This is a genomic window from Streptomyces sp. NPDC034049 (genome assembly GCF_055575575.1).
Genome location: NZ_JBVISJ010000002.1, coordinates 397,773 through 454,511, shown reverse-complemented (window position 1 = coordinate 454,511; position 56,739 = coordinate 397,773). Strand labels below are relative to the sequence as shown.

Annotated in this window: 51 protein-coding genes and 1 pseudogene (1 of these 52 cut by a window edge); 28 read left to right on the top strand and 24 right to left on the bottom strand. The window is 71.3% G+C overall.

Translation table 11 applies throughout. The features are described from left to right. Positions 1–101 precede the first annotated feature (101 nt). The 3 genes from ACZ52C_RS06835 to ACZ52C_RS06825 are packed head-to-tail and all read left to right on the top strand — an operon-like array spanning position 102 to position 2,874. Complete coding sequence (locus ACZ52C_RS06835) at positions 102–863, top strand: vWA domain-containing protein (RefSeq protein ID WP_045559265.1); 762 nt, start codon at positions 102–104, stop codon at positions 861–863. Between the two features lies 1 nt (position 864). Next, complete coding sequence (locus tag ACZ52C_RS06830; RefSeq protein ID WP_469073741.1) at positions 865–1,680, top strand: PP2C family serine/threonine-protein phosphatase; 816 nt, start codon at positions 865–867, stop codon at positions 1,678–1,680. A gap of 33 nt (positions 1,681–1,713) precedes the next feature. Next, on the top strand, positions 1,714–2,874 hold the full coding sequence (locus ACZ52C_RS06825; protein WP_469073740.1) for a hypothetical protein: 1,161 nt from the start codon (positions 1,714–1,716) through the stop codon (positions 2,872–2,874). Between the two features lie 230 nt (positions 2,875–3,104). Here the strand turns inward: ACZ52C_RS06825 and ACZ52C_RS06820 are convergent, their stop codons facing one another. The 6 genes from ACZ52C_RS06820 to ACZ52C_RS06795 all read right to left on the bottom strand — a co-directional run bounded on the left by ACZ52C_RS06820 (position 3,105) and on the right by ACZ52C_RS06795 (position 9,563). Beyond that, complete coding sequence (locus tag ACZ52C_RS06820; protein WP_469074160.1) at positions 3,105–3,689, bottom strand: hypothetical protein; 585 nt, start codon at positions 3,687–3,689, stop codon at positions 3,105–3,107. Positions 3,690–3,693: 4 nt separating this feature from the next. After that, entirely contained in the window at positions 3,694–5,253 is a 1,560-nt protein-coding gene (locus ACZ52C_RS06815) for a substrate-binding and vWA domain-containing protein (RefSeq protein ID WP_469073739.1), read from the bottom strand. Further along, a complete protein-coding gene (locus tag ACZ52C_RS06810) occupies positions 5,250–6,443 on the bottom strand; it encodes a toxic anion resistance protein (protein ID WP_469073738.1) in 1,194 nt (397 codons plus the stop codon). Before ACZ52C_RS06810 ends, ACZ52C_RS06815 begins: the two co-directional genes overlap by 4 nt. 21 nt (positions 6,444–6,464) lie before the next feature. Further along, positions 6,465–7,538, bottom strand: a complete 1,074-nt coding sequence (locus tag ACZ52C_RS06805; RefSeq protein WP_469073737.1) for a hypothetical protein — start codon at positions 7,536–7,538, stop codon at positions 6,465–6,467. Between the two features lie 308 nt (positions 7,539–7,846). After that, on the bottom strand, positions 7,847–8,251 hold the full coding sequence (locus ACZ52C_RS06800) for an SCO4983 family protein (RefSeq protein ID WP_469073736.1): 405 nt from the start codon (positions 8,249–8,251) through the stop codon (positions 7,847–7,849). Positions 8,252–8,351: 100 nt separating this feature from the next. Beyond that, positions 8,352–9,563, bottom strand: coding sequence for a pyridoxal phosphate-dependent aminotransferase (locus ACZ52C_RS06795; RefSeq protein ID WP_469073735.1), 1,212 nt, complete (start codon positions 9,561–9,563; stop codon positions 8,352–8,354). A 268-nt stretch (positions 9,564–9,831) separates the two neighbouring features. Here ACZ52C_RS06795 and ACZ52C_RS06790 point away from each other — a divergent pair, with 268 nt between their 5' ends. Further along, positions 9,832–10,734 (top strand): hypothetical protein, encoded by a 903-nt coding sequence (locus tag ACZ52C_RS06790; RefSeq protein ID WP_469073734.1) that lies wholly within the window; start codon positions 9,832–9,834, stop codon positions 10,732–10,734. A gap of 187 nt (positions 10,735–10,921) precedes the next feature. Then, entirely contained in the window at positions 10,922–11,848 is a 927-nt protein-coding gene (locus ACZ52C_RS06785) for a trypsin-like peptidase domain-containing protein (protein WP_469073733.1), read from the top strand. Positions 11,849–11,944: 96 nt separating this feature from the next. Here ACZ52C_RS06785 and ACZ52C_RS06780 read toward each other — a convergent pair whose 3' ends face one another. Next, entirely contained in the window at positions 11,945–13,573 is a 1,629-nt protein-coding gene (locus tag ACZ52C_RS06780; RefSeq protein ID WP_469073732.1) for an N-acyl-D-amino-acid deacylase family protein, read from the bottom strand. Positions 13,574–13,605: 32 nt separating this feature from the next. Further along, positions 13,606–14,895, bottom strand: a complete 1,290-nt coding sequence (locus ACZ52C_RS06775; RefSeq protein WP_469073731.1) for an amino acid deaminase — start codon at positions 14,893–14,895, stop codon at positions 13,606–13,608. A gap of 139 nt (positions 14,896–15,034) precedes the next feature. Here ACZ52C_RS06775 and ACZ52C_RS06770 point away from each other — a divergent pair, with 139 nt between their 5' ends. From ACZ52C_RS06770 to ACZ52C_RS06750, 5 genes and pseudogenes are all read left to right on the top strand, one after another. After that, positions 15,035–16,294 (top strand): sugar kinase, encoded by a 1,260-nt coding sequence (locus tag ACZ52C_RS06770; protein WP_469073730.1) that lies wholly within the window; start codon positions 15,035–15,037, stop codon positions 16,292–16,294. Continuing rightward, complete coding sequence (locus ACZ52C_RS06765; RefSeq protein ID WP_469073729.1) at positions 16,291–17,052, top strand: IclR family transcriptional regulator; 762 nt, start codon at positions 16,291–16,293, stop codon at positions 17,050–17,052. The genes ACZ52C_RS06770 and ACZ52C_RS06765 overlap by 4 nt, the downstream gene beginning before the upstream one ends. Before the next feature lie 16 nt (positions 17,053–17,068). After that, positions 17,069–17,479, top strand: coding sequence for a RidA family protein (locus ACZ52C_RS06760; RefSeq protein ID WP_469073728.1), 411 nt, complete (start codon positions 17,069–17,071; stop codon positions 17,477–17,479). A gap of 114 nt (positions 17,480–17,593) precedes the next feature. Next, a pseudogene (locus ACZ52C_RS06755) lies at positions 17,594–18,228 on the top strand (GntP family permease); the annotation flags it as partial. A gap of 77 nt (positions 18,229–18,305) precedes the next feature. After that, positions 18,306–18,932, top strand: a complete 627-nt coding sequence (locus ACZ52C_RS06750; protein WP_469073727.1) for a hypothetical protein — start codon at positions 18,306–18,308, stop codon at positions 18,930–18,932. Between the two features lie 92 nt (positions 18,933–19,024). On the opposite strand, the gene ACZ52C_RS06745 is transcribed toward ACZ52C_RS06750, so the two are convergent. Then, complete coding sequence (locus tag ACZ52C_RS06745; protein WP_469073726.1) at positions 19,025–20,410, bottom strand: M14 family metallopeptidase; 1,386 nt, start codon at positions 20,408–20,410, stop codon at positions 19,025–19,027. A 455-nt stretch (positions 20,411–20,865) separates the two neighbouring features. On the opposite strand from ACZ52C_RS06745, the gene ACZ52C_RS06740 reads away from it, so the two are divergent. Together ACZ52C_RS06740 and ACZ52C_RS06735 are read left to right on the top strand one after the other, a co-directional pair. After that, positions 20,866–21,273 carry an ATP-binding protein gene (locus ACZ52C_RS06740; RefSeq protein WP_469073725.1) on the top strand — a complete coding sequence of 136 codons (408 nt, stop codon included), beginning with the start codon at positions 20,866–20,868 and terminating at the stop codon, positions 21,271–21,273. Positions 21,274–21,521: 248 nt separating this feature from the next. Beyond that, positions 21,522–22,844 carry an Nramp family divalent metal transporter gene (locus ACZ52C_RS06735; protein WP_469073724.1) on the top strand — a complete coding sequence of 441 codons (1,323 nt, stop codon included), beginning with the start codon at positions 21,522–21,524 and terminating at the stop codon, positions 22,842–22,844. Between the two features lie 10 nt (positions 22,845–22,854). Here ACZ52C_RS06735 and ACZ52C_RS06730 read toward each other — a convergent pair whose 3' ends face one another. Then, on the bottom strand, positions 22,855–24,171 hold the full coding sequence (locus ACZ52C_RS06730) for a hypothetical protein (protein ID WP_469073723.1): 1,317 nt from the start codon (positions 24,169–24,171) through the stop codon (positions 22,855–22,857). Between the two features lie 80 nt (positions 24,172–24,251). Continuing rightward, complete coding sequence (locus ACZ52C_RS06725) at positions 24,252–24,761, bottom strand: SigE family RNA polymerase sigma factor (protein ID WP_469073722.1); 510 nt, start codon at positions 24,759–24,761, stop codon at positions 24,252–24,254. 135 nt (positions 24,762–24,896) lie between these two features. Here ACZ52C_RS06725 and ACZ52C_RS06720 point away from each other — a divergent pair, with 135 nt between their 5' ends. Continuing rightward, positions 24,897–25,433: a hypothetical protein gene (locus tag ACZ52C_RS06720; protein WP_469073721.1), complete on the top strand. Its 537-nt coding sequence runs from the start codon at positions 24,897–24,899 to the stop codon at positions 25,431–25,433. Between the two features lie 427 nt (positions 25,434–25,860). On the opposite strand, the gene ACZ52C_RS06715 is transcribed toward ACZ52C_RS06720, so the two are convergent. The 3 genes from ACZ52C_RS06715 to ACZ52C_RS06705 form a co-directional block, all read right to left on the bottom strand. Then, the gene (locus ACZ52C_RS06715; protein ID WP_469073720.1) at positions 25,861–26,901 is read right to left on the bottom strand and encodes a CU044_5270 family protein; all 1,041 of its coding nucleotides are present in this window, start codon (positions 26,899–26,901) and stop codon (positions 25,861–25,863) included. Continuing rightward, on the bottom strand, positions 26,898–27,644 hold the full coding sequence (locus ACZ52C_RS06710; RefSeq protein WP_469073719.1) for an RNA polymerase sigma factor: 747 nt from the start codon (positions 27,642–27,644) through the stop codon (positions 26,898–26,900). Before ACZ52C_RS06710 ends, ACZ52C_RS06715 begins: the two co-directional genes overlap by 4 nt. A gap of 95 nt (positions 27,645–27,739) precedes the next feature. Further along, the gene (locus tag ACZ52C_RS06705; RefSeq protein ID WP_469073718.1) at positions 27,740–29,461 is read right to left on the bottom strand and encodes a chitinase; all 1,722 of its coding nucleotides are present in this window, start codon (positions 29,459–29,461) and stop codon (positions 27,740–27,742) included. Positions 29,462–29,751: 290 nt separating this feature from the next. Between ACZ52C_RS06705 and ACZ52C_RS06700 the strand changes: the two genes are divergently transcribed. From ACZ52C_RS06700 to ACZ52C_RS06635, 14 genes are all read left to right on the top strand, one after another. After that, positions 29,752–30,654 carry a hypothetical protein gene (locus tag ACZ52C_RS06700; protein ID WP_469074159.1) on the top strand — a complete coding sequence of 301 codons (903 nt, stop codon included), beginning with the start codon at positions 29,752–29,754 and terminating at the stop codon, positions 30,652–30,654. A gap of 43 nt (positions 30,655–30,697) precedes the next feature. Then, complete coding sequence (gene cpaB / locus ACZ52C_RS06695) at positions 30,698–31,414, top strand: Flp pilus assembly protein CpaB (RefSeq protein WP_060883469.1); 717 nt, start codon at positions 30,698–30,700, stop codon at positions 31,412–31,414. Positions 31,415–31,544: 130 nt separating this feature from the next. Beyond that, entirely contained in the window at positions 31,545–33,164 is a 1,620-nt protein-coding gene (locus tag ACZ52C_RS06690) for an AAA family ATPase (RefSeq protein ID WP_469073717.1), read from the top strand. 452 nt (positions 33,165–33,616) lie between these two features. After that, the gene (locus ACZ52C_RS06685) at positions 33,617–33,937 is read left to right on the top strand and encodes a TadE/TadG family type IV pilus assembly protein (RefSeq protein ID WP_469074158.1); all 321 of its coding nucleotides are present in this window, start codon (positions 33,617–33,619) and stop codon (positions 33,935–33,937) included. Between the two features lie 96 nt (positions 33,938–34,033). Beyond that, positions 34,034–35,374, top strand: a complete 1,341-nt coding sequence (locus tag ACZ52C_RS06680; RefSeq protein WP_469073716.1) for a CpaF family protein — start codon at positions 34,034–34,036, stop codon at positions 35,372–35,374. A gap of 29 nt (positions 35,375–35,403) precedes the next feature. After that, a complete protein-coding gene (locus ACZ52C_RS06675) occupies positions 35,404–36,360 on the top strand; it encodes a type II secretion system F family protein (protein WP_469073715.1) in 957 nt (318 codons plus the stop codon). 19 nt (positions 36,361–36,379) lie between these two features. Further along, complete coding sequence (locus tag ACZ52C_RS06670; protein ID WP_469074157.1) at positions 36,380–37,291, top strand: DUF5936 domain-containing protein; 912 nt, start codon at positions 36,380–36,382, stop codon at positions 37,289–37,291. Further along, positions 37,291–38,718, top strand: a complete 1,428-nt coding sequence (locus ACZ52C_RS06665) for a sensor histidine kinase (RefSeq protein ID WP_469073714.1) — start codon at positions 37,291–37,293, stop codon at positions 38,716–38,718. Before ACZ52C_RS06670 ends, ACZ52C_RS06665 begins: the two co-directional genes overlap by 1 nt. Further along, on the top strand, positions 38,711–39,481 hold the full coding sequence (locus ACZ52C_RS06660; protein WP_469073713.1) for a response regulator: 771 nt from the start codon (positions 38,711–38,713) through the stop codon (positions 39,479–39,481). Before ACZ52C_RS06665 ends, ACZ52C_RS06660 begins: the two co-directional genes overlap by 8 nt. A gap of 105 nt (positions 39,482–39,586) precedes the next feature. Beyond that, positions 39,587–39,808: a hypothetical protein gene (locus tag ACZ52C_RS06655; protein WP_469073712.1), complete on the top strand. Its 222-nt coding sequence runs from the start codon at positions 39,587–39,589 to the stop codon at positions 39,806–39,808. Further along, on the top strand, positions 39,805–40,422 hold the full coding sequence (locus ACZ52C_RS06650; protein ID WP_469073711.1) for a pilus assembly protein TadG-related protein: 618 nt from the start codon (positions 39,805–39,807) through the stop codon (positions 40,420–40,422). The genes ACZ52C_RS06655 and ACZ52C_RS06650 overlap by 4 nt, the downstream gene beginning before the upstream one ends. 15 nt (positions 40,423–40,437) lie before the next feature. Further along, positions 40,438–41,031 (top strand): hypothetical protein, encoded by a 594-nt coding sequence (locus ACZ52C_RS06645; RefSeq protein ID WP_469073710.1) that lies wholly within the window; start codon positions 40,438–40,440, stop codon positions 41,029–41,031. Next, positions 41,028–41,726: an OmpA family protein gene (locus tag ACZ52C_RS06640; RefSeq protein ID WP_469073709.1), complete on the top strand. Its 699-nt coding sequence runs from the start codon at positions 41,028–41,030 to the stop codon at positions 41,724–41,726. The genes ACZ52C_RS06645 and ACZ52C_RS06640 overlap by 4 nt, the downstream gene beginning before the upstream one ends. Before the next feature lie 433 nt (positions 41,727–42,159). Continuing rightward, the gene (locus ACZ52C_RS06635) at positions 42,160–42,762 is read left to right on the top strand and encodes a dihydrofolate reductase family protein (RefSeq protein WP_469073708.1); all 603 of its coding nucleotides are present in this window, start codon (positions 42,160–42,162) and stop codon (positions 42,760–42,762) included. A 14-nt stretch (positions 42,763–42,776) separates the two neighbouring features. On the opposite strand, the gene ACZ52C_RS06630 is transcribed toward ACZ52C_RS06635, so the two are convergent. From ACZ52C_RS06630 to ACZ52C_RS06590, 9 genes are all read right to left on the bottom strand, one after another. Continuing rightward, the gene (locus ACZ52C_RS06630) at positions 42,777–44,252 is read right to left on the bottom strand and encodes an AI-2E family transporter (RefSeq protein WP_469073707.1); all 1,476 of its coding nucleotides are present in this window, start codon (positions 44,250–44,252) and stop codon (positions 42,777–42,779) included. A 167-nt stretch (positions 44,253–44,419) separates the two neighbouring features. After that, positions 44,420–45,142, bottom strand: coding sequence for an aggregation-promoting factor C-terminal-like domain-containing protein (locus tag ACZ52C_RS06625; RefSeq protein ID WP_469073706.1), 723 nt, complete (start codon positions 45,140–45,142; stop codon positions 44,420–44,422). 395 nt (positions 45,143–45,537) lie between these two features. Further along, on the bottom strand, positions 45,538–46,863 hold the full coding sequence (locus ACZ52C_RS06620; protein WP_469073705.1) for a PhoH family protein: 1,326 nt from the start codon (positions 46,861–46,863) through the stop codon (positions 45,538–45,540). Between the two features lie 326 nt (positions 46,864–47,189). Further along, positions 47,190–47,963, bottom strand: a complete 774-nt coding sequence (locus tag ACZ52C_RS06615; protein ID WP_319102615.1) for an isoprenyl transferase — start codon at positions 47,961–47,963, stop codon at positions 47,190–47,192. 614 nt (positions 47,964–48,577) lie between these two features. Next, positions 48,578–49,372, bottom strand: a complete 795-nt coding sequence (locus tag ACZ52C_RS06610) for a class I SAM-dependent methyltransferase (RefSeq protein ID WP_469073704.1) — start codon at positions 49,370–49,372, stop codon at positions 48,578–48,580. A 195-nt stretch (positions 49,373–49,567) separates the two neighbouring features. After that, positions 49,568–50,101, bottom strand: a complete 534-nt coding sequence (ahpD, locus tag ACZ52C_RS06605) for an alkylhydroperoxidase, AhpD family (RefSeq protein WP_469073703.1) — start codon at positions 50,099–50,101, stop codon at positions 49,568–49,570. 72 nt (positions 50,102–50,173) lie between these two features. Continuing rightward, positions 50,174–52,537, bottom strand: coding sequence for an ABC transporter permease (locus tag ACZ52C_RS06600; protein ID WP_469073702.1), 2,364 nt, complete (start codon positions 52,535–52,537; stop codon positions 50,174–50,176). After that, positions 52,534–53,238, bottom strand: a complete 705-nt coding sequence (locus tag ACZ52C_RS06595; RefSeq protein ID WP_469073701.1) for an ABC transporter ATP-binding protein — start codon at positions 53,236–53,238, stop codon at positions 52,534–52,536. Before ACZ52C_RS06595 ends, ACZ52C_RS06600 begins: the two co-directional genes overlap by 4 nt. Then, positions 53,235–53,759 (bottom strand): PadR family transcriptional regulator, encoded by a 525-nt coding sequence (locus ACZ52C_RS06590; RefSeq protein WP_045559260.1) that lies wholly within the window; start codon positions 53,757–53,759, stop codon positions 53,235–53,237. The genes ACZ52C_RS06595 and ACZ52C_RS06590 overlap by 4 nt, the downstream gene beginning before the upstream one ends. A gap of 334 nt (positions 53,760–54,093) precedes the next feature. Here ACZ52C_RS06590 and ACZ52C_RS06585 point away from each other — a divergent pair, with 334 nt between their 5' ends. Further along, positions 54,094–56,472, top strand: a complete 2,379-nt coding sequence (locus ACZ52C_RS06585) for a transglycosylase domain-containing protein (RefSeq protein WP_469074156.1) — start codon at positions 54,094–54,096, stop codon at positions 56,470–56,472. Positions 56,473–56,646: 174 nt separating this feature from the next. On the opposite strand, the gene ACZ52C_RS06580 is transcribed toward ACZ52C_RS06585, so the two are convergent. Then, a protein-coding gene (locus ACZ52C_RS06580; protein ID WP_469073700.1) for an ATP-binding SpoIIE family protein phosphatase crosses the window boundary here: on the bottom strand, positions 56,647–56,739 show its 3' portion. It continues 2,019 nt past the right edge of the window; only the last 93 of its 2,112 coding nucleotides appear in the window; the start codon falls outside the window, past its right edge; the stop codon is at positions 56,647–56,649.

Sequence of the window (56,739 nt, the reverse complement as noted above, 5' to 3'; positions counted from 1 at the left end):
CCAGGCACCCGCCACCGTCCGCGGAGCGCCAGGCATCAGCACGGTGGGCGGCACGCCCACCGAGCACAGCACAGCACCATCAGAAACACAGGGGGATGACGATGCACAGCGAATACCCGCCCACGCTGCCGGCCGAGTACGCCGACATCGAGTTCGAGAACAACGCCCAGCGCATGCCGCTCGTGCTCTGTCTCGACACGTCCAGTTCCATGGCCGGCCAGCCCATCCAGACACTCAACAACGCGCTCGCCGAGTGGACCAGGGAACTCCACGACGACGTCAGCCTCAGCTACAGCGTGGAGGTCGCCGTCGTCACCTTCGGCGGACAGGGCGTCGGCGCCTGGCGCGGCCCCCAGCTGCTCGACCCGCGCACCCGGACGAGCCCCTTCATACCCGCGCACGCCTTCCAGGCCCCGCAGCTCACGGCCGCCGGGGTCACCCTGATGACCGAGGCGCTGGAGCTGGCGATGCACATCGTCGCCGCCCGCAAGAGCGAGCTGCGGGCGTCCGGCCTGCAGTACTACCGGCCGCAGATCTGCCTCGTCACCGACGGTCTGCCCACCGACCCGACCGGCCATCTCACCGACTCCTGGCACCGGCTGGTCCCCGTCCTCGCCGAGGAGCAGCGCGCCCGCCGTTTCCGGCTGTACGCGATCGGGGTCGGCGGGATCACCGACATGGGCGAGTCCGTGCTGCGGGCGTTCGCACCCAAGTTCAACGCCCGGTTGCAGGGCTTCCCGTTCCGGGAGCTGCTCCAGATGATGTCCGCCAGCGCCAACGCCGAGCAGAAGGGGGCGGGGGACGAGGTGTTCGAGAAGATCTTCAGCCAGTTCAAGACCCAACGCCCCGCCTGGGAGGCGTGAGGTGAACGCCGCCCCGCCCTGGCGGATCCACGGCCTGAGCGTCGAGGGCTACCGGCACCGGCGCCAGGGCCTGCCCTGCCAGGACGCCTGTGCCGCCGCCGCCACGCCCTCCGTCGCCGTGCTCGCCGTCGCCGACGGGGCCGGCAGCCGGCCCCGCTCGGAGGAGGGCGCCCGGCTCGCGGTCGGGCTCGCCACGGACCACTTCGTACGGCGGGCCGAGGCGGCCGCGGAGATACGGCCGGGGGAGGCCGTGCACGAGCTGCTGCGGGAGGCGCTGCGCGACGTCAGCGAGGACTTCCTCGACCGGACCGGCGCCGACGCGCCCGACTTCGCGACCACCCTCACGGTGGTGGTGCTCGCTCCCGGCTGGCTCGGGCACCTCTCCGTGGGCGACGGGTTCGTCGTCGTCCGGGCCGGGACCGAGGAGGGGGAGCGGCAGTTCCATCTGCTGCCGCAGGCCGCGGCGGCGAGCGAGTACAGCAACGAGACGGTGTTCCTGACCTCGCCGGACGTGACGCGCTGGACCCACACCGAATGCGTCCTGGACGACGGAGTCGACGGGGTGCTCCTCTCCACGGACGGGCTCGCGCAGGCCATGCTCAACCGGTCCGGCGACGGCGCGCAGTCACCGAACACCTCGTTCGCCGACGCCGTCTTCCGCTCCCTCGACTCCGCCGCCGAGGACGACCGCGACCCCAACCTGGCCGCCCTCCTGCGCTCCGACCGCCTCACCGCCCTCAACGCCGACGACAAGACCCTGCTGCGCGCCGTCCGCACCAATCCGGCGATGAGCGCGCCCCCAGCTCATCAGCGGTGACGACCGCCTCGACGAACACGCGGAGGTACGGCCATGAGCGGCCGCACGGTCTTTCTCGACGGTAGGCGGGTCACTCTGGCCGAGTTGCCGTTGAAAGGGGGTGGGCAGGCAGCCGTGTTCCCGGTGGAGGGGGACACGAGCATCGTCGTCAAGATCTACCGGGACACCCCGGGGCCCGACCAGGAACGGCGGCTGGCCCGGATGCTGACCATGTCACCGCTGGCCGCCCGGCCCACGGACGCCAGCCAGCCGCCGGAGCTGGCGTGGCCCACCGCGATCGCCCGGGACGCGAACGGCGCGTTCCTCGGCTACGCCATGCGCCGCTTCGGGGAACCCCGACATGTCCAGCTGGTCGGCCTGTTCACCCGCGTCCAGCGCCTGAAGCTCTTCCCGGACCGGGCCGACTGGCGCTTCCTGCTGGGCGTCGCCTGGAACCTCGCCTTCATGACGGCCCGGATGCACTACGACAACCTCGTCATCGGCGACTTCTCCAGCAGCAATGTCGTCGTCGACGCCAACGGGTTCGTCACCTTCCTCGACTGCGACTCCATCGCCTTCACCGACCCGGTCACCGGGGAACTCTTCCCGTGCCTGATGCACACCACCGACTACTCGTCCCCCGAGCGCCAGACCGGCGGCCCCGCGACACGGCAGAGCGACGACTTCGCCCTGGCCGTCCTCGTCTACCAGCTGCTCACCGCCGGCAACCACCCCTTCGGCGGGGTGCCGCACGAGAGCGCCTCCGAGTCGACCGTCAAGGACAACATCGCCGCGAGCTGCAGCTATGTCGTCCGTCCCGAGCGGGTCACCATCCCGCGCGGCACGATCGACCCGTCCGTCCTGCCGACCGAGCTCCTCGCCCTCGCCCGGGCCGCGTTCGGGCCCGGGGTGCAGGACCCCGACGCGCGGCCGCAGGCCGAGGCGTGGCTCCGGGCCCTCGACAAGGAGCGCGGCCAGGTGCGGGCCTGCACGGTGCGGCCCCTGCACACGTACGGCTCCCACCTGCCGACCTGTCCCTGGTGCACGCGGGCCGCCGTCACCGGGCACGACGTGTTCAACGGGCCGCGGCCGACGTCGGTCCCGGTGCCGGTGGCTCCGCCGGATCAGCCCCCGTCTCCGTACGCGGCGTTGAAGGTGTTGGCCGTGGTGGTGGGGGTGGTGTTGCTGATCGTGATTCTGGCGAGTGCGGGGTGAAGGGGGCCGGGGGGTGCGTTGTCGGGTGCGGGTGCGTGGGGGTTGCTCGCGCAGTTCCCCGTGCCCCTGAAAAGCGGGGCTGCGCCCCGTGCTTTTCATCCCGCAGCCCGTCGCCTTTCAGGCCCGGAGGGCCTGGTCTTTCAGGGGCGCGGGGAACTGCGCGAGAAGCCCCCACGCACCCGCACCCGCACCCGCCAACGCACCCGCGCCCCCGAGCTACTGGGCGCCCCTCACCCCGACCGGTCCTCCAGATAGCGCGTATGGGACTCCTGTCGGCGCGCCTCCGTGTCGCGCAGGGCGGTCGCCAGTCGGGACAACTCCTCCTGCAACAGCCCGAGTTGGCGCTCAAGGTGCCGCTCCGGCGGTTCCGTGCCCGGGGTCAGGCGGGTCCACCAGCGTGTCCGGACGAACGTGTCGACGGCCTCGGGAACGTCCTGACGGACCGCCCGGGAGAGGGCGTGGACACCCTCGGGGTCATGGGCGAGCACCTCCGCGACCCAGCCGGGATCGAGGAGGGCCGCGAGGAGTTCCGTCAGCTCGGTGAGCCGGCCGGCCGCCGCGGGCGGCAGCTCGATGTCGGCGAGATACGCACGCAACGTGCCGAAGTCGGCCCGCACCTCGTCGAGTTGGGCGGACGGATCCGGGAAGTCCGGCGGCGCCACCCGCTCCGGCGGGGCGATCAGCGCGCCCGCGCCGTACAGCCCGACGACCACGACCGGCCAGTACGGTCCCGCCGCCCCCGCGAAGGTCAGCCCGAGCCCGGCGACCCCGAGCGCGCTGCCGGTGAGGTTCTTGCGGGACTCGACGTACGCCATGAACCTACTGGTAGCCACGGATCTCCTCGAAGGCGCCGTCCAGCGACCCCTGCCGGGCGTCGAAGAGACGGCCGCCGGTCAGGTCGGCGATGTGCTCCAGTTCGTCCTGGTCGGAGTCGCCGAAGAGGATCGGGAAGACGGGGATCTGCCGCTCGGCGGCGGGCAGCCGGTCGTAGAAGGCGTCGAAGTCGGCGGGGCTCGCGCCCTCCGTGTTCTCGCCGTCCGTCATCAGCACGATCGAGGTGAAGGTGTCCCGGTCGCCGCTGCCGAGATGTTCGTACGCCTTCCGCAGCGAGGTGTAGATCGCGGTGTCGCCGCCGGCGGACAGGCCCCGGGTGTCGGCGCGGATGCCGTCGAGCCCGGCCCTCGGGTCCTCGGGCCGTACGACATGGGTCCGTACGCTCTTCACGTCCGACCCGAACGGCATGAGGGTGACCTCCTCCCGGTCGTGGAAGTCGCCGGTCAGCTCGGTGAGCGCGGTCTTCAGCCGGTCGAGCCGGTCGCCCTCCATCGAGCCCGAGGTGTCCAGGACGTACACGGTCCGCGACGGACGGCGCAGCTCGTTCTCGTACGCGTCGATCAGGCCGTCGGCGACGGAACGGCTGCCGGGGAAGGGGAGTTCGCGGCGGCGGGTGGTGTCGAGGCCGGCCGCGGGCGGCACGGAGGCGACGACCGGGCGGCGCAGCGTCCGCTCGGTGATCAGCCGCTGGATGTCCGGGGTGCGCAGCGCGTCCGCGAGCCGGCGTACGTCGTCCCGGACCTCCTTGCCGGTGGAGGCGAGGGAGGAGAGCGGGTAGTCGGCGGTGACGACGCCGTCGCGCGGCCGGATCACCGTCAGGTCCTCGCGGGACTCCAGCACGGACTCGTAGTTGAGCAGCGCGTCGACGTCACCGCGCCGGTCGTACGCCGCCGCGAGCCATCCCGACGATCCCGAGGTCAGCTTCTGTCCCGCGAAGAACTCCTTCAGCCGGGGCGTCGCCCGTGCGACGTCCGCGTCCGTCAGCGCCGACTGGGCGTCGGAGAGGCCCGACGCGACCGAGACGAGCGTGGCGAAACCGGAGTGGGAACGGGTCGGGTCGGTCATGCCGTACGTCAGTCTCCCCTCCGCCACGGCCTTCTCGACGTCCGACCAGGTGACGTCCGCCGGCTTCCAGCCCAGCTCCGCCACGGTCTCCTTCCGTACGCCGATCGCGACCGGGCTGGACATCACCGGGGTCTCCGACACGACCTGCTTCGCCGCCTCCGGGCGGAGCCGCAGATAGTCGTTGGAGGACAGCCACACCGCGTCGTACGAGCCCTTCGCGCGCTGCTCGGTGAGCAGTTCGACGGCGTCGAGGGTGCCCATGTAGGTGGGCCGGACCTTGATCCCGGTGTCCTTCTCCACCTGCGCCAACACCGGCTTCATGTCGGCGAGTTCGCTGGAGGCGAGGACACGGAGGGTGCCGGGGACGTACGCGGTCGCCTCGGCGGGGTCGGGCGCGGCCCGGTCGGCGGCGGTGCAGGCGGTGGCCAGGAGGGCCGCCGCGGCTGTCAGGGCGAGCCCCACCGTCGTACGTACTCTCATACGAGCCCACCCCCTTCCAGCGCTCCCTGGTTCCGGCTGCGCTCCAAGTACCGCGTGGCGTGCTGGAGTTCGGAGGTCAGGGACTCGACGGTCGTGGCCATGGTCTCCGTCGCCCGCGCCTTGTAGGTGTCGATCGCGTCGAGGGTGCGGTAGATCTGCTGGAACGCCGAGCGGAGGGTCTCCGCGCCGACGGCCGGGTCGGCGGCGATGCGCTGGATCTCGCCGCTCTGCGTGGCGAGCATCTCCGCGTTGCCCCGGATCAGGTCCTCCGTCGTACCGCGCAACGCGTTGACCTGGTCGACGACCTTCCGCTGGTTGTCGAGCGCGGAGGCGAGCATCACGGAGATGCGCAGCGCCGAGACCGTGGTCGTCGCGGCCCGGTCGACGCCCTTGACCAGCTCCTCGTTGTTGCGCCGTACGACGTCCATGGCCAGGTAGCCCTGGGCGCAGACGGCCAGCTGGGTGAGCAGGTCCTGATGCTTCTGCCGGACCGGGAAGAGCACGTCGGCCCGCAGGGTGTCGCCCTGCTGGGGGTCGGTCGCGTCGACGTGGGAGGCGATGTGCGCCTCGACGGCCGTGTCCAGGGCCTCGGTCAGGACGACGTACTCCTGGAGCTTGCCCATGGTCTCCCAGAGCCGGACCCGCTCGGTCTGCAACGCGGCGTTGTCGCGCCGCAGTTCGTCCTGCCCGCCCCGCAGGGAGCCCACGATCCTGTTCAACGTCCCCTGTGCGGAGGCGTACTTGGCGACGTGGTCGCGCAGCTTGTTGCCGCCCGGTAGTCGGGACAGCAGCTTGCGCCCCTTGCTCGCCGGCAGGTCGCGCGGGTCCAGATCCTCCACGACCCGCCGAAGCTCCACGAGCGAGCCCGCGACCTGCGACTGGGCGTCGCCGCCCTTGCCGGGGAGGCTGCGCACGGTCCGCTCCAGCATCCGGTTGGACTGCGCGGCGGCACTGCGCATCTCGCCCGCGCCGAGCGCGGTGATCTCCCCGACCCGGCCGGCGAACTCCGGCGAGCGGGCGTCGAGGGCGGCGAGCCCCCGTACGTACTCCTCGGCCTTGCGGGCCATGTCCGTCCGTACGGACTCCTCCACCGGCACGAGCCCGCCGGCCTTGTCCCGGGGCACGGCCGCGACCGGCTCGGGAGGGGTGAGGGTGAAGGCGCTGTCGCCGGCGCCGTTGTCGATGTTCATCAGTGCTGTTCCCCCGTCGTCCTACTGGCCCCTGGACCGGCGCGCCATCTCGTGCAGCACCTCGGAGGTGGGCACGGGCGCCTGCCGGACGGTGAGCTTCTGCATCAGGTAGGTGGTGTGGTCGGCGGTCGCCGCCGTGAACTCGGTGGCCGCGCCCTGCGGCCGGAACCCGTGCCGGGCGGCCAGTTCGCGCAACGTCGGGTCGGTGGCGAGGAGTTCGCCGAGTGCCCGGCCCTCGTCCGTGACCGGTACGACGGTGTGGTCGCTGAACACGGTGGTGTCCGGGTAGAGGACGACCAGGTCCTCGACGACCTGGCCCTCCGCCAGCAGGGCGGCGACCTGCGACTCGTAGACCAGGACGAGCGGATTGCCGACCCCGCTGACGAAGTCGCGGAACGCCGCGTCGGTGCTCGGCTGCTGGGCACCCTGCACGCTGATCAGCTCGCGCATGAGGGGCGCGGTCCGGTCGAGGCCGGCCTTGTCCGCGACCACCCGTCCGCCGTTGGCGACCTCGGAGGCGGCGGCGAGGTAGAGCGCGCCCGAGTTGGAGGTGGTCGGGTCGGTGGTGGCGATGTAGAGGAGCCCCCTCAACTCGCCGTACTTCTCCGCCCCCTTGAGGTCCTGCCACGTCCGCCCGTCCTCGGCGGCCTTCAGATACGCGTCCATGTCGAGGACGCCCCGGCCCTGGTCGAGCGTGGCCAGCCGGTTCTGCCGCAGCACTTCGGCGGCGCTCCGGTGGGCCACCACGACGAGGGGCGAGTAGAAGGGACGGGGCAGCGGCTCGCGCACGCCGTACTTCTCGGCCAGCTCGTCGGCGGGCGCCTTGCTGGACGGGAAGGCGAAGTCGTACCCCTTCGGATCGAGGTCCTCCATGGCCCAGGATCCCGACGTCTCCGTCTTCACGGTGTAGCCCTGGGCGGCCAGGGCCTTCACCACCTCCGGGTCGGCGAAGAACTCCGCCTTCTCCGACCCGATCACGCCTCGCACGGTCTTCGTTGCCGTGCTCGTGTCCTCGGTCTGCCGGCCCGCCACGACGGCTGCCACCACGCCGCCGATCAGCAGGACCGCGAGGACGATTCCCGCTATTCGTCTCACACGGGGAGGGTGCTCCGCGGAACCCAACGTTCCTTGTGTGGGCCGGTGAACGGGGGATGAAGCGGTGGTCCCGGTATGCCACGGCCCTCCGGGGAGGGCGGGGTGGGATGCCGGGTGCGGCTCCGGTGGGGGCTTCTCGCGCGGTTCCCCGCGCCCCTGAAAGCTTCAGGCCCCTGCGGGCCTGGAAGACCACTGCCCTGCGGGCCTGAAGAGCACGGGGCGCAGCCCCTGCTTTTCAGGGGCGCGGGGAACCGCGCGAGAAGCCCCACGCACCCGCACCCGCCGGCGAAACAGCTACCCCCGAGCGGCTACGCACTCAGCGGCACAGCCGCATGCGCGTCCATCCGCGAAGCCGCCAGAATCGCCGACGCCGTGTCCGCCCGCGACGCGGCGACGACGAGCGCCCGCCCCGCGAGCGCGTGCGCCCTGCGGTGCAGACCGGCGACGTCACCCTCGCCCCCGCCGGCGGCGGCGACGCGTACGGGAGGCAGACCGCCCCTCAGCCGGGCGACCTGCGCGGCCAGCGCCTCCGCGGCCGCGTCGAGGTCGGCGGAAGGGGTCAGCGTGCGGAGTTCGTCGGTCACTGCCAGCAGCGCCGCCAGATGACCCGCGAGCTGGATGTCCAGCTCTTCCTCACGCGAGCGGTGAGGGAAGTCGCCGGAGGTCGGGCCGGCCATCGTGTGGACCGATTTGGTGCGGATCGGCTCGTACATGGGATGACCTCCAAGCTCTCGGACGACCACTCTACCTTAGATTCGGTCTAAAGTTGAGCGAGGTCCGAAAGCCCTGGTTCGCCGTACTCGCCGCGCGGTGTCAGGCCTGCCCGTACCCGTCCAGGAAGTTCCCGATCCGGGTGATCGCGGACCGCAGGTCCCCCACCGTCGGCAGCGTCACGACCCGGAAGTGGTCGGGTTCGGCCCAGTTGAAGCCGGTGCCCTGCACCACCATGATCTTCTCCTGCCGGAGCAGGTCGAGGACCATCCGCCGGTCGTCCTTGATCTTGAAGACGTTCGGATCGAGGCGCGGGAACAGATACAGCGCCCCCTTCGGCTTCACGCACGAGACACCCGGGATCTGCGTGAGCAGCTCGTACGCGACGTCCCGCTGCTCCTTCAGCCGCCCGCCCGGCAGCACCAGGTCGTTGATGGTCTGCCGTCCGCTGAGCGCGGCGACCACCCCGTGCTGCCCCGGCATGTTCGCGCACAGCCGCATGTTCGCGAGGATCGTCAGACCCTCGATGTAGGAGTCGGCGTGGGCGCGCGGGCCGGAGATCGCCATCCAGCCCACCCGGTAGCCGGCCACCCGGTACGCCTTCGACATGCCGTTGAAGGTGAGGGTCAGCAGGTCGGGGGCGACCGAGGCCGTCGGGGTGTGCGTGGCACCGTCGTAGAGGATCTTGTCGTAGATCTCGTCCGAGCAGACCAGCAGGTTGTGGCGGCGCGCGATGTCCGTCAGCCCGCGCAGGACCGCCTCGTCGTACACCGCGCCCGTCGGGTTGTTCGGGTTGATGATGACGATCGCCTTGGTGCGGTCGGTGACCTTCCGCTCGACGTCCGCGAGGTCCGGCATCCAGTCGGACTGCTCGTCGCAGCGGTAGTGCACGGCCGTACCGCCGGACAGGGAGACCGCCGCCGTCCACAGCGGATAGTCCGGGGACGGCACGAGGACCTCGTCGCCGTCGTCGAGCAGGCCCTGCATGGCCATCACGATCAGCTCGGAGACGCCGTTGCCGATGAAGACGTGCTCGACGTCCGTCTCGATGCCGAGGGTCTGGTTGTGCATCACGACGGCCCGGCGTGCGGCGAGCAGGCCCTTGGCGTCGCCGTATCCATGGGCGCTGGACACGTTCCGGAGGATGTCCTCCAGGATCTCGGGCGGGCACTCGAAGCCGAACGCCGCCGGGTTGCCCGTGTTCAGCTTGAGGATCCGATGCCCCGCCGCCTCAAGCCGCATCGCCTCCTCGAGCACCGGGCCCCGGATCTCGTAACAGACGTTGGCGAGCTTGGTCGACTGGATCACCTGCATGTCCGTGAGCTTACGGCCCGGTAACGCCTTCCGGGCCGTGTTTTCCACCACGTGGGACGGCCGCATTACCCCGAAATGCCCCGCCGCTGTCGCCCCGGCCGCCTCCTCTCTACAATCCGCGAGCAGGTCCGGCCGACCCCCCACCGTACGGCCGCCGACCGCACGGACCTGGCCGTCCGCCGCCGAGACCTGGGCGTTCGGCCCCTGAGACCTGGGCGTACGGCCCACGACACGAAGGCAGTGGAACGCGATGAATGGGGTGGGCGGCGTGGACAGCGCGCACGGGCCGGACCGGAACGAGGCCGACGCCGGGACACCGCCGAACGTGTACCTCCCCGTCGGTGACCCCCACTCCACCCCCGCCTACGAGATCTTCGCGGACCCGGCCGCCGCCCACGGCTGGCAGAACGCCTACGACGACACGGTCCAACTGGACGAGATCGTGCCGCCCGCGCCGGGCCCGGCCGGGAACGGCCCCGCCGCCGGTGCGCCCACGGGCGCGCGCGGCCCGGACGGGCCCGGCCTGCCGTACGGGGAGCAGACGTCCTACGGAGCCGATGCGCTCCACGGAGCCGACGCGGTCTACGGCGGTGGTCCGTCCCACGGCGATGACGCGCCTCACGGAGGCCGCGCCCCGTACGGCGTCGACGCACCGGACCCTGACGCACCCGGTCGGTCCGGTGGTCCGGAGGGTGTGGGGGCCGGGCGGCGGGCGCGGGCCGTCGACGGGCGGCGGGGCAGGCTCGGGCGGCGACGGGCCCGCCGGCGTGGCGCGTTGGTCGCGGGCGGGATCGGCGCCGCGGTGCTGGTCGGCGCCATGACAGCGGTGCTGGCCGGGCTCGGCACCTCGGAGAAGGGGTCGCCCGACACCCCGGGATCCGTCCCGTCCGCCACGTCCGACGGCCGCACCGGGGACGGGGACACCGCCGCCCCGTCGGCCGGCGAGACCTCCGACCCGGGTGCCGTGACGTCGTCCGGCGACTCCTCGCCGGACGCCTCCACGTCCCCGACCTCCTCCGCCACCACCGGCGAGCCGTCGCGCTCCGCGTCGCCCACCGCCACCTCGGCCCCGCCGTCCACCACCGCCTCCGCCACCGAGGCCCCCTCCTCCCGAGGCAACTCCAACGGCAACCAGGGCCGGGGCCAGGGCGCGACCAAGGACCCCAAGTAACCACGGCCCGCCCTCGGTTCACCCGATCTCGCCCCCCGGCCCCCCACCCCTGGCCGAAGATCGCGCGGCCGGAACCAACTCCTTGCTCGTCCTCCACATCGCCCTCACAATGCGCATGACAAACTGCGGTGGCCGGAAGATCTTCTGCCACCACGCAGCCCTATAGCTGTAGTGAGGGGACCCCCACATGAGAAAGCCTCTCGTTGCCTCGCTGGCCGCCCTGGTGATCACCGGGGCCGGCGCGGCACCGGCGGTCGCGGCGCCGGAAGCGGCGGCACCCGGGAAGTCGGCGGACGCGACCGTGCGGAGCGTGGTCGGCGGCGTCGTCGACACCGTCGACAAGACCGTCGCCGACCTCGCGGGCCCGGCCCCGGCGGCGCAGGCCGTCAACTTCGCCGGCACCGTCTCGCTCAGCAACTGTTCCGGCTCGGTCGTCCGGATGCCCGACTCCGAGGACAACGACCCTGCGCTGGTCATGACCAACGGGCACTGTCTGGAGACCGGCTTCCCGACCCCCGGACAGGTCATCGTCGACCGGGCCTCCACCCGCACCTTCGGTCTGCTCAACTCCGCCGGCACCCGCGTCGGCACCCTGCGCGCCAGCAAGATCGCGTACGGCACGATGACCGACACGGACATGGCGGTGTACCAGCTCACCACCACGTACGCGCAGATCAAGAGCACGTACGGCATCGACGCGCTCGTCTACGACACCGCCCGCCCGACCGCCGGCACCGCCATCAGCGTCGTCTCCGGGTACTGGAAGCGGATCTACACCTGCGGGGTCGACGGGTTCGCGTACCGCCTGAAGGAGGGTGACTGGACCTGGAAGGACTCCATCCGTTACACCTCCGCCTGCAACACCATCGGCGGCACCTCGGGCTCCCCGGTGGTCAACGTCGCCACCAACAAGGTCGTCGGGGTCAACAACACCGGCAACGAGAGCGGCGAGCGCTGCACCGTCAACAACCCCTGCGAGGTCGACGCGAACGGCACCGTGACCGTCCGTCAGGGCATCAACTACGCCCAGCAGACCTGGCACGTCCCCGCCTGCTTCGGCGTGGACAACAAGCTCGACCTGTCCGCGGCCGGCTGCGTGCTCCCCAAGCCGTAGCGCTCCGCTCGGGTCGGCCGTCGAGACCACCGGGGTCCCGCGGGCGGTTCTCCGTCCGCGGGCCGGTGGGGCTTCTCGCGCAGTTCCCCGCGCCCCCTACAGGGCCGCCGTCCTGCGCACCGCCCGGCCCGCCAGTACGTCCGTCCGGCGGCCGTCCTCGATGACGAAGCGGCCGTCGACCAGGACGTACGGGATGCCGGTGGGCAGGGTGCGGGGGGCCTCGTAGGTCGATCCCGCGGCCACGGTCGCCGGGTCGAAGAGGACCAGGTCGGCGCGGTACCCCTCGCGGACGAGTCCCCGGTCCGCGAGGCGCAGCCGCGCGGCGGGACGTGAGGTGAGATGGGCGACGCACTCCTCCAGGGAGAGCACGCCCAACTCCCTCACGTACCGGCCGAGATAGTGGGGAAACGTCCCGTACGCGCGCGGATGCGGCTTGTCCCCGCGCAGGATGCCGTCGGAACCGCCGGTGTGCACACGGTGGCGCATGATGGTCCGCACGTTCTCCTCGTGCCCGACGTGCTGGAGGATCGTCGTGCCGAGCCGGTCCTCGACGAGCAGCCGACGGGCGGTCGCCCAGGGCTCCTCACCGCGCGCCTTCGCCGACCGCGCGACCGTCCGGCCCACGTACGACGACAGCGCCGGGTCGGCGACGCCCGAGATCTCGATGGTGTCCCACTCGATGGGCACGCCGTGGCAGCCGTCGGCGCCCACGACCTCCAGATGGTGCCGGACCCGCTCGGCCGTGTCGTCGTCCGCCAGCCGTGCGAGGACCGCCTCGGGCCCGCCCTCGCCCGCCCAGCTCGGCAGCATCGCGACGAGGGTCGTGCAGCCGGGGGTGTAGGGATAGGTGTCGAGGGAGATGTCCGCGCCCGTCGCGAGCGCGTCGTCCAGGAGCGCGAGGAGCTCTGGGGCACGGCCCTCGTTCACCCCGAAGTTCATCGTCGCGTGGGCCAGGTGCAGGGCACAGCCGGCCTCACGGGTCAGCCTCACCATCTCCTCGTAGGCCCGGAGCGCGCCCGCCCCGTACGAGCGGTGGTGCGGGCAGTAGTAGCCGCCGTACGACGCCACCACCCGGCACAGCTCGGTGAGTTCGGCGTCCTTCGCGTACATGCCGGGGGTGTACGTCAGCCCCGACGACATCCCGACCGCGCCCTCCCGCAGCCCCGCCGCCACCAACTCCCGCATGCGGTCCAGCTCTTCGGGGGTGGCCTCCCGGTCCTCCCAGCCCACGGCGAGCATCCGGACCGTGCCCTGCGGGACGAGGTACGCGGCGTTCACGGCGATGCCCTCGCCCCCGAAGCCGTGGTCGAGCCGGTCCAGGTACTCGCCGACCGAGCGCCAGGTGAAGTCGACGTCCTCGCCGTAGCCGTTCCAGCCGGTGATCGCGCGGCGGACCTCTTCGAGGGTGCGGTCGTCGACGGGGGCGTACGACAGGCCGTCCTGGCCGATGACCTCCAGGGTCACCCCCTGGGCGGCCTTCGCGGTGTGCTCGGGGTCCCGCAGGAGCGCGAGGTCGCTGTGGGCGTGCATGTCGATGAAGCCGGGGGCCAGCGCCAGGCCCTCGGCGTCGATCTCCCGCCGGGCCTTGGGCCGCTGGCATCCCGCCGCGGCCGCCTCCTTGACGATCGACGTGATCCTGCCGCCGGTCACGACCACGTCGGCGCGGTAGGAGGGGTCGCCGGAGCCGTCCACGACCTCGGCGTCACGGAGGACCAGGTCGTCCATGGGGGTCACCTCTCAGGACTCGGCGGCCGGGCTCAGAAGTACGTACGGACGTAGTCCGTCACGGTCCCGTCCGCCTCCACCACCGGAATCAGCTTCCACTTGTCGAACGACGTGCACGGATGCGACAGCCCCAGCCCGACCCAGTCGCCGACCTCCACCGGCGCGCCGGACTCCGTGCGCAGCCAGGCGTGCTGGTCGGACAGCCCCGTCACCGTGATCCCGGTGGCGTCGCGGACCGCGCCCGTCCCCGCGTCCCGCACCACCTCCACCGACGGCAGATCGAGGTCGTACGCGGCGTCGCGCTTGCCCGCGTTGGCGAAGGCCTGCTCGGGGGAGGGGCGGGAGACGACCTGGGCCCAGAGCCGGAAGGCGGGCTCCAGGGCGCCCTCCTCCGGGATCCGGTTGAAGGGGGTGATCCGGCGGTAGTGCCCGGCGTCGTGCGAGACGTACGCGCCGGAGCGCAGCAACTTCAGTACGGGCACGGACAGTTCGGGCAGCTCGGCGAAGACCTCGGCCACCGCGTCGAACCAGGCGCTGCCGCCCGCGCTGACGATCACCTCGTCCAGCCCCGCGAACCGCCCCGCCTTGTCGAAGTCGACGGCCAGCGCGGTGAGCCGGCGCAGCCACGCCCCCACCCGCTCCGGGTCGGCCTCCGGCACCTCGCCCTCGTACCCGGCGACACCGACGAGGCGCAGCGTGTCGACGCGGGCCACCGCGTCCGCGACCGCCGCGCACTCGGCCTCCGTACGCACGCCGGTGCGCGCACCCTCGCCGGCGCCCAGCTCCACGACGACGTCCACGGGGCGTGCCGGGCGCGCGCCACCCCGCAGCGCCGCGTCCATCAGCTCCACGCCGCGCACCGAGTCGACGTAACAGACGAGCCGGAACGCGGGGTCGGCCGCCAGCTCGTCGGCGATCCAGCGCAGGGCGACCGGATCGACGAGCTCGTTGGCGAGGAAGACCCGCTCGATGCCGAACTCCCGTGCCACCCGCACCTGGTGGGGCACGGCGAGGGTGATGCCCCAGGCGCCGCGCTCGATCTGCCGCCGGAACAGCTCCGGCGCCATGGAGGTCTTGCCGTGCGGGGCGAAGGCGAGGCCGTGGCGCGCGGAGTAGGTCTCCATCAGCGCCAGGTTGTGCTCCAGGCGCTCGGCGGAGAGAGCGAGCACAGGCGTGGTGAAACCGCCGGTGAACAGGTTCCGGCGCTGCGCGGCCAGCTCGGCCACCGTCAGGCCGTCGGCGTCCGGCGGCAGTCCCTTGAACCGGTGGTCGACGCGTTCCTCCGCCAGCCGGGCCGACGCTTCGACACTCTCGACACCCATGGGATCTCCCTGACGAAGGGCGTTGCAATATATGCAACGCTCATTGCGTATGTCGCTCACTGCTGTCTAACATCCCAGCCGACGCCGGGTCAACGGTGCCGCCCCGCCCCAACCCACGCGACGAGGAGCCCCCGCCATCGTGACCGCCGACGGACTCCGTACTCCCGACGCCGCTCCCGCCGCCGTCGACGTAGTCGCGCTCGGCGAGTCCATGGTCACCTTCCTGCCCACCCGCCCCGGACGCCTCGCCGACGTCCCCTCCTTCGACCGGGCCATCGGCGGCGCGGAGTCCAACGTGGCCTGCGTACTGGCCGCCGCCGGCCACACGGCGCGCTGGGTCAGCCGGGTCGGCGCCGACGGCTTCGGCGACCACCTGCTGGAGGAGATCGGCTCCTACGGCGTCGACGTGACCTCCGTGCGCCGCGACCCCGCCCGCCCGACGGGCGTCTACTTCCGCACCGCGGGCGACCGCGCCACGGACGCCCACGAAGTCGCCTACTACCGTGCCGGTTCGGCCGCCTCGGCGATGTCGACGCGGACCGTGGACCTCGCCGCGGTACACGCCGGACGCGTCCTGCACCTCTCCGGCATCACGGCGGCCCTCTCCGACGACTGCCTGCGCCTGCTCCGCGACCTGACGACCCCACGCCCCGACCACCGCCCCCTGGTCTCCTTCGACGTCAACCACCGCCCGGGCCTCTGGCGCGACACCGACGGCCCCGGCGTCCTCCTCGAACTGGCCCGCCGCGCCGACCTCGTCTTCGTCGGCGAGGACGAGGCACAGCAGGCCTGGGGCGTCACCGGCGGCCCCACAGCCATCCGCGCACTCCTGCCGGAGCCGACCACCCTCGTGGTGAAACAAGGAGCGCGCGGAGCCACCCTGTTCGCGCACACGCCCCCACGCCCGGACCGGCCGCGCACGGACGGAAGGGGGCGTGCCGGGGGGTGTCCGCCCGCAGCGGCCGTCGTCCACCACCGGGCACTTCCCCACCCGACGGCGCCCGCCGGACCGAGGACGGAGACCCCCCGGCACGTCCCCGACCCCACCCCCACCGCGGGCGACCCCGAGACGACGCGCACCCGGCCGGTCACGGACACGACGACGTTCGTCCCCGCCCCCACCGTCCAGGTCGCGGCAGCGACCGGCGCCGGCGACGCCTTCGCCGCCGGCTTCCTCTCCGCCACCCTCCGCGCCCTCCCCGCCAAGGCCCGCCTCCGCCACGGCCACCTCATGGCGGCGGCCACCCTCACCGTCCCCGGCGACCTCGCCGTCCCACCCCGGCGGGACCACGCCGACCGCCTCGCCGCCCTGGACGACGACGCGTGGGGGACACTTCGACTCGCCCCCGGCTGGACTGACGCACCGGACCGGGCCGAGGAGGAGGTACCCACCCCATGAGCCAGACCGTCGACCGCGCGCTCAGCATCCTGCCGCTGCTCGCCGAGGGCCCCGCCGACCTCGGCCAGGTCGCCGACCGCCTCGGCGTCCACAAGTCCACGGCCCTGCGCCTCCTGCGCACCCTTCACGAACACGGCCTGGTCTACCGCCAGTCCGACCAGCGCTACCGCCTCGGCGCCCGCCTCTTCGCCCTCGCCCAGGAGGCCGTGGAGAACCTCGACATCCGCGAGATCGCCCACCCCCACCTGGTGCGCCTCAACGAACAGTGCGGCCACACCGTCCACCTCGCCGTCCACGAGGAGAACGAGGTCCACTACATCGACAAGGTGGAGAGCCGTTACCCGGTCCGCATGTACTCCCGCATCGGCAAGCCGGTCGCCATCACGGTCGCCGCAGTCGCCAAACTCCTGCTCGCCGACCTCCCGGAGACCGAGCGCCGCGCCCTCGCGGAGAAGCTCGACTACCCCCTCTACACGTCCCGTTCGACCCCCAACGCCGCCGCCTTCCTCAAGGAACTGGCGCGGGTCCGCGAACAGGGCTGGGCCACCGACCTCGGCGGCCACGAGGAGTCCATCAACTGCGTCGCCGCGCCGATCCGGGGCACCGACGGCCGGGTCGTCGCCGCGATGTCGGTCTCGGCCCCCAACGTCGTCGTCACCGCCGACGAACTCCTCACCCTGCTCCCGCTGGTCCGCCGTACCGCGGACGCGATCAGCGGCGAGTACTCCGGCAGAACCCCCACGTCAGACCCCGTATGACGGACAAGGAACCGCTATGACCGACAAGATCGCCCTCACCCCGAAGACCCACACCGCACCCCCCGCGAAGTTCTCGCACGGCGTCCGGAAGGGCAACATCCTCCAGGTCGCGGGCCAGGTCGGCTTCCTCCCCGCCGTCGAGGGCGAGCCCCCCACCCCCGCAGGCCCGACCCTGCGCGCACAGACCCTCCAGACCCTCGCCAACGTCCGGGCGATCCTGGAAGAGGGCGGCGCGACCTGGGACGACGTGATGATGATCCGCGTCTACCTCACCGACGTGGACCACTTCGCCGAGATGAACGCGATCTACAACGAGTACTTCGAGAAGCACCTCACAGCAGCCCCCGCGGCCCGCACGACGGTCTACGTCGGCCTCCCGGCGGGCCTGCTGATCGAGATCGACGCACTGGCGGTCCTGGACGCCTGAGTCCCCCGCGCCCGAAGGGCCGCAGGCCCTGTAGGGGCGCGGGGAACTGCGCGAGCAACCACGAACCCCCGCACCCGGCCGCGCTCAGCACGCCCCCCACAACCCCCGCACACCGGCGGCCTGCTCCTCCTCATCCTCGCCGCGACCTTCTCCTCGATCGCCCTGGACCCCTCCACCCTCCGCTCGGTGGTCGAGTTCTTCGGCAACCCCTTCGTCGCGCTGACGATCGCCCTCCTCCTCGCGTACTACCTGCTCGGCATTCGCCGCGGCTGGTCCCGCACGTCGCTGGAGACGGTGTCGACGTCCTCGCTCGAGCCGGTCGGCAACTCCTGCTGGTGGTCGGCGCGGGCGGCGTCTTCGGCGCCGTACTGAAGGCGAGCGGGGTGGCGCAGGCACTGTCGGACACGTTCAACGACGTGGGCCTGCCCGTGATCGTCCTGTCCTACCTGCTCTCGGTCGTGCTGCGGGTCGCCCAGGGATCGGCGACGGTGGCGATCGTGACCACGGCCGGCATCGTCGCGCCGCTCCTCGCCGGGGGCGACCACTCGCAGGCCTTCGTGGCCCTCGTCATCATGGCCGTCTCGACGGGTTCGATCTTCGCCTCGCACGTCAACGACGGCGGCTTCTGGATCGTGGCCAAGTACTTCGGCGTCAGCGAACGCGACACCCTCAGGACCTGGACGGTCCTGGAGACGGTGCTGTCGGTGGCGGGCTTCGCGGTAGCGGCGGTATTGAGCGTGTTCGCCTGAACGCCGTGAAACCCAGATACGGACATATGCCCGGTCCGACTGTCCCCGACACAGGATCGTCGACCATACTGCCCGCTGTGGAGCAGCGTATCGGTTCGAACAACCAGCCCCTGGCCGCCGCAGCCGCGGTCGACCCGTCGCACATCCCCGGACTCACGGCCCCGGTGACCGTGAAGAAGGAGAAGCAGGAGGAGCCGGAGGACATCAGGCCGACGGAGTCCGCCGAACCGGCGGAGACCGAGGAGCCCTCGGCCGGAGGCCAAGCCGAAGCCGATACCGAAGCGGCCGAAACCGATGCGGAGAACGCCGCCGCATACGACGCAGACGCAGACGCCGACGACACCGATGACGTGGGCGACGCGGCCGCGGCCCCGTCGGACGGCCCCGTCTTCGAGGCCTCCGACCGCCGCGCGAAGATCATCGCGGACAGCAGCGGCGTACGGCTGCGCCTGGACGACCAGGAGTGCGAGTTCACCTGGGACGAGATCGGCGCGATCGAGACGGAGTCCCCCCTCTTCGGCAAGCGTTTCACCATCACGGTCCACACCCCCGACCGCCGCTGGTACTTCCTGGAGATCGAGGCCAAGGCCAAGTCGGAGCACGCGGCCTGGGAGAAGCAGATCGACGAGGTCCTGGACGCGTACTTCGACGACGGTTCCGAGGACGCTGCCGCGGAGGAAGAGCCCGAGGACACCGCCCCGTAAGGGGCGCGGGGAACTGCGCGACCAGCCACTACGGTCCCGCAGTTCCCCACTCACGGAAGTTCCCGAGCTCTCAGCGGCTCAAGCGGCGCGGCCTAGCCGCAATACTGCGCTTCCTTGCCGATCGACCGGTACATGCAGTCCGAGTTCTCCAGCAACTGCAGCACCGCGTCCCGGTTCCGCGCGGTCTCCCGGGCGATGACCTCGTCGGGCGGGTAGAAGCCGCCGCCCCCGGCCGACCCCGGATACATCTCGAACGTGTACCCGAAGATCTTCTGGTTGCCCCACAGCCAGTCGTCGATCGACCCGTCCGTGATGTAGAGGTCGCTGGACTGCTCGGGTGTGTACCCGTTGCTCGCGGCCATCTTCCCGCCGACCGTCGCGAACGCGTTGCGGTCGTCCGCCGTCATCCCGGTCGTGGTGTCGGCGGTCGTGTACCCGAAGGGCCACAGCACCAGCTCGCTGTAGGTGTGGAAGTCGATCGCCGTCTTGATCTGCTGGACGCCGCCGACGACCCGGCTGCGCACGAAGTTCGCGACGACCTTCACCTCGGGCGCCGACTCGGCGGCCGTACCCCGGTAGGTCTCCGAGGACGTGGACCCGGAGGAGCCGCCGCAGCAGCCCCAGCGGTAGTTCCAGTTGCGGTTGAGGTCGGTGCCGACGGCCGTCGAACCGGAGTTGGGCTGCCGGTTCTTGCGCCACGAACGGTAGGAGCCCGTCGCGACGTCGTACTCGCCGCCGTCCGGGTTGATGTCCGGGACGATCCAGATCTCGCGGTTGTTCACCATGTTGGTGACGCGGGAGTCGGTCCCGTAGTCGGAGGTCAGCTCGTTGAGTAGATAGAGCGCCATCTCGACCGTGAGGTGCTCACGGGCGTGCTGGTGGTGGGTGAACAGCACCTCGGGCTCGGCCTCGTCCGTGCCGACGTTGTCGCTGATCTTGATGGCGACGATGTTCCGGCCCTGGTACGTGGTGCCGATGACCCGCTGGCTGGCGATCGAACTGTTGGCGGCGACAACGGAGTTGATCTCGTTCGTCATCTCCGCGTAGTTGTGGTAGAGGGAGTCGGCGGACGGGAAGTCGAAGAGCCGTACGTCGTCCTCGCCGTTCGACCGGTCCGGGGCGGCGCCGAGCGGGGTGATCTCGTACCCCTGCTGCTTCAGCTTCTTGATCTGGTCCGCGCGGCCGGAGACGAACACCGAGTGGTCGTCGGCGTCGTCCACGGTGACGCCGGACCGCTGGAGCGCCGTGCGGGACTTGCTGTCCGAGTGCATGTGGACCTCGTACTGACGGATGTCGTCGGCCGAGGCCCTGGGCCGCTCGGCGCTGGTCGCCGTCGCGTCCGTGGTGGTCGCGGCGACCGGGGCGGCGAGGGCCAGCGCCAGCAGGGTGGCGAGGGCGGCGGTGCGGCGGCCGGATCTGCCGCCGGTGCTGCCGGTGCCGTCGGGCGTGGCCGCCCTGCCGCGTATGCGGAGTCGCATCAAGTCTCCTAGTTTCTCCAGGAATTCCGGGGTCTCCGGAAGTGGGGAGTGGAGCTGGGGGGTGGATCCTTGCGACGTGCCTCGGGCCTGGCCGGTGACCGCGGGGTGCCCGGCCGGCCCTGGTGCGGGTGTGGCGCTCATGGTGCGGCTCTGGCATGACCAGGTCAAGAGTGGGTGGGGGCGGGGAGGCGGCGCGGACGGCCGGAACAGGGGTGAACAGGCCGGGGGTTCACGGCGCGCGTAAGCCCTACACAACCGCGTACTCGCCCATCAGCCGCGTAGGCCCCCAATTGCGGACGTACCCGGGCGGGAAACAGGTATATGCACGGCCGGAAACGGGTAGTCCTCCCCGTGTGCCGCGTACGCGTGGCGGCAACCCTGGAAGCATGCTGCAACTCTCCGGGGGTCTCCTTCCGGATTCCGGCCCCCATTTCGCTTCGTACCCCCAACCACCCATGGGCGCGGGTCACTTGAGCGTCGAGTACGACCCCCGTCCCACCGCCGCCGCACAGGCCCGCGCGCAGGTGCGCAGGCAGCTGGAGGGATGGGGTCTGCTCGACCAGACCGACACGGCCGAGCTGTTGGTGAGCGAGCTGGTCACCAACGCGCTGGTGCACGCGGAGAGCCGACTGAAGCTGACCCTGTCGGCCGCCCACGGTGTGCTGCGATGCGAGGTGTCGGACACGGACGGCCGCCCGCCCCGGGTGCGCCGGGTGACGGAGATATCGGAGAGCGGCAGGGGGATGTTCCTGGTGGACGCGCTGGCGGGGCGCTGGGGCTGTCAGCAGGACGGGTCGGGCAAGACCGTGTGGTTCGAGCTGGGTACGTGCGGGGCGGACGGCTGCGGACGGCGACAGCCGTAGCGCTCCGCTGGGGGCGGCGGGGTTCGGCGGCACCGGCTGCCGGGGCCCCGCCGTCTGCCGTACCGCCGTGCCGCCGTCTGCCGTGCCGCCGGTGCGTCGTTCGTCTGCGGCTGCGTCGTGGCTGGTCGCGCAGTTCCCCGCGCCCCTGACGGGGCCCGGGCTTGCCCTCTTGTCCGAAGGCGCCCCTGGCGGGGCGCCCCGGGCTTGCCCTCTTGTCATGCTGGCGCCCTTGGGGTTTCTTGACCCTCATGGCGGACACCACGGGAAACCCCACCGACTCACCCGCGACATCCGGCTCCAACCCCCCACCCCGCAAGTCCAGTTGGAGGTACATCGGCCCCGGCATCGTCGTCGCCGCGACCGGTGTCGGCGCCGGTGACCTGGTCGCGACCCTGATCGCGGGCAGCAACTTCGGCTACACCCTGCTGTGGGCGGCCGTCATCGGCTGCCTCGTCAAGATCTCCCTCGCCGAGGCGGCCGGACGCTGGCACCTGTCCACCGGCCGCACCCTCTTCGACGGCTGGGCGAGCCTCGGCCGCTGGACGACGTGGTTCTTCGTGGTCTACGTCGTGATCTGGGGCTTCGTCTACGGCGCCGCCGCGATGTCCTCCAGCGCCCTGCCCCTCCAGGCGCTGTTCCCCGACGTGATGGACCTCAAGTGGTGGGCCGTGCTGTGCGGCCTGAGCGGTCTGGTCTTCGTCTGGTTCAACAAGTACGAGGTCTTCGAGAAGGTCATGACGGTCCTGGTGGGCGTCATGTTCGTCGTCACCGTCTACCTGGCGATCCGCGTCACCCCCAACCTCGCGGACGCCTTCGCCGGACTCCTGCCCGTCCTGCCCGACGAGAAGGACTCGATCCTCAACACCCTCGGCCTGATCGGCGGCGTCGGCGGCACGATCACGCTGGCCGCCTACGGCTACTGGGTCAACGCCAAGGGCTGGACGAACACCGGCTGGATGAAGGTCATGCGCCTCGACAACCGGGTCGCCTACATCACGACCGGCATCTTCGTGATCGCGATGCTCTTCGTGGGCGCCGAACTGCTGCACTCCGCCAACATCGCCATCGCCAGTGGCGACAAGGGCCTCATCCAGCTCGGCGACATCCTGGCCGACGAGTACGGCACGGCCACCGCCAAGTTCTTCCTGATCGGCTTCTTCGCCACCTCGTACACCTCCCTCATCGGCGTCTGGCACGGCGTGAGCCTGATGTTCGCGGACTTCGTGGAGCGTTTCCGCCGGAAGGGCACGGTGTCCGGCGAGGAGGTCGCCTCCGGCCGGCACGAGAAGTCCTGGCCGTTCCGCGCCTACCTGCTCTGGCTGACCTTCCCGCCCGTCGTCCTGCTCTTCCAGGGCCAGCCGTTCCGCCTGATCATCCTCTACGGCGTCCTCGGCGCGGCCTTCCTGCCGTTCCTCGCCGCCACCCTCCTCTGGCTCCTGAACTCCTCCCGCACACCCTGGGAATGGCGCAACGGCATCGTCAGCAACGGCATGCTGGCCGTCGCGGGCCTGCTGTTCCTGGTCCTGGCCGTCAAGCAGATCTGGGACCAGCCGTGGGCGGACTTCTTCTGACGCCGGGCCGTCAGTCGAGCGACTTCCACCGCTCGCTGGTGGCGATCTCCCTCAGCTGAGCCATGGTGAGCGCGGGGGCCTCGCGGGTCGCGGCGGTGTGCTGGGCGCCGGAGTTGAAGGCGCTGATCACGACCCGCAGCCCGTCGGTGCGGAGCGTGTCCACGGTCCACATCACCACCCCCGCGCCGCCCTTCTCGCCGGGCTCCTGCCGGGTGGCGACCTTCGTGCCGTCGGGCAGGGTCTCGGCGTCGGCGCCGAACAGCGTGTCCGCGAGGTCCGCCATGCCCGGCTGCACGTTGATCTGCACCAGGCTCCGCCCCTTGCCGTCGTCGAGGACGACGTACGCGAAGTCCGACACCTGGCTGTCCTCGCCGACGACGTCGGCGTCCTCGGGCAGGAGGCTGATGAGGGTCTTGCGAATGGCCTCGCCCTCGACGACCGGGGCGTCGACGGACCCGCCCCCGGGGGGAACCGTCGACGACTCCTGCTTCTCCCCCTGGTCCTCCTGCGTGCCGCCGTTCGCCGGCTTCTCCGTGATGGCGTCGACGACCGACTGCCAGCCCGGGTCCCGGACGATCGAGGTCAACGCGGCGAGGGACAGCGGCGGTTCGGCGCGGGTGACCGGCGCGTCCTTCTGCGCCTCGGCGTTCCATTCCATGACGCTGACCTCGTAGCCCGCCGGATCGACCAGCTGGGCGTACCAGTGCTTGGTGTCCACCCGGCGGTCCGGGTACTCGTAGCCCTGGAAGAGCATCAGCCGTGCGCCGCCCGGCAGGGTGCTCTCCTCGCAGGAGTCGTACGCCACGAACGTCCGGTCGGGGCAGTCGGTCAGCTGCCGGGCCTCCTCGCTGTCGGCCTCGATCCGCCCGAGCCCGAGCTGCACGGCCGCCCCGCCCTTGCCGTCGTCGTACACGACCTGGGCGTACGGCGGCCCGTCCGCGCTCGTGCCACGGGCGGACTCCCCGCTGGTCTTCCCCTCCGGCAGCAACTCCTTGAACATGCGGACGAGTTCCGTGCCGGGCACCGCGCCGTCGTCGTCCCTGACGCCCTGTTCGAGGTCCGGCTCGGGGAACCTCTTCGCCGCCACGGACTGCTTCCCGCTTCCGTCCCCGGCGCCGGGGAGCAGGAGTGCCCCGCCCACCCCGACGAGCGCGATCCCGGCGACCCCGCCCAGCATCGCCGCCCGCCGACGGAACAGCAGCCGTCGGCCGCGTACGGCTCCGCCGCCGACCAGCGTGTGGTGATCGGTCGCGAAGGTGCCGCCGACCCGGCGCAGGGCGGCGCCGAGCCGGCCCTCGAAGGGGTCTTCGTGCTGTTCCTGGGGCATGACGAACCGCCGTTTCTGCGAGTGGGTGGGGTGTGCGGGTGTCGGTGGGTGCGGGGTGCGGGGTGCGGGGTGCGGGGCGCTCAGGGTGTGGCGTACTCGCCGATGGCGTCGCCGAGCAGGACGCGCAGTCGGGCGAGGGCGCGGACGCACCGGGTGCGGACCGCCGCCGAGCTGGCGTTCATCGCCGCGGCGGTCTCCTCGACGGAGCGGTCCTCCCAGTAGCGCAGGACGACCACGGCCCGGTCCTTGGGCGGCAGTTGGGCCAGCGCCTCGACGAGGGTGAGCCGCAGGGACGCGTCGGTGCCGGGCGCGGCGGGCCCGTCCGGGATGACGTCCGTGGCCCGCTCCCGGCTGCTGCGCCGCCGCTGGTGGGCGAGGAACGTCCTGGTCAGCACGGTCTGCGCATAGCCGGCCGGGTTGTCGGCCCGCCGCACCCGCCCCCACTTCACGTACAACCGGCCGAGCGTCTCCTGCACGAGGTCCTCGGCGAGATGGGTGTCCCCACCGGTGAGCAGACACGCGGACCGGTACAGATGACCCGCGCGGGCCGCCGCGAACTCCTGATATCCGTCCGCGCGGACTGATCTCATCTGTGGCTCCCCCTGAACGGACTCGCGTTGTCGCCTCTCACTCCCTTGATGCGGTGGGACCCGGAGAATGTTTCACGCGAGGGCGAGAGATACGGTGCGGTACGAGTCACACCGACGGGGCAGAGGACACACACCATGGACCAGCCTGCACAGGGCCACCAGCCGCCACCGCCGCCGCAGCAGCCGGGGACGCCGCCGGGCGGCCACCAGGGCTTCGGCCCCCCGCCCCCGCCGTACTCGCCCCCGCCCACACCCCCCGGCCCGCCGTACGCGCCCCCGCAGCAGCCGTACGCGCAGCCGCCGCAGCCCTACGCGCAGCGGCAGCCCTACGCGCCGCCGCCCCAGCAACAGCCCTACGGCCAGCCGCAGCAGCCGTACGGCCAGGCACCCCAGGGTCCGGAGTTCCTGGCCGTCGACCGGCACAACTCCGTCGTCATCGACGCGGGCGGGGTCGCCTTCGAGGACCGCGGCGCCTCCGTCGACTTCTCGTGGTCCGAGATCCGCAGCGTCCACTACAAGGCGAGCGGCAACGGCAAGGCCCTCATGGTCGCCGTGATCCACCTCGACGGCGGCTTCTTCGAGTGCGTGGTCGAGGCCAAGCCCCGGGAACGCCTCCACCAGTGGTTCGCCCACCTCGCCCAGGTACTCGGCCACTACCGCCCGATGGGCTAAAGCCCTTCCCGGCGGGCCGTGCCGGCGCCGGCGGTGAGCGCAGGGTGTCGAAGAACTCCCGCACGTCCGCCGCCAGCAGGTCCGGGACCTCCAGGGCCGCGAAGCGGCCGCCGCGGTCGAACTCCGTCCACCGCACGAGGGTGTTGACCTGCTCGGCCCCGTGGCGGATCGCCACGTCCTCGCCGAAGTCGGCCACCGCCGTCGGCACCCCGGATGTCGCCGTCGGGAACCCGTCCGGGACATGGCTGTTGTGCCGGTCCCCGGCCCCCGGCCCCCGGCCCCCGACCCCCGGTCCCCGGTCGGCGGCGGTCTTCCGGCCGCCGCCGGGGCACCGATGCTCACGCCCGCCCGCCCGCCGGACAAGCCTTTCGAACCCGCTCGAAAGGGGTTGACCGGCGGGCCCTCGCGGTCGTGCCGGGCCGTGGGGCTACGCCGCCGGCCGTTCCCGGTACGCGTCCACGACCGCCCGCTCCAGCACGGCGTTCTCCGACAGCACCGTCCCCTTCGCCCCGCTCGCGCCGTCCTCCGTCAGCGAGGTGCGTTCCCCGAGGTAGACCAGGGTCTCCCGGTCGAAGATCCACTCGGTGGCCCACCCCGACCGCCGGTCGACGCGGCGGATGCCGACGCCGTGCCGCCCGGCCGGGTCGGTCGCCTCCTCGATACGGGTCACCCCGGGGATCCGCGCGGCGGCCCCGTACAGCGCGGCGGCGGTCTCGGGCGGCATCACCGACGCGTTGAGCAGTTCACCGATCCTGTCGAAGACCGCCTGTGACGGCTCCTGGTCATCGAACGGCCTGACGAGACGCCTGAGTTCGGCGAGCAGTTCGTCCGGGTCGGTGGGCAGCGCGGCCAGCCACCGGTACGTCGGGCGGTCGATACCGGCCGGGACACCCGGCGACCCCGGCGGCAGCAGTTCCCGCAGCGGGAAGTAGGCGCCGTTCTCGTAGTGCAGGGCCAACCGCTTCACCGGTCCCGGCTCCTGGGACACCCACTCCTCCCGCTCGTGCAGCCGCCCCGGGACGTACACGCCGTTCTCGCCCTTCGCCTCCGCCCCGGCCGTCAGGCTCCGCACATAGACCAACTGGTCGTCGCGGACCGGCTCGACCTCCGTCCGCGCGGCGACGTCGGCGATCCGGTCGAGCAGGACGACGGCGCTCTCGTCGTCGGACGTCCGCACCCCGTGCCCGGAGTCCGAGGCCGTGACCAGGCCGACGGTCAGCGCCCCGGCCAGCGTCAGCGCGGCGGCGGGCAGCCACAGGGCAGGGCGGGGGAGCCGGGGGCGTCGCCACCGGGGTGCGGCGGCGTCGGCGGGCGCGCCGGGAGCGGCGGGCGGCGCGGGAGCGACCGGGGTCGTGGCCGGGTCGTCGTCGATGAGTCGCATCAGTCGGTCCTTGTGGTGGGCGAGGCGATCAGGCGGAACGTCCCGTTCGGGCGGGGGCGGCAGCAGCCGGGCCAGCTCCTCGTTCATCGGGATCCCTCCTGAATCTCCTTGAGCGGACGGGCCGCGAACGCGGCCTCGCCCTCTACCTCTCCGCGACGGCGCCCCGGTTCCCTCCGGTTCGTCATGGTTCGCGTACGTTCCTCGCGCAGCCGCTCGTCCGTCAGCCGGCCGAGCCGCGCCCTGGCCCGGGAGAGCCGGGACCGTACGGTCCCCACCGGGACGCCCAGCGCCTCGGCCGCCTGCGCGTAGTCGAGGCCGGACCACACGCACAGCGCCAGCACCTCACGCTCCGCGCGCCGCAGCCGCCCGTACACCTGGCGTACGGCGTCCAGCCGGCGCGCGTCGTCGAGGCGTCCGGCGGTCTCGTCGGCGAAGTCGGTCACCGGCTGCGGGCCGGGGCGACGGGCCAGGAACGCCAGCCGGCGGCCGAGGCCACGGGTGGCGTTGCGGGCCTTGTTGGTCGCCATGCCCAGCAGCCACGGCTTCAGCGAGCCGCCGTCCGGCTCCAGTCGTTCCCGGGTGCGCCAGGCGTCCAGGAAGGTGTCCGCCATCACCTCCTCGGCGGTCGACCAGTCGCCGGTCAGCCGGTGGGCGTGGTTGTAGACGGCCCGCGCGTACGCGTCGTACAGCTCGGCGAACGCCTCCCGGTCGCCGGCCCGGATCCGCGCGCGGGCCGACGCCTCCGCGTCCGTGCGGGCCGGCGCCTCCGCGTCCGTGCGGGCCGGCGCCTCCGCGTCCGTGCGGGCCGGCGCCCTCTCGGGGTCACTCATCTCGTATGCACCTCTCCCACCTCACACCCCCTGTCTCTCCATGAGGTGGGAGAGGTTCCGGTGACCTGTGCCACACCCGCCGGGCGGGCCGCGGTCTACGGCAGTCCGTGCACGTGCGCCCCCACCGCGTTCGACCACGTGTTGCCCGCCGCGGCGTCCCAGTTGGTCGACCACGTCATCGCGCCCCGGAGGTCGGGGTAGGTCCGCGGCGGCTTGAAGGAGCCGCAGTTCGTGGCGCGGGTCAGACAGTCGAGGGCGTTGTTCACCACGGTCGGCGACACGTACCCGCTGCCCGCGCCCCGCGTCGAGGCGGGCAGTCCCAGCCCCACCTGGGAGGGGGCGAGACCGTTCTCCAGCTGGATGCAGGCGAGGGCGGTGAGGAAGTCCACCGACCCCTGGCTGTAGACCTTGCCGTCGCAACCGAGCATCGAACCGCTGTTGTAGTACTGCATGTTGACGACGGTCAGGATGTCCTTGATGTTCAGCGCGGTCCGGAAGTACGCGTTCGACGTCGACTGCATGTCGATGGTCTGCGGCGCCATCGTGATGACGAGCGACGGGCCCGCCTTCGCCGAGAGCGACCGCAGCGCCTGCGTCATATAGGTCGCGTCGAGCCCGTTCTCCAGGTCGATGTCGACGCCGTCGAAGCCGTACGTCCGCATCAGGGCGTACACCGAGTCCGCGAAGTTCGTCGCGGAGGCTGCGCTGTTCACCGCGACCGTGCCGCGCTCACCGCCGACCGACACGACGACCTTCTTGCCGGCCGCCTGCTTGGCCCGGACGTCGGCCTTGAACTGGTCGACGGTGTAGCCGCCGAGGCCCGCCGAGTCGAGGGTGAAGGTGACCGCCCCCGGTGTGGCGGTGGCGTCCGCGAAGGCCACGGCGATGATGTCGTAACTCGACTGCACGTCCGAGAGCTTCTGGACGGTCGCCCCGTTGTCGAAGTTCTGCCAGTAGCCGGTCACGGCGTGCTTCGGGACGCCCGTGCCGCCGCCCGGGGTCGCCGTCGTCGTCCCGGTCACCGTCGCCGAACGGGCCGACTCACCGGCCGCGTTGGTCGCCGAGACCTGGAACGTGTACGAGGTGGAGGCCGCGAGCCCGGTCACCGTCGCCGAGGTGCCGGTCACCGACTGGACCTTGGTGCCACCCCGGTGGACGTCGTATCCGGTGGCGCCGGACACCGGGTTCCAGGCCAGGGAGACGGAGGAGGACGTCGAGCCCGACACCGTCACCCCGGTGGGGGCGGACGGGACGGTGGGCGGCTGGTCGCCGCCACCGCCGCCGTCGGGGCCGAAGACGGACACGTCGTCGACGAGGTACGCGGCCTGCCCGTACCACCCGTGCGTGTAGACCGTGACCGACGTGGTCGAGGCGCCCGTGGTGAAGGTGGTCGACAGCTGCTTCCAGGCCGAGGAGTCCGGGGTCCACGTCGAGACGTCGGTCGTCCCGGTCCCGGTGGCGCCCAGGTAGGCGTACCCGCCCCGCACCCAGGCGCTGAGCGTGTACGTCGAGCCGGGCCGCACCGCCACCGTCTGGGCGCAGCGGGCGTTGTCCTGCCCCGCCGGGGTGGCCCGCAGCGCGGCCGCGCCGCCGTGCACCGGGGAGGAGACGGTGCCGCCGCTGCCCGCCGAGCAGTTCCAGTCGCTGAGCCCCGACTCGAATCCGGCGTTCCTGGCGTTGTCGACGTCCGCGGCGGCCGCCTGTCCGGCGCCGGCGAGCGAGAGACCGAGGGCGAGGGAGACGGCGACGGCCGCCGACCGCAGCCGGGTCCGTCCCCGTATGCGCGTGCCCTCACACTCCTGCGCGTTCGTCCGCATATGTATGCGTCTTCTGTGTCTGAACATACTCGTAAGTTGGTCCAGACCAATCGACTTGTCAATACTCCCGCACGAGACCCGTTCACCCGTCCGGGGGCCCCAACCGCCGTGTCCGACGGTCGAGTTGAGGCATATGCGTCTCACTCTGTGTGGATACGGCCCCACCCCGAGTGAGTTGATCAAGGAGATTCGGTGTTGATCGGGCCATGCCGTGGATATGGTGCTGATGCAAGACGATGCAGGAGGGGCGTCCAGCCGTACGTCGCTCCGCACAGGGGCCGTCCGAGGCGGTGGTCGACCACTCCGCCGAAGTGAACGGGGTGGTGTGCACCGTGCCGACCGCGATAGCCGTCACCAGTTCCGACCTGGTGCTCCCAGCGCACGACCGGCAGACCCCGCCCGCGGTCGTCCAGCCGCAGGAGACCCTCGAAGCCTCCCTGTACGGCATGCACGCGCTCATCGAGCAGCACGGCTACGTCATCGCCCTGCACTCGTCCTCCGACGCGTCGGCCGTCACCCGGCGGCTGCACACCGTCCGTTCCGTGCTGGAGAGCGACCGCATCGCCCTGCTCGGTGTGGACCTGCCCCCGCTCGGCGTCGCCCTGCTCGCCCAGCAGTTGCGGCAGCTTTCCGTGTGCGACTTCAGCCCGGGAGTGCTCGCCTCCTCCGTGCGCCTCCTCGCGCACTACATCTACGCCGGCGCGCTCCTCGGCTCCGTCGCCAAGCTCGACCGGGTGCCGGTCACGCTGAAGTCGCACGCCAAGTCCTGGCTGCCCGGAGCCCGGTTCGCCGTCCTGGCCAACCCGCGGCCCCAGCTGGTCCGCCTCCACACCGCCGACGAGGAGCCCCTCGCGGGCCCCGAGTTCGGCACCCGGCTGCTCGTCGCCCAGGGACCGCAGCCGCCCTCCGACTGGGTCACCGCCTCCCTCGCCCCGGCCTGGCAGGTGCAGGGGTCCCTGCCGGTGCCGCTGCCCGAAGGATCCGTGCGCTGGTGGGGCACCGGCAAGCTCGTCGAGTTCGCCGCCGGCCTCTCCGACGTCTCCGTGCTCTACCAACTCGTCTCGTCCGTACGCCGCGAGACCTGCCACTGGTGCGGCCTCGAACTCATCGGCGACCGCTGCGGATTCTGCGCGGCCCCGCTGCGCGAGCCCGAACCGCCACCCGTGCGCGCGCTGCCCCGAGCGGTCACATGACAGCCGTACGACAACTCCGCACGTCCCCACGAGGTGAGATGTAGTGAACTCGCGCCAGCGCCGCGGCGTCATCCTGCTGGTCCTCTCGGCCCTGTGCGCCCTGGCCGCGTTCACCGGGGTGCTCTCGGTGATCCGTGACGTGAACGCCAAGGTCGGACCGGAGGTGACCGCGTACCGGCTCAAGGGCGACATCGCACCCTACAAGGAGCTGACGGCGGGCCAGTTCGAGAAGATCTCGATGCCGGAGCGGTGGCTGTCCGGCACGGCCGTCACCGATCTGGCGGAGATCCGCGGGAAGATCGCCGTCACCCAGCTGCGCAAGGGCTCCCTGCTCCAGTCCGACATGATCGTCGACCGCCCCGAACTCGAAGCGGGCCAGCAGGAGATCGCCATCCTGATCGACGCCTCCACCGGTGTGGCGGGCAAGATCAACCCGGGATCGCGGGTCAACATCTACGCCACCTTCGAGGAGAAGGACAGCGACTCCAAGAAGGACACCTCCAAGCTGATGGTCACCGACGCGCGCGTCATCGACGTCGGCAGGCTGACTCCCCTCGAGTCCGGCCAGTCCAGCAGCGACCGCCGGCGCACGGCGACCGAGGCCGTCCCGATCACCTTCGCGCTCGACACCGCCGACGCCCAGCGCGTCGCCTTCGCCGAGTCGTTCGCCGAGCACGTCCGTCTCGCCCTCGTCGGGGGCGGCGAGGCCACCGTCGTCGTACCGGACGACCGTTCGTACACCCTCGACGAGGACAAGTAGGAGGCCCCGCGATGAGGTCGGTCCGGAACGTCCACATGAGGGTCCCTCGAACGGGGGTGCGCCGAACACCACTGCGGATCGGCGCGTACGAGATCCCCTCGCCCTCCGCACCACGAACGGGGATCCGCCGATGACCATCCGCATCCTCCCCGCCGCCGGCGACGTCGACTCGGCCCGCGCGCTCACCACGCTGCTCGGCCAGCTCGCCGACGCGGAACCGGCCTCGCCCGTCTCCGACTCCACCGCGCTGCTGGACACCCTGGCGCGGCTGGCCGCCGACTCGCTGGACGAGCTGCCCGAGGTGGTCCTGGTCCACGAACGGATCGGCCCGGTACCGGCGCTGGACCTGGTCCGCGACCTCGTCCTGCGCTTCCCGGCCGTCGGCGTCGTGCTCGTCACCTCCGACACCAGCACCGGCGTCCTCACCGCCGCCATGGACTCCGGCGCCCGGGGCATCGTCCAGCTGCCCCTCTCCTACGAGGCCCTCGCCGAGCGCGTCCAGGCCGCCGCCGCCTGGTCGGCCGGCATGCGACGCCACCTCGGCAGCGCGACCCCCGAGCTGTACGCGGGCCCCGGCGGCACCGTCGTCACCGTCAGCGGGGCCAAGGGCGGCGTCGGCGCCACCGTCACCGCGGTCCAGCTCGCCCTCGCCGCCCGCGCGTCCGGCCGTACGGTCGCCCTCCTCGACCTCGACCTCCAGTCGGGGGACGTGGCCTCCTACCTGGACGTGCAGTTCCGCCGCTCGGTCGCCGACCTGGCCGGCATCCAGGACCTCAACCCCCGGGTCCTCCAGGAGGCCGTCTACGCCCACGACACCGGTGTCTCCCTCCTCCTCGCCCCCGCCGAGGGCGAACGCGGCGAGGAGGTGACGGACCGGGTGGCCCGCCAGGTGGTGGCCACCCTCCGCTCACGGCACGACGTGGTGGTCGTCGACTGCGGCTCCCAGATGAACGCGGCCACCGCGGCGGCCGTCGAGATGGCCGACCAGGCCCTCCTGCTGGTCACCCCCGACGTCGTCGCCGTCCGCGCCGCCAAACGCATGGTCCGCCTCTGGGACCGCCTCCAGATCCGCAAGGCCGAGGAGACGCTGACGGTCGTCAACCGCCTCTCGCGCGCCACGGAGATCCAGCCGGCCCTGGTCGAGAAGGTCACCGGCACGAAGGTGGCCCGCGCCGCCGTCCCCGCCGCCTTCAAGGAACTCCAGTCCGTCGTCGACGCGGGCCGCCTCCAGGACCTCGACGCCCGCTCGGTCGTCAAACAGGCCCTCTGGGCCCTCGCCGCCGAACTGGAACTGGTCGCCGCACCGGACCACAACCACCACGGCGGCCGACGCCGCAAGTCCTCCGCCGACCGGGGCGCCCTCGTCCTGCGCCGCAAGGGCGGCGACCGGGGCTCGGCGACCCTCGAGTTCGCCGGCATGCTCCCGCTGATCCTGATCACCATGACGATCCTCTGGCAGGCGGCCCTCTACGGCTACACCTACTCCCTCGCCGGCAACGCCGCCGACGAGGCAGCCCGCGCCGCCACCGCCGCGTACGCGGTCGACGGCGACATCGCGGGCGCCTGCGAGACCGCGGGCAGCGCACACCTCCCCGGTGCCTGGAGCGACACGTCCATCGACTGCGCCCCCGCCGGCCCCGTCATGCGCGCCGAGGTCCAGGCCAACGTCCCCCTCTTCTTCCCCGGCTTCGACACGGGCTGGACGGTCGACGGCGAGGCGGGCGCGGCGCTGGAGGGAGACACCCCATGACCCGCACCGACGCGCCGCGGGACAAGGCGTCCCCCGTACGGCCCCGACAGCCCACCACCCACCCACCCACCACACCGGCGGCTGAACACGTACGCCAGACCACAACGACAACGGCCGTACGCCCGACCACCGCGACTGGTGCTCTGCGCGCGCCCACCGCGACTGTTGCCCTGCGCCCGGCCACCGAAACTGGTGCCCTGCGCCCGGCCGCAGGGGCTGGGCGGCAGCCCGGACGGAGGGTCGGCCGCGCACGGCGAGAAGGGGGCGTGCCGGGGGGTGTCCGCCCGCAGCGGTTGGCGCGTCGACAGACCGCACTTCCCAGCCGACCGATTCCGCGCCGTTCCGAGGACGGACACCCCCCGGCGCGCCCCCGACCCACCCCCCAAGCCCAGGCGAACCCCCCACGCACGGGCGGCCGCCCCACCCTCCGCTGGAACGACCGCGGCTCCTCCATCCTGGAGTTCGCCGGCTTCCTCCCGATCCTGCTCCTCGTGGGCATGGCGGCGATCCAGCTCGGCCTGATCGGCTACGGCATCAGCCAGGCCGGCTCGGCCGCCCGCGCCGCCGCCCGAGCCGAGTCGCTGCAACCCGGAACCGGTGCGGCCGCCGGCGCCGCCGCGGCGAGCGCGTGGCTGAACCCCTCGGTCGACCCCGGAGGCGGCACGGACACCACCACCGCCACGGTCGTCGTCACCGTCCCCTCCGTGATCCCCCTCTTCGACCCGGTCTCCGTCGAACGCTCGGCCACCATGCCCAACGACCTCGACCCCTGACCCGCCGCACCCCAACCCCCACCAACCCCACCCACCGACCCAAGCCCCCCACCCACCGACCCAAGCCGCACACCACCGAGAGGAGTTGACGACAAGATGAGCCTGCGATCCCGTATCGCCGCCCCCGACGAGGGGGGAGCCGGGCGCGAGGACGGACACCTCGTGGCCGTCTACCGCGCCAAGCTCCTCGAAGAGATCGACCTCGCCGAGATGTCGGCCCTGACCGCCGCCGACCGCAGGGCCCGCCTGGAACGCGTACTCGGCCACATCATCAGCCGGGAGGGCCCGGTCCTCTCCTCGGGCGAACGCTCCCAGCTCATCCGCAGGGTCGTCGACGAGGCCCTGGGCCTCGGCGTCCTCGAACCCCTCCTCGCCGACGCCTCGATCACGGAGATCATGGTCAACGGCCCCGACTCGATCTTCGTCGAACGGGCCGGCCGCGTGGAGCAACTGCCCCTGCGCTTCGCCTCCACCGACCAGCTCATGCAGACGATCGAACGCATCGTCTCGACCGTCAACCGCCGCGTCGACGAGTCGAACCCCATGGTCGACGCCCGCCTCCCCACCGGCGAGCGCGTCAACGTGATCATCCCCCCGCTCGCCCTCACCGGCCCCACCCTCACCATCCGCCGCTTCCCGAGGGCGTACACCCTCCCCGAACTCATCGACCTGGGCTCCCTCGACGAGCAGATGCTGATGCTCCTCGCCGCCTTCGTCCGAGCCCGCTTCAACGTCATCGTCAGCGGCGGTACCGGCACCGGAAAGACGACGCTCCTCAACGCCCTCTCCGGCCTGATCCCACCCCGTGAACGCATCATCACCATCGAGGACTCGGCGGAACTCCAGCTCCAGCAGGAACACGTCATCCGCCTGGAGTCACGGCCCCCCAACATCGAGGGCAAGGGCCAGATCACCATCCGCGACCTGGTCCGCAACTCCCTGCGCATGCGCCCCGACCGCATCATCGTCGGCGAGGTCCGCGGCGGCGAGACCCTCGACATGCTCCAGGCCATGTCGACCGGCCACGACGGTTCCCTCGCCACCGTCCACGCCAACTCCGCCGAGGACGCCCTCATGAGGCTCCAGACCCTCGGCTCGATGTCCGAGGTCCTCATCCCCTTCGAGGCCCTCAAGGACCAGATCAACTCGGCGGTGGACGTGGTCGTCCAGCTCACCCGCTTCGCCGACGGCTCCCGCAAGGTCACCGAGATCGCCCTGCTCGTCTCGCACGGCCGCGAACAGTTCCGCATCGCCACCGTCTCCCGCTTCGCCCCCGACCCGCTCGGCGCCGACCGTGTCGTCCACGGCCGCTTCGAGCACCTGCCGATACCCCGCCCGATCGCGGAGAAGCTGTACGTGGCCAACGAGCCGCTGCCGCCCGCGTACGGCGTGGCCGAGGCCATCGACCCGCTCAACACCCGCCAGGCCATCGGATAGCCGAGAGCCCCGAGGAGGTAGGACCGACCATGGCGACCACCGACACCACCACGCTGCTGGCCCTCGGCGCCACCGTCCTGGGCGGCACCCTCGCCGTCGCGGGCGCGCACGCCTACGCCTCCGGCCGCGCCCAGCGCCAGGCCCTCGTCGACCGTCTCGCCGGCCAGCGGGGCGGCCCCCCGCGCACGGCGGCGGGCCGGGTACGGCGCTTCACGGCCGTCGACCGCCGTCTGCGCCGCACCCGGCTGGGCCGCGCCATCCACCTCCGGCTGACCACGACCGGACTGGACCTGACGGCGGGGGAGTTCGCCACCTACGTGGCGATGGTCGTCGTGGCGCTGTGGCTGATCGCCGCCGCCACCCTGGCCCCCTTCTTCGGCCCGATCGCGGGAGCCGTGGGTGTCTGGGCGGCCGCCATCTTCCTCAACTGGCAGCGTCAGAAACGCATCGAGGCCTTCATCAACCAACTCCCCGACGTGGCACGCCTCCTGGCCAACGCCACCGCCGCCGGCCTGGCCCTGCGTACGGCCCTCGCGATGGCGGCGGAGGAGCTGGAGGCCCCCGCCGGTGAGGAACTGGCCCGCGTCGCCGACCAGTTGGCGCTCGGCCGCTCGGTGGACGACGCCCTCGGCGAACTCGCCGAACGCCTCCCCTCCCGCGAACTGATCGTCCTCGTCACCACCCTCGTCCTGTCCAACAAGGCGGGCGGCACGGTGGTCAGTTCCCTCAGGAACCTCACGCAGACGCTGGAGGACCGGAAGGAGACCCGCCGCGAGGTCCGCACTATGCTCTCCGAGGTCAACGCGACGGCCTTCACCGTCCCCCTCCTCGGCCTCGGCTCGCTCCTCCTGATCAACTCCTCGAACGACGGGGCCCTGGCCCGGGTGACCGGCTCGCCCCTGGGGCAACTGCTGGTCCTGATCTCGATCGGCCTCTACACGATCGGCTTCTTCGTCATCCGCCGCCTCGGCAAGATCGAAGTATGAGAAGGCCCCGGTGACCGACATGACGACCTCGACGCCCTCCGTCCTCCCGCTGGTCCTGGCCCTGCTGATGGCGATCTCCGTGGCGGGCGTCCTCCTGGGCATCCGCATGATCCGCGCCGACGCGAAACTCCCCGGAGACCTGGCTCTCGCCCTGGAGGTGGGCGCCACCCGCGTCTCGAAGACGGGCTCGGCCGTCGACCGCCTGGGCATGCGGTTCGCCCCGCTCGTCCTGCGCCTCATGGGCCCACGCCGGGTCGAGGCCAAACGCCACCGCATCGACATGGCGGGCAACCCCGGCGGCCTCACCCTCAACCGCTACGCCGCCCGCCGGGCCGTCTACGGCTTCTTCGGCGCCTTCATGGGCCTCGTCTTCCTCACCAACGGGCGCCCCCTGTTCGCCGCGTTCACCTTCGCCTTCGGTCTCCTCGCCGCCGACGCGGCGATCTGGCAGGCCATCCGCGAGCGCAAGGACGTCATCGACCGCACCCTGCCCGACTTCCTCGACGTCCTCGCGGTCGTGGTCTCGGCAGGGCTGGGCTTCCGCCAAGCCCTGGACCGGGTGGCGGAGAAGTACGAGGGCCCCTGGGCCGACGAACTGCGCATCACCCTGCGCCAGATGGACATGGGCGTCAGCCGCCGCCAGGCCTTCGACGAACTCCGCCGGCGCAACTCCTCGGAACAGGTGGCCCAGTTCGTCTCGGTGCTCCAACAGGGCGAGGAACTCGGCTCTCCCATCGCCGAGACCCTGATCCAACTGGCCGCCGACATGCGCCGCACGGACGCGCAGAACGCCCGCCGCCGAGCGGCCCGCACCATCCCCAAGGCCACCCTCGTCACCCTCGTCTTCATGCTCCCGGCCACGATGATCCTGATCGCCACGGGCATGTTCCTGGGCTCGGGCACCAACTTCGGCGACATCCTGGGCCGCTGATGAACCCCCCGAGCCCCCAGAGCCCACCCTCCTGCGGGCCATCGTGCCGCTGGGACGGCCCGGGCGGGCGCAGACGGCGGCACGTCACCGCCGAGCAGCGGAACCCGCCCCCGCCCGCCCCCGGCGCGCACCCCACCACCGGCTATCTAGCCGACGACGCCACACCCCCCGCCACCCTCCGCCTCCAGCTCAACGCCCTCCAGGCCCTCGCCCGCCAGACCTTCGCCGTCCGCCTCACCATGCTCACCATCGGCACCCCGTTCGCCATGGCCAACACCACGGACGGCGCCCCGGCCCACGCCGTACTCATCGCCGCCGTCCTCGGCATCACCGTCTCGTACGCCATGCTCAGGGACTGGTACCGCTTCGCCCCGCGCCTCCTCGCCCACCCCACCCTCATGGCTCTGGACCTCCTCTTCGGCGCGGTCCTCCTCCTCACCGCCTCCCCGGCCTCCCCCCTCGCCTACGCCACGGTCTGCACCCCCCTCCTCTCCGGCCTCCTCTACGGCTGGCGCGGCGCCGGCGTCCTCACCGGCCTCCAGCTCGCCGTCCTCCTCACCGTCCACCGCGCCTGGGAACACCACCCCGGCGCAGGCGCCAGCACCCTCCTCGTCGCCGGCTTCTGCGTCGCCGCCGGCATCATCGGCGTCACCCTGCGCAACCTGATGTTCCGCTTCGGCACGGCCACCCAGGCGCTCGCCGAAGCCACCTCCCGCCTGGCCGTCGCGGAGGCAGTGGAGTCCGAGCGCGCCCGCCTGGCCCGCGACCTCCACGACTCGGTGGCCAAGACCCTCCACGGCCTCGCCCTCGCCGCCGACGCGCTGGCGACCTCGGCGGACCGCCCCACCCCGGACCCGGCCCACCTCAGACAACAGGCCGGCCTCGTCGCGTCGGCGGCCCGCCGGGCCGCGGCCGAGTCCCGCGACCTCCTCACGGACCTACGCCGCCACACGGAGCTGACGACGCCCGCCCCGCCCACCGACCTGACGGCCGAACTGACCGCGAGGGCGGCGGACTTCGCCTCCCGCACCTCGATCCCCACCCACGTGACCCACCCCGGCGAGGCGCCCCCACCCCTCCCACCCGAAACGACCCACCACCTCCTCGCGATCACCGCGGAGGCCCTGGAGAACATCCACCGCCACGCCCACGCGACCACGGCGGAGATCTCCCTGACGACCACGCCGGACACGCTCCACCTCACGATCAAGGACGACGGCGTGGGTCTGCCGCCCGCCCTCACCCTCGACGAAGCGCAAAGTTCCGGCCACTTCGGTCTGCTGGGCATGGCGGAACGAGCGGCCCGCACGAACGCGACGCTCCACCTGCGCGCGACCACCCCGGGCACGGAGGTAACCCTGACCGTCCCGCTGCCCGCCTGCGACCCCCCGCCCATCACCCCTCGACAGGAGGCCGCTCATGCCTGACCAGCCGCAGGCACGCCCCGGCCCGCCCCTCCGCGTACTCGTCGCGGACGACAACCCGGTGGTCCGCGCCGGCCTCACGGCCCTGCTGGGCGCGCACCCCGACATCACGGTGGTGGCCCAGGCCACGAACGGTGAGGAGGCGGTGCACGAAGCGCGCCGCCGCCGCCCGGACGTCGCCCTCCTCGACGTCCGCATGCCGGGCACGGACGGCCTGACCGCGCTCCCCGAACTGGCCTTGCTCTGCCCCGTGATGATGCTGACCTACAGCACGGAGCCCGAGGTGGTGACCGAGGCCCTGCGCCGTGGCGCCTCCGGCTATCTGGTCCACGGCGAGTTCACGGCTCCCGAACTCATCACGGCGGTACGGGCTGTGCGGGAGGGGCGCCCGGCCATCTCCGCGACTGTCTCAACTTCACTCGGCGTTTCCTACGAACCTTCACACGAAAGTCACGACCACTCTTCGCACCTGCAACCATTTATGGCACAGTCGTCGACGTCCGGCCCCACTCGCGCGTCAACACCGCACCGCCACGCCTTCGACCGTGTCAACCGCCCGTCGTTCGGCCTGAGTTCAAGGGAGGTGGAGGTGATGGACCTCATCGCGTCCGGCATGAACAACCGTCAGATCGCCGCCACCTGCTTCATCAGCGAGAAGACGGTCAAGAACCACATCAACAGCATCTTCGCGAAACTGCACAGCTCGACACGCAGCGAAGCGATAGCCCACTGGCTGGGCACCACACCGGACGGGTGGTCCCGATGACCCCACCCCCCGACAAAACTTGGGCCCCCGGACCCACCCCCCGTACGTGCCGTCTCACGTACGGTGATCCGGTTGGTGTCGGCATCGCGCGGGAAGGCAACCGCCATGAAGGTGAAACACCGTTTCGAGACCTGGTGGACCACGGTCACCACCCGCATGCGAGGCAAGGACCGGGACGCGGGCGCGGGGTTCGTGGAGTACGCGGGCATCATGATCATCGTCGCGGGAATCTTCGTGATGATCGACCAACTAGGGCTCGACGGTCTGATCTCCCAGGCGATCGGCGACGCGGTGGCGGACGTGGTCGGTGGCGGCGGAGGTGGGTGACACCCCCTCGTCTACGTAGCGATCGAGGCTCGACCCTTCCGATCTACATCTGGCTGACGACGATTCTGCTGTTCACGGCGTTGGCCTTCTTCGTGTTCGCGCAGGCGGCGTCCGCCCGCAGCGGCGCCCAGTCCGCAGCGGACGCTGCGGCGTTGGCGGCCGCACAGCAGGCGCGCGACGAACTGCTGCTGGAACTGATGGACGCCATCGACACCGGCAGCGCCAACTGGCTCGACTGGCTCGACCTTTCCGGAGGGCTGCCGCCTGAAGGTGAAGCCTCCGCCGCTGCTGCGGAACTTGCCGCCCAGAACGACTCAACCCTGGAAGGCGGCGCCCAGCTCACCGAGGTGGACGGCTTCCCCGGGTTTCAGGTCGACGTCGTAACGGACTACACCGTGGGTGATTCGATCATTCCCGGTACCGAGGACATGACGGCCAGGGCCCAGGCGGCGGCGGTCATCCAGCCGCGCTGCGACTTCCCCTCGAACACCAACCCCACGGATCCCGTCTCTCTCGACTGCGACGGCGTGCCCGTGGACATCGACCCAGGAAATTTCAATCCGGACGACCTTCCCGACGCGTCCGTGATGTTCTCTGTGTATCTGGCCAAGTGAGAGGAAGCCGTACTGATGAAGCTTCGGCACACCATGAAGGGCCGCAGGGCAGTGACCGCGGTGGCGATCGCGACCGGGCTGCTCCTCACGGTGGCCGGCTGTGGAGGAGGCGAGGACGACTCAAAGGCCCCCTCACCGTCGTCTTCCGCCCCCGAGAAGAGCAACGGCGGTGGTGCCAAAGAGACCCCATCGCAGCCGTCGGAGTCCAACGAGACACTGGCCACGGCCAAGGACGGCGACATCTCGGTGAACATCACCTCCGCAGTCCGTGATTCCGGCGGCTTCATCACAGTGGCAGGCACGGTCAAGAACGACGGCAGCCGGTCGTGGCTCGGTGCCAACTGGGCCAGCGACGAGCGGGAGCTCAGGTCCAATGGCGGCTCGTTGTCGGGCGCCAGCCTTGTCGACAACGTGGGCAAGAAGAAGTACCTCATTCTGCGGGACACCTCAGGACGCTGCCTGTGCACGAAGTTCAGCGGCCAGATCATGCCCGGCGGCACGGCCGACTGGTACGCCCAGTTCCCCGCCCCCCCCGAAGACACCACCTCCGTAGACTTCCAGGTCGGCTCCATGCCCCCCGCCACCATCGAACTCTCCGAGGACGAGTGACCATGGCCGTCCTCACCCCACGGGTCACCGCGGCCCTCGTCGTGCTCGCCGCCCTCACCCTCGGCGTGCCCTCCCAGATCGCCGCCGCCGACGACCCGAGCGAACCCCCGGGCACCGTCACCACGTCCCCACCCCCGGAGGTCGACGCGAACAGCCCGGGCCTGAAGCTCGCCCAGGGCGCCACCCTCGCCCCCGCCAAGGTCCTGGACATCAAGTCCGTCGTGGAGGACCTCGGCGGTGAGGAGCGCCGCGAGGACACGAACGAGAACGTGACGTTCGCCCTCCAGGCCGAGGTCCTCTTCCCCAAGGACAGCGCGAAACTCAATCCCCAGGCCCGCTCCCGCATCCAGGCCATCGCGGAGGAGATCAAGAAGCAGAGCGCGGGCACGGTCCGCGTCTTCGGCTTCACCGACAACCTCGGCTCCTACGCCCACGGCCTGACCCTCTCCAAGAAACGCGCCGAGGCCGTCCACGACCTCCTCGCCGGAGACCTGGGCGGCAACATCACCTTCGAGGTGCGCGGCTACAGCGAGGACTACCCGATCGCCGACAACTCCTCGGAGGAGGGCCGCAAGAAGAACCGCCGCGTCGAGGTCTCCTTCCCCCGCACCACAGCCGACCCCGAGACCGCCTCAGACACAGCCTCGGACACCGGCACAGACACCGGCACAGACACCGGCGGCGACGAGAGCTGATCCGACGCGACCCGCCACCGCCCTCCTGCTCGGCGCGGAAGGGCACGGGCGCCCGCTGCGGTCGCGCAGGGACGTGTGGGCGCCGCCCCCGTCACGAGCATCAGCGCGGTCAGCCCGCCGGGCGTCCGCGCGTCGACGTCGGCACCGCCGTCGAGAAGGGCCGTGAACCGCCGCCTCGTCGTCGTCCCGCGCGGCCCGTCCCAGTGGCTCCAGGCCCGGTTCACCCATCCCGGCAACATCGACTGTCTCGAACGTTCATCCGAAGCGCCCTAGGCTGATACGCCGACACGGGCGACCGGATTCCCCACCGCGCCCACGTCCGTGCGACGGCCCCCCACACGAGCGATCCTCTCCCTCACAAGCCCGTAAACCCGTACATCCGGCACACCCGCACACCCGGCGCGACCCCCACACCAGACAACTGAGAGGCCCCATGCGCAAGCTCGTCCTGATGATGTCCGTGTCCCTCGACGGCTACATGGAGGGCCCCGACCGGGAGATCGACTGGCACCTGGTCGACGACGAACTGCACACGCACTTCAACGACGTCCTCCGGGAGATGGGTGTCTTCCTCGAAGGCCGTGTCACCTACGAGCTGATGGACGCCTACTGGCCCACGGCCGACCGGGACCCCGACACCCCGCGTGCCGTGGCCGACTTCGCCGAGATCTGGCGCAACAAGCCGAAGCTGGTCTACTCCCGCACCCTGCGGCACGGGGACCGGCACACGACGATCGTCCGGGACATCGTCGTGGAGGACATCGAGGCGCTCAAGGCACAGGACGGCGGTGACCTGGTCGTCGGCGGCGCCGAACTGGCGGCCCAGTTCATGCGGCACGACCTGGTCGACGAGTACCGCGTCTACGTCCACCCCGTGCTCCTGGGAGCGGGCAAGCGGCTCTTCCCGGCAGCCGAGACCGCGGCCCCGACCGGCCTGCGCCTGGTCGAGACCCGCACCTTCGGCAACGGAGTGGTCCTCCTCCGCCACGAACGCCTCCACCGGGAAGCCCCGTCCACGGACCCGTCCGCCGAGTAGGCCGGCCCCGGGCCCTAGCGAGAGTCGTGCACACCCCGCTCGTGCACACCCCGCTCGTGCCCGCCCTCGTGCTCGTCCGCGTAGGCCCGCAGCGACCCCACCACCGTGTTGGTGACCGCCACCAGCGGTACGGCCACCACCGCGCCGCCGATGCCCGCGACCATGCCACCGGCGGCGACCGCGAGCACGACGGCCAGGGGATGCACCCGGACGGCCCGGCCGAGGATGAACGGCTGGAGGATGTGCCCCTCGATCTGCTGCACGGCGAGCACCACTGCCAGCGTCATGACGGCCGTGAACACACCCTGGGTCACCAGGGCCACCACCACGGCCAGTGCGCCGGAGACGACCGCGCCGACCAGCGGGATGAAGGCGAACAGGAAGATGAACACGGCCAGCGGGACGGCCATGGGCACGTCCAGGAAGTAGATGCCGAGGCCGATGAAGACGGCGTCGATCAGCGCCACTATCACCGTGCCGCGCACATACGCCGTCAACGTCCGCCAGGCGCGCGGCCCGGCCGCCGAGACCCCCGGCCGGGCCGCCGCCGGCACCAGCTTCAGCGACCACTGCCAGATCCGCCGGCCGTCGTAGAGCAGGAAGAGCGTGGAGAACATCGTCAGCAGGATGCCGGTGAGCGCCTCGACGATGACGGTGACGCCCTCCAGCCCTGCCGAGGTGATCGTGTCCGTGTTGTCGCTGACGGCCTCGCGGAGGTTCTTGGCGATGTCGTTGATCTGGTTCTCGGTGACGTGGAAGGGGCTGGCGAGCAGCCAGCGCCGCAACTCGTCGATGCCGTCCTGGACCTGGTCGGAGAGGTCGTCGATGTTCTCCATGACCTGCCAGGTGACGAACCAGCCGATCAGCCCCATCACGACGAACCCGAGGACGGCCGTCAGGGCGGTGGCGAGGCCGCGCGGTACGCCGTGCCGGGTCAGCCGGGCCACCGTCGGCTGGAGCACTGCGGTGATGAGCAGCGCGGTGGTGAACGACAGCACCAGCAGCTGTATCGAGCTGATGACCCGCATCAACACCCAGACGGTGCCCGCGAGCACGAGCAGCCGCCAGCCGGCCTCGGCCGCCACCCGCATCCCCCAGGGCACCGCCGACGCGGGATCCGGCCGGGTGTAGAGCACGGGGGCGGCCGTCCGGCTCTGGGAACGGCTCTGCGCATCCTCAGCCTTGGCCCCAGACCCAGCCCCAGCCCCGGCGCCCCCGCCCGCACCGTCGCCGCTCCCGGACCCGTCGTTCCCGCTCTCGGACCCTGGCCCGCTCCCGGACCCGGACCCGCTCCCGGACCCGCTCCCGGCCCCGGCCCCGAACCCGCCCTCGGCCCCCGCTCCGCCCCGGCGCTCCCCGGAGACGCTCGGACGGCTCGCGTCCTCCGCCTCGGCCTCCGCCTCCATCTCCGCCCGGCGTCGCTCCAACCGCTCGCCCCATCCGCTCAGTCCGGCGCCGAGCCGGCCGAGCCATCCTGGAACTCGCGACATCATCCGTCCTCTTCCCCCGTCGCTCCTGTGGGTCACCACTCCTCCCGGAGGCCGCGTCACCACCCGGTGGCCTTTCGACCGTACATGCCCGAAGCCCCCCACCAAAGGACGGTGGAGGGCTTCGCGGGATCGAGTGGCGGGCGGGTGTCACCGCGTCGCCGGCCGGCCTAGTACCAGTGGTTGGCCTGCCAGAAGGACCAGGCCTCGCACGGGCTGCCGTAGCGCGATTCCATGTAGTTCAGGCCCCACTTGATCTGCGTGGCCGGGTTGGTCTGCCAGTCGGAACCGGCGGACGACATCTTGGAGCCGGGCAGCGCCTGGAAGAGACCGTAGGCGCCCGAGGAGGGGTTGACGGCCTTGTAGTTCCAGGTGGACTCGTGGTTCACGATGTTGCTGAAGCACGTCCACTGGTCGCTGGCCACGACCGCCTTCGCCATCGCCTGGATCTCGGCGACGGAGTACGAGCCCTGCACGGGAACGTCACCGAGCGAGCCCACGGCAGCGGACTTCGACTCGGCCTCGGCCGCCGCCGCTTCCTTGGCCTTGCGCTCCTGCTCGGCCTTCTCCGCCGCCTTCTGCTTGTCGATCGCGTCCTGGGCCGCCTTCTTACGGGCGGTCTCCTCGGCGTCCTTGCGGGCGCTCGCGTCGGCGGCGATGGCCTGGGCGTCGGCCTGAGCAGTCAGGGACGCGGTCTGCACCTGGGCCTGCTGGCCCATGGGTATGTCGGCGAGCAACGTGGTGTCGTTCGCGACCGCCTCGGCGTCGTCAGTGGTCTGGGCGGTGCTGCCCGAGGCAACTCCGACGACACTGCCGACTGCGGTGACCGCGGTGGCCGAGGCCACTGCGAATCCCCGGACCGAAATCCGGCTCACACGGTTTCCTTCCAGCATCGCCCGCCTCGGTGACCCTGGCGGACGCAATCGTGCCCCTGACGCTGGCCTCCCAACTGCGGGGTCACGGAGGCGCGGGCCCGATGGGCAACTCCCTTGCGGGAGCGCCGTGTGGTGCTCGGGCGGCATACGACGACGCTGTGGAGTTGACTTGGTGGTGCTGTTGTTCCGTACCGCTGGGGGTACAGGTGTGTCGTATGCGGGGCCTGACAGAAATGAGACTCTGCCGTAACCCGACACCGGGAGGCAATTCAGTGGTGAGTGTGAAAGCTCACACCTCGTTTGACGCCGGAGATTCCAGGAAATCCCCACACGCCGAGGCGCCGCCCGGCTAGGCTGCTGAGCCTTTTGCCGGACGGCGCCCGGGAATTGGGGCCGAACCCGTGGTGTCGGGGTTAAATCTGCCCGTCCTCCAGCATTTCGGTCACAAGGGCCGCGATCTGGGACCGTTCGGACCTCGTCAAGGTGACGTGGGCGAAGAGCGGGTGACCCTTCAGCTTCTCCACCACGGCGACGACACCGTCGTAGCGACCGACGCGCAGGTTGTCGCGCTGGGCGACGTCATGGGTCAGAACGACCCGTGAATTCGCCCCGATCCGGGACAGAACGGTCAACAGGACGTTCCGCTCCAGGGACTGCGCCTCGTCCACGATCACGAACGCGTCGTGCAGCGAACGGCCGCGGATGTGGGTGAGCGGCAGCACCTCCAGCATGCCGCGGGCGGTGACCTCCTCGATGACCTCGCGGCTGGTGACCGCGGACAGCGTGTCGAAGACCGCCTGCGCCCAGGGGCTCATCTTCTCGGACTCGGAACCGGGCAGATAGCCGAGCTCCTGCCCGCCCACCGCGTACAGCGGCCGGAAGACCATCACCTTCTGGTGCTGGCGCCGTTCGAGCACGGCCTCCAGACCCGCGCACAGCGCGAGCGCCGACTTGCCGGTGCCGGCCCGGCCGCCCATCGACAGGATGCCCACGTCCGGGTCGAGCAGCAGATCCAGCGCGATGCGCTGCTCGGCGCTGCGCCCCTTGATGCCGAACGCCTCCCGGTCGCCGCGCACCAGACGGATGTTGCCGTCGGGCGTCACCCGGCCGAGCGCCTTGCCGCGCTCCGACTGGATCGTCAGGCCGGTGTGGACGGGGAGCGTGCTCGCCTCGGGGACGTAGATCGTCCCTTCCTCGAAGAGGATGTCGACCTGTTCGCCCGGCAGGGTCAGCTCGGACATCCCGGTCCACCCGGAGGCGTCCGTGATGGCCAGCTCCGCGCGGTACTCCTCGGCGAGGAGGCCCACGGAGGACGCCTTGATCCTGAGGGGGAGGTCCTTCGACACCACCGTGACGTCGAAGCCCTCGGCCTGCAGATTGCGGGCGACCGCGAGGATCCGGGAGTCGTTGTCCCCCAGGCGGTAGCCGCTCGGCAGCACGCTGGGATCCGAGTGGTTGAGCTCGACCCTCACGGTCCCGCCGAGGTCCCCGATCGGGATGGGGGCGTCGAGGCGGCCGTGCCGGACCCGGAACTCGTCGAGCAGGCGCAGGGCCTGCCGGGCGAAGTAGCCGAGTTCGGGATGGTGCCTCTTGGCCTCCAGCTCCGTCACCACGACGATCGGCAGCACGACTTCGTGCTCGTCGAAGCGGCTCAGGGCGTTCGGGTCGGCCAGCAGGACGCTGGTGTCGAGGACGTAGGTGCGCCGGTCTGGCATACGGCGCTTTGTGCTGGTCACCACGGAAGGACGTACCCCCTCGGATGAGGTCGGGGAGCGACGAGAACGAACTGGGCCGGTCGTTGGCCCCGTTGCACGGGCCGGTGACCGGCCCTCCGCTGCTTCGTCCGTGCTGTGACCGCACGATCGGGCTGGTGCAAAGGGCCTCCCGGGCGGACGGCCCCGAGCCGCCCGCTGAGATCCGACACCCGTGGTTCGGGTGTCGACCTGACTGGCTTATGCCCTCGAACACGCGCCGCCATGCCAAGCGGTACGACGGCGTCCCGGTGAACTCCTCGTTACTTCTGTCCCGGTGAAGGTGCTCCACACCTCACGTGGGGTGCGGAAGCTCAGCCTCCGTAGCGGCGGTGGCGCGCCGCGTAGTCCCGCAGGGCGCGCAGGAAGTCCACCTTCCGGAAGGCCGGCCAGAAGACGTCACAGAAGTAGTACTCCGAATGGGCGGTCTGCCAGAGCATGAATCCGGACAGCCGCTGCTCGCCGCTGGTACGGATCACCAGATCCGGGTCGGGCTGGTCGACGGTGTAGAGGTGGCTGCCGATCAGGTCCACGGAGACCTTCTCGGCGAGTTCCTCCATCGAGGTGCCCCGGTCGTGCGCGTCCTGGATCATCGAGCGGACGGCGTCGGCGATCTCCTGGCGCCCGCCGTACCCGATGGCCACGTTGACCAGTATCCCGTCGACGTCCGCGGTGGCCTCCTCGGCCTCCTTGAGCGCGCGCTGCATCCCGGGGGAGAGCAGGTCCAGCGCCCCCACGTGGTGCACGCGCCAGCGGCCGTCGGCGGCGAGGGAGCGGACGGTGTCCTCGATGATCCCGAGCAGCGGGACGAGTTCTTCCTTCGGGCGGTTGAAGTTGTCGGTGGAGAGCAGCCAGAGCGTGACGACCTTCACGTCCGTCTCGGTGCACCAGCCGAGGAACTCCTCGATCTTGTTCGCCCCCGCCTGGTGGCCCTGCACGGTGGTGGAGCCCGCGGCCTTCGCCCAGCGGCGGCTGCCGTCCACGATCACACCGATGTGCTCGGGCACCTGGGCGTGGTCGAGGTGGCCCTCGACCCTGCGTGCGTAGACCTTGACCAGCAGGCCCCGCAGTGTGTCGCGCAGGTTCACTTCTTCCAGCCCCTCCGATGCGGTGGCAGTCCCCTAGGTTGGCAGAGCCTACCGGGGCTGGAGGCCAACTGCGCCAAGGGGTGTGCGGGGTCGGGCCACGCCCGGGGCCCCTGGTGCGACCTCCTGGGAGGGCCGTCTTCCGGGCAGAAAAAACGGGCCGGTCCGTGGGGGGGAGACGGACCGGCCCGAGGGGGGGTTTCCACCATAACCCTTCGTGAGTGATGCTGCGTGCATCGGCGTGCCACAACTACTCTCCGGAGCCGGACGACCGCGCGCCGGTGAGTGCGGAAGCGTTCATTCAGGGTGTGATCGAAGGGTGATCATGGCCGAATCCCGGCGGATTCCAAGGGAGAATGGAGGAATCCCGGCGGGAATGTGGGGTTTGCGTATCGTTGTGCGACTTCCGGGGAGAAGCGCCTCGACGCCCCCGTACGGGTGAAGCGCGGGCGGAACGCGCGCTTGACGCCGAGAGTGGGGTGCCCGGCTTCGCGCAGCCCCCTCCACTGCGCGAGGCCGTGCCGCGCAGCTTTGCTCACGCGAATTACCTTGGTCTGAACCTACGCGAGTAGACCCGGATAAGCCAAGCCGCGGGCGATAACGATGTGGACACCGGCTCAGCCGGCCGACGGCCTCCGGGCCTCGAACAGATGGCGGGCGCTGTGCGCGACGAAGGAGCCCTCGGCCTCGATCCGCTCGTGCAGGGAGCGGAGCTGGGGGAGATACGCCTCGACCGTGAAGCCGGGCACCATCCAGACGACCTTCTTCAGGAAGTGCACGACCGCGCCGATGTCGTGGAACTCCATCCGCAGCCGCTCGGCCCGCAGATCCACGATCTCCAGGCCGGCCGCCTCGGCTTCGACGCGTTCCCGGTCCGGGTGGCGGGCGCTCCGGTTCTCCTCCGGCAGCGGGCCGGTGAAGTGCTCGACCAGCTCGTAGACGCTGCTCGGCCCCACGTGCTGCGCGAAGTACGTGCCGCCGGGCCGCAGCACCCGGGCGATCTCCGCCCAGTGCGCACGCACCGGGTGCCTGCTGGTGACCAGGTCGAACGCCCCGTCGGCGAACGGCAGCGGCGCGTCCTGGTCACAGGCCACCACCACCGCGCCCCGGGGGTGCAGCAGCGCCGTCGCCTTCGCGACGTTCGGCGGCCACCCCTCCGTGGCCACGGTCACCGCCGGAAACCGGGGAGCGGAGGCGAGCACCTCACCGCCCCCGGTCTGGATGTCCAGCGCCGCCGAGGCCCGCCCGAGCCGCTCGGCCATTCCCCGCGCGTACCCCCACGACGGCCGGGCCTCCGTGGCCCGCCCCTCGAACCAGGAGAAGTCCCACCCCTCGGTGGGCACGGCATCGCCCTCGGCGACGAGCTCTTCGAAGGTGCGGCTTGCGGAGGCGGGGGAGGGGAGGGAAGTCATGGGACCCGATTTTCCCCAGCGACGAAGCGATCGGCGACTGGTTTTCCGGCGCTGAAGGGCAGTGGGCGAAGCCCCTGCCCTTCAGGGGCGCGGGGAACTGCGCGACCAGCCCCTCCGACCCGCAGCCGCCCCACGACCCCACCCCCCCCGAGCCCTCAGGCGATTCCCGGCCACCCGCCGCGAGGCGTCCGCGCCCTACTCGGAGAGAACCGCCTCCGCCTCCACCGTGACCCCCACCGCCTGCACCACCGAAGCGACCCGGAACGCCTCCTGCACGGTCTCCCGGCTCACCCCGGCCTCGCGCAGCACCCGCTCGTGCGAGTCCAGACACGCCCCGCACGCATTGATCGCGGACACGGCGAGCGCCCACACCTCGTAGTCGACCCGGTCCACCCCGGGACCGCCGATGGCCTTCGTCCGCAGCCCCGTCCGCAGCGCGCCGTACTCGTGGTCGGACAGCAGATGCCGGGTCCGGAAGAAGACGTTGCTCAACGCCATCGCCGCGGCCGCGGACTTCGCCGCGGTGTACGCCTCCGGCGACAGCCGCGCCCTCGCCTCCGGTGCCAGCTCGCGCAGCACGATCGCCGAACGCGAGGCGATCGCCGTGGCCAGCACCGTGCCCCACAACCGCTGCGCCGACAGCCGGGAGTCACCGAGGACGGCGTCGAGGTTCCGGCGGAGGTCCCCCGCGTAGTCCGGAATCAGGGACCTCAAGGTGTCGAGCGACATGGCGTCCTCACTCCCGGTGGGCGGCCGACGGGGTCCAGTGTGGCGGTGCCGCGGGGACCCCGCGGCACCGGCCTACTCCGTACGCAGCCCCTCCGGGCGCATCATCCTCATCAGCGGCGGCATGCTCAGCGCCGTGACCAGGACGACGACGCCCGCGCCGATGCCGGCCATGGACAGCACCCCCGACCAGTCGACGGACACCCCGACGTTCGTCATCCGCAGCAGGACCGCGCCCAGGGTCACCCCGACCGTCGAGGCGAGGAGCAGGCCGAGGGCGATCGGGATCGTCGTCTGCCACAGCACGGACAGACCCAGGGTGCGACGCCGGGTGCCGAAGGCGACCAGCGCCGACAGCAGCTTCCTGCGTTCGCGCAACTGCTCCAGCTGGGAGACCAGCAGGCTCGCGCCGATCAGGGCGAGCACGGCGGCGGCACCGACCAGCAGTCCGGTGCGGATGTCCGCGAACTGGTCCACCCGCCTCGTCAGCTCCCACTCCCAGGTCCGGATCAGCGGATCGACCGCCACGGCCGCGTTGCGCACCTCGTCGAGCGCGTCCGGCACCCGGGGGTCGGTCCGCACGTAGACCGTGCCGTAGAACTCCTTCTCGGTCTTCGCCGGCAGGGCGCCCGGGGTGACCAGCAGCCCGTACGTCCCGCTCCGCAACGGGTCGGCGCGCTCCGGCACCCCGCGTATCTCGGTCGGCAGCTTCCAGGCGATCTCGGCGCCCTGCTCCTCGCCGGTGTAGGTCGGGTCGAAGTAGACCGTGTTCCCGGGCTCGACCAGCTCCGCCGAGGCCGGGTCCTCCAGGTTCTCCAGGGACTCCATCCGGAAGACGTCGCCGTCGCGGCAGGAGGAGATCTTCGCCAGTTCGCGCAGCGCGGCGCAGTCGCCGAGGGTCAGCTCCGTCGACACCTCGGGGTCCTTGGCCGTGGCGGAGACGGTCGCGCTGGAGAGCGTCGCGGTGGTCTGCGCCCCCCTGGCCCGCTTCAGCTTCTCGCTGACGACGTCCACCCGGGCGTCGTCGGGCAGGACGAGCTCCAGCTGGGCTCGCGCGGTGTCCTGCCCGGTCGGTACCTCGTACCGGCCCTCGATGCCGGAGAACAGCATCTGCAGGGCGATCGCGCCGGCCACCGCCACCGCGATGCCGTTGACCATGCGGGCCGCCGTACCGCTGCTCAACTGAAGTCTGCGGACGGCCAGTTGCCAGGAGACGGCGCCGGAGCCCAGCCGGGCGACGAACGCCTCGACGACCCACGGCAGCAGCGCGGTGATGCCGAACAGCAGCAGCACGACACCGCCGATCACCAGGTACTCGTTGAAGTCCCCGTTCTCCGAGCCCTGGCCGATCATCGGGTAGAGCAGGGCGAGACCGGCGAGCGGCGGCAGCAGCCGCCACCAGAGCCTGCGGCGCGGCGGCCGGGCCGTACGCACCACGCCGAGCGGCTCGATGACGACACCGCGCAGCGCGAACAGGGTGACAAGGACGGCGGCGGCCGGCACCGCGAGCGCGACCAGCAGGGCCAGACCGGGGGAGGGGTTGAGGTCGCTCGGGAACACACTGACGTCGAAGACCTCGACGGAGCCGGCGACCTCCCTGCCGAGCATGAAGAATCCGGCGCCGAAGACCAGCCCCAGCAGGGAGCCCGCGAGCGCCTCGCCCGCCGCGATCCGACGGGTCATCCGCCCGTCGGAGCCGACCAGCCGCAGCGCCGCCAGCCTGCGGTCGCGCCGCTCGCCGCCGAACCGTACGGCCGTGGCGATGAAGACCGCGACGGGCATCAGCAGCACCACGAACACGACCAGGGTGAGCAGCACGAGGATCGGGTCGACCTCGTCCTCGTCGGGCGCGCCGGTGGTGTCCGTCCCGAACGCGTCGATCCGGGCCACCACCGAGCCGTCGACGCGGTCGGCGATCCCCTCGGCACCCGCGTAGTAGGCGAGGTCGGTCGAGCCGATGAGCCCGGCCTGGCCGATGGTGCCCACCGTCTCGTACGGCAGGCGCTCGCGCAGGAGCTTCCCGGCGTCGGACTTCAGCAGGTCGGACAGGGCGGGGGAGACGACCATCGCGCCCGGCGCGGGGAACTCGGCGACCCCGGGCGGCAGCGGGGCGCCCGCGCCCTCGGGTTCGAGGAGCCGTCCCCGGATCTCCTGCTGCCGGTACTCGGTGTCGGTGTCGGCGATGACCAGACTCTTGTCGGTCGGCTTCGACTGGGGCTCGAGGTAGCCGATCCCCCGGTCCTGCCGGGCCTCCTCGCGGGTCTCCCGCGCGGACAGCACGTTCGGCACCGCCGCGGTGAGCAGCAGCAGCGCCACCCCGAGGCCCACCCCGACGGCGGTGAGCAGGGCCCGCACCCAACCCTCACGGCCCCCGGTGAAGGTGAACCGCACCCCCATCGCCAGGTCCCGGTACCACTGGCGGAACACGGCGGTGCTCATACGACGCGCTCCATGTCCCGGGACCGGCCGTCCCGTACGACGATCTCGCGGTCGGAGTACGCGGCCACCCGTGCCTCGTGCGTGACCAGGACGACGGCGGCGTTGGTGGACCGGGCGGCCTCGGTGAGCAGTTCCATCACCCGCTCGCCGTTGAGGGAGTCGAGCGCGCCGGTGGGCTCGTCCGCGAAGAGCACCCGGGGGCCGGTGACCAGGGCCCGCGAGACGGCGACCCGTTGGCCCTGGCCGCCGGAGACCTCACCGGGACGCTTGCGGGCGAGGTCGTCGACCTCCAGGCGCTCCATCCAGCCGAGGGCGGTCCGCTCGGACTCCTTGCGGGAGGCGCCGTTCAGCCGCAGCGGCAGGGCCACGTTCTCCACACACGTCAGCTCCGGCACGAGCTGGCCGAACTGGAAGACGAACCCGAACTCGCTGCGCCGGAGCGCGCTGCGCTGGGCGTCGTTCATGGAGACCATCTCGCGGCCGTTGTACGTGATCGAGCCCGAGTCGGGCGGCACGATCCCGGCGAGACAGTGCAGCAGCGTCGACTTGCCGGAGCCGGAAGGGCCCATCACCGCGACGACCTCGCCGGGGTGGATGGAGAACGCGGCGCCGTCCAGCGCGGTGGTCGGGCCGTAGGCCTTGCGCAGGTCGGTCGCGACGAGGAGGGAACCGGCGGGGGCCGGCGAGAAGGCCGAGTTCACCGGGTCACCGCCTCGGCCAGCTTGCCCAGTCGGGCGGCGGTCAGCTCCAGCCATCGCAGATCGGCCTCCAGGTGGAACAGGGCGTGGTCGCAGATCAGCTGGTCGGCCAGGTCGCCCTTGCGCTTGCGGTCGGTGAGGATGCGCATCATGCGCAGGTGCTCGGAACGCTGGGTGTCGAGGATGTCGGCCGCGTCCCGGTCGGTGAGCAGGGCGAGGACGACCTTGGTGTAGAGGGTCGACTGCAGATACGGCTCGGGCTTCTCGGGCGTCGCGAGCCACCGCTGGACATCCGTGATGCCGGCCTCGGTGATCGCGTACCGCTTGCGCTCGGGGCCGCCGCCGGGCTCGATGCCGTCGACCTCGACGAGGCCGTTCTTCAGCAGCCGCGACATCGTCGAGTAGACCTGGCCGTAGTGCAGCGGCCGGTCGTGACCGAACTTCTCGTCGAAGGCCCGCTTCAGGTCGTAACCGTGTCGGGGCCCGGACTCCAGGAGTCCCAGGAGGGTGTGACCGATGGACATGAGCACGACTGTACACACGAGGTATACACCGCACGTATACCTACCGTGTATAGGTACCCGTCGGAGGTGAAGCGGGCCCTGGTCAGAGCCGATTGTCACGGTTCTGTCACCGACGGCGTCGGAAACTCGTGGGTCGGGTGGGGCAACCATCGCCCCCCTTGGAACGTCCGTTCCGGTGGGATGAGGTCTGTGACCGCACGCAGCGCGTGCGCTTTGTCACGTCGCCACAGAGCGGACCGACTCCCTCTTGTCACAGTCCTCGGTGTTAGCTTGCTGAGCTGACAAGACCCGAGTGACGTATGAGACCGAGCAGAAGTCGGAGCGGACCGGAGCCATGGGACGAGCGGAAGAAAGACGAGCGCGGCAGCGCGGCGGTCGCCGCGCGGCGCCCCAGCGCTCGTCCGGAGGCGAAGCGGGGGCGACGGCGGTCATAGCCCCGCCCGAGGGCGGCGGCCGGGCGGCTGCCAGGGCCGCGGCCAAGGCCGGCAACAAGAAGAAGCAGAAGAGCGACAAGAGCTTCCTCCGCCGCCTGTTCACCTGGAAGAAGATCCTCGGCACCTTCTTCGGTGTCTGCCTGCTCGGCATGGGCGCCTTCATCGTGCTCTACCTGATGATCGACATCCCCAAGGGCAACCCCGAGGCGACCCAGGAGAGCAACGTCTACAAGTTCTCCAACGGCAAGATCTTCGCCCGCACCGGCGACACCAACCGCGAGATCGTCGAACTCGACAAGGTCCCCAAGCCGGTCCAGCTGGCCTTCGTCGCCGCTGAGAACAAGACCTTCTACAACGACCCCGGCGTCGACTTCAAGGGCATGGCGCGCGGTGTGATCAACACCCTCTCCGGCAAGGGGAAGCAGGGTGGCTCGACGATCACCCAGCAATACGTCAAGAACTACTACCTGACGTCCGACCAGACGGTGACCCGCAAGCTCAACGAACTGGTCATCTCCCTGAAGCTGGAGCGCGAGGAGTCCAAGGACTACATCCTCGCGGGCTACATCAACACCAGCTTCTACGGCCGCAGCGCCTGGGGCATCCAGGCCGCCGCCCAGGCGTACTACCGCAAGGACGCCAACAAGCTCACCGTCGAGGAGGGCGCCTACCTTGCCGCGCTGCTCCAGGCCCCCAGCCAGTACGACCTGGCCACCGCCACCCCGACCGGCAAGAAGCTGGTCACGGCGCGTTGGAACTACGTGCTGGACAACATGGTCGAGATGAAGAAGCTGACCGCCTCGGAGCGGGCGGGCATGAAGCTCCCCAAGCCCAAGCCGCCCCAGGCCGCCGCCGGCATGGCCGGCCAGAACGGTTACCTGGTCGAGGCCGCCAACAACCAGCTGGCCAGGCAGCTCGTGGCCTCGGGCAAGGCGGACGACACCGAGGACGCCAAGGCGCTCATCGACCTGCGCGGCTGGACGATCACGCTGAACATCAACCCGAAGAAGCAGGCCGCGCTGGAGAAGGCCGTCAAGGAACGCCTCACCAGCAAGCTCGACACGAAGAAGCGCAAGGTCGACAAGCACATCCAGGCCGGCGCCGTCTCCGTCGACCCGAAGACGGGCAAGGTCGTCGCCATGTACGGCGGCGTCGACTACGTGAAGCACTTCACCAACAACGCCACCCGCCGGGACTACCAGCCCGCCTCCACCTTCAAGCCCGTGATCCTCGCCGCGGCGGTCGACGAGGACGCCGAGACGCAGGACGGCGACCCGATCACCGCCAGCACGGTCTACGACGGTGACAGCCGGCACAAGGTCACGGACGACGGCACCGCGGTCGGCTTCGCCCCGCCGAACGAGGACAACGTCGACTACGGCGACGTCACCGTGCAGACCGCCATGAACAAGTCCATCAACTCCGTCTTCGCCCAGATGGGCGTGGACGTGGGCATGGAGAAGGTCATGGAGGTCGCCGGGAAGCTCGGCATGGACACCGAGGGCATGCAGGCGGTCCCCGCCCAGACCCTGGGCTCCATGGGGGCCAGCCCGCTGGAGATGGCAGGCATCTACGCCACTCTCGACAACCACGGCAAGAAGGTCACCCCGAGCATCATCGCCGAGGCCAAACGCCGGGACGAGGAAGTCAAGTTCGACGCCCCGATCGGCGAACAGATCATCACCCGCGAGGCCGCCGACACGGTCACCTCGGTCCTCACCGGCGTGGTCGACGACGGTACGGCCAAGACCTCCGTCCGCGACAACCCGGCCCGTAACGGCCAGCAGGTCGCCGGCAAGACGGGTACCTCCGACGAGAACCGCTCCGCCTGGTTCACCGGCTACACGCCGAACCTCGTGACCTCCGTCGGCCTGTTCGGCGAGGACATGAGCAAGAACGGCAAGCACGTCTCGATGTACAACGCCCTCGGCGTCCCCCGGGTCAACGGCGGTGGCTTCCCCGCCCAGATCTGGGCCACGTACACCTTCGGTGTGATGGACAAGACCACCAAGTTCGACCTGGACACCAAGCAGGGTGCCGCGGTCGCGCCCACGGAGTCCCCGACCCCGTCGCAGACGCCGTCCGAGACTCCTTCGGAGACGCCGTCGGCGACCCCGTCGGAGACGCCCACCCCGGACGAGCCGTCCAGCGAGCCCCCGACGACCCCGGAGACCACCCCGGAGGAGACCCCGACGACGACCCCGGAGGAGACTCCGTCGGGCGACGACGGCGGCATCGAGTTCCCGACGAACCCCAACGATCCACAGGTGGACGACTAGCGCACCTGACAGAGCGAGGGGGCGCCCGGTGAAAACACCGGGCGCCCCCTTCGCGCGTTCAAGGCCGTAGGCCCTTGAGGGGCGCGGGGAACTGCGCGACCAGCCACGACGAACCGGCTGTTGCTCAGAGCACGGTCGGTCCCGAGCTCTGAGCGGCGTGGCCCAGCGGAGCGCTCACGCCGGATTGAGCTCGAACCAGACGACCTTCCCCGCGCTCAACCGCGTGGCCCCCCACCGCTTGGCCAGCCGATTGACCAGGTAGAGCCC

Bases quoted from the DNA above. Each gene is read 5' to 3' on its own strand.
- ACZ52C_RS06835 (WP_045559265.1), top strand. From the start codon at position 102: ATGCACAGCGAATACCCGCCCACGCTGCCGGCCGAGTACGCCGACATC.
- ACZ52C_RS06825 (WP_469073740.1), top strand. From the start codon at position 1,714: ATGAGCGGCCGCACGGTCTTTCTCGACGGTAGGCGGGTCACTCTGGCC.
- ACZ52C_RS06820 (WP_469074160.1), bottom strand. From the start codon at position 3,689: ATGGCGTACGTCGAGTCCCGCAAGAACCTCACCGGCAGCGCGCTCGGG.
- ACZ52C_RS06815 (WP_469073739.1), bottom strand. From the start codon at position 5,253: ATGAGAGTACGTACGACGGTGGGGCTCGCCCTGACAGCCGCGGCGGCC.
- ACZ52C_RS06810 (WP_469073738.1), bottom strand. From the start codon at position 6,443: ATGAACATCGACAACGGCGCCGGCGACAGCGCCTTCACCCTCACCCCT.
- ACZ52C_RS06800 (WP_469073736.1), bottom strand. From the start codon at position 8,251: ATGTACGAGCCGATCCGCACCAAATCGGTCCACACGATGGCCGGCCCG.
- ACZ52C_RS06795 (WP_469073735.1), bottom strand. From the start codon at position 9,563: ATGCAGGTGATCCAGTCGACCAAGCTCGCCAACGTCTGTTACGAGATC.
- ACZ52C_RS06785 (WP_469073733.1), top strand. From the start codon at position 10,922: ATGAGAAAGCCTCTCGTTGCCTCGCTGGCCGCCCTGGTGATCACCGGG.
- ACZ52C_RS06780 (WP_469073732.1), bottom strand. From the start codon at position 13,573: ATGGACGACCTGGTCCTCCGTGACGCCGAGGTCGTGGACGGCTCCGGC.
- ACZ52C_RS06775 (WP_469073731.1), bottom strand. From the start codon at position 14,895: ATGGGTGTCGAGAGTGTCGAAGCGTCGGCCCGGCTGGCGGAGGAACGC.
- ACZ52C_RS06765 (WP_469073729.1), top strand. From the start codon at position 16,291: ATGAGCCAGACCGTCGACCGCGCGCTCAGCATCCTGCCGCTGCTCGCC.
- ACZ52C_RS06760 (WP_469073728.1), top strand. From the start codon at position 17,069: ATGACCGACAAGATCGCCCTCACCCCGAAGACCCACACCGCACCCCCC.
- ACZ52C_RS06745 (WP_469073726.1), bottom strand. From the start codon at position 20,410: ATGCGACTCCGCATACGCGGCAGGGCGGCCACGCCCGACGGCACCGGC.
- ACZ52C_RS06740 (WP_469073725.1), top strand. From the start codon at position 20,866: ATGGGCGCGGGTCACTTGAGCGTCGAGTACGACCCCCGTCCCACCGCC.
- ACZ52C_RS06735 (WP_469073724.1), top strand. From the start codon at position 21,522: ATGGCGGACACCACGGGAAACCCCACCGACTCACCCGCGACATCCGGC.
- ACZ52C_RS06730 (WP_469073723.1), bottom strand. From the start codon at position 24,171: ATGCCCCAGGAACAGCACGAAGACCCCTTCGAGGGCCGGCTCGGCGCC.
- ACZ52C_RS06725 (WP_469073722.1), bottom strand. From the start codon at position 24,761: ATGAGATCAGTCCGCGCGGACGGATATCAGGAGTTCGCGGCGGCCCGC.
- ACZ52C_RS06720 (WP_469073721.1), top strand. From the start codon at position 24,897: ATGGACCAGCCTGCACAGGGCCACCAGCCGCCACCGCCGCCGCAGCAG.
- ACZ52C_RS06715 (WP_469073720.1), bottom strand. From the start codon at position 26,901: ATGAACGAGGAGCTGGCCCGGCTGCTGCCGCCCCCGCCCGAACGGGAC.
- ACZ52C_RS06710 (WP_469073719.1), bottom strand. From the start codon at position 27,644: ATGAGTGACCCCGAGAGGGCGCCGGCCCGCACGGACGCGGAGGCGCCG.
- ACZ52C_RS06705 (WP_469073718.1), bottom strand. From the start codon at position 29,461: ATGCGGACGAACGCGCAGGAGTGTGAGGGCACGCGCATACGGGGACGG.
- ACZ52C_RS06690 (WP_469073717.1), top strand. From the start codon at position 31,545: ATGACCATCCGCATCCTCCCCGCCGCCGGCGACGTCGACTCGGCCCGC.
- ACZ52C_RS06680 (WP_469073716.1), top strand. From the start codon at position 34,034: ATGAGCCTGCGATCCCGTATCGCCGCCCCCGACGAGGGGGGAGCCGGG.
- ACZ52C_RS06675 (WP_469073715.1), top strand. From the start codon at position 35,404: ATGGCGACCACCGACACCACCACGCTGCTGGCCCTCGGCGCCACCGTC.
- ACZ52C_RS06670 (WP_469074157.1), top strand. From the start codon at position 36,380: ATGACGACCTCGACGCCCTCCGTCCTCCCGCTGGTCCTGGCCCTGCTG.
- ACZ52C_RS06665 (WP_469073714.1), top strand. From the start codon at position 37,291: ATGAACCCCCCGAGCCCCCAGAGCCCACCCTCCTGCGGGCCATCGTGC.
- ACZ52C_RS06660 (WP_469073713.1), top strand. From the start codon at position 38,711: ATGCCTGACCAGCCGCAGGCACGCCCCGGCCCGCCCCTCCGCGTACTC.
- ACZ52C_RS06655 (WP_469073712.1), top strand. From the start codon at position 39,587: ATGAAGGTGAAACACCGTTTCGAGACCTGGTGGACCACGGTCACCACC.
- ACZ52C_RS06645 (WP_469073710.1), top strand. From the start codon at position 40,438: ATGAAGCTTCGGCACACCATGAAGGGCCGCAGGGCAGTGACCGCGGTG.
- ACZ52C_RS06635 (WP_469073708.1), top strand. From the start codon at position 42,160: ATGCGCAAGCTCGTCCTGATGATGTCCGTGTCCCTCGACGGCTACATG.
- ACZ52C_RS06630 (WP_469073707.1), bottom strand. From the start codon at position 44,252: ATGTCGCGAGTTCCAGGATGGCTCGGCCGGCTCGGCGCCGGACTGAGC.
- ACZ52C_RS06625 (WP_469073706.1), bottom strand. From the start codon at position 45,142: ATGCTGGAAGGAAACCGTGTGAGCCGGATTTCGGTCCGGGGATTCGCA.
- ACZ52C_RS06610 (WP_469073704.1), bottom strand. From the start codon at position 49,372: ATGACTTCCCTCCCCTCCCCCGCCTCCGCAAGCCGCACCTTCGAAGAG.
- ahpD (WP_469073703.1), bottom strand. From the start codon at position 50,101: ATGTCGCTCGACACCTTGAGGTCCCTGATTCCGGACTACGCGGGGGAC.
- ACZ52C_RS06600 (WP_469073702.1), bottom strand. From the start codon at position 52,537: ATGAGCACCGCCGTGTTCCGCCAGTGGTACCGGGACCTGGCGATGGGG.
- ACZ52C_RS06590 (WP_045559260.1), bottom strand. From the start codon at position 53,759: ATGTCCATCGGTCACACCCTCCTGGGACTCCTGGAGTCCGGGCCCCGA.
- ACZ52C_RS06585 (WP_469074156.1), top strand. From the start codon at position 54,094: ATGGGACGAGCGGAAGAAAGACGAGCGCGGCAGCGCGGCGGTCGCCGC.